A 57671-nucleotide genomic window follows, 5' to 3' on the forward strand; every position below is an offset into this window, starting at 1 on the left:
CCACTAACCACTAACCACTAACCACTAACCACTAACCACTAACCACTAACCGCTTACCACTGGGTTGTTGTCTCATTTTAACATCTGTAATTCACATGCTGTTAAGTTATCGATAGGTATTCTCATTGACGTTTGTGTAGGCAAAAAAAAGCCCGCATAAGGATGCGGGCAAACAACAAGTTGAAGGAAGTAATCCAGGGAACTACGGTCTACTTAAAAAAGGTTTTATCCAGATTTAAGCAAACCTAGTGCAATACGAATTTTCATATTGCTAAAAACGGAGCTTAATGAAAGAAACTTTCATGAGGTTGCTAGCTCGGTATAGGTAAATAATACGCAATGATGGATTTTTCTTCAAACTAGAAAAATTTTATTTTCAGATAAAAAAAACTAATGTGAGTATATTTTTTAATTGTTTTCTTTTTGTTCACATTGTGAATATATAAATTTTAAGTTCATGAATGAGAAGGTTTTTATAAATTTTAAGAACTTTATTCAGGATTAGTTTAAGTATTCTGTAGTAGATTCGTAAAAGTGCTTTTGGGTGTTTATGCGTTATTTATGAATAAACGCCGAGTTTTTGGCTGTTTTGGTTGCTTTTTAGTGTCACTGTAGTGACTTATTATTAAGGTGAAAATATGCATAATTGTATTGATAAAACCTAATATGGCTAAAAAATAACTAAGCAAATTGCTTTTTACCGTTATTTGCCGCTAATTCACAGCAAGAGCGTTGTCAGTTCATAGCTGACTAGATACACTAGATGTAACTTTTGGCCGCCTTTGTGGTCAATAAATACAAGTGTAAAAAATATAACAAATTACATAGAAATCTATTTTAGGAGTTTAACGTGGGATCAGGGCTTAACTTTTTAGATCTTATTCTAGAAGCCAGTGTACTTGTCCAGCTAGTAATGTTGGCATTAGTCGGTATGTCGGTAATGTCATGGGCAATTATCTTTCAGCGTAAAAAAGCGATTTCTGATGCACTTAATGGCGCAAAGCGCTTTGAGCAGAAGTTTTGGTCGGGTATTGACCTAAGTAAATTATACAACGAAGTATCAGCGCGTCCTGGTGGCGCATCAGGTGTTGAAGCATTATTCGTTGCAGGTTTTAAAGAGTTTGCACGTCATAAGAAAAATTCACCACAAAGTGCAAGTATTGTTATGGAAGGCACACACCGTTCAATGCGTGTTGCTTTATCGCGTGAAGTTGAAAAGCTTGAGTCAAGTTTATCGTTTTTAGCAACAGTGGGTTCTATTAGTCCTTACATCGGCCTGTTTGGTACGGTGTGGGGTATTATGAACGCATTTATCGCATTAGGTGAAGTTAAGCAAGCAACGCTACAAATGGTAGCGCCAGGTATTGCTGAAGCACTAATCGCAACAGCAATGGGTTTATTTGCTGCAATTCCAGCTGTTATTGCTTACAACCGTTTTGCAAACAAAGTAGAAAAGCTTGAAGGTAATTATATTAACTTCATGGAAGAGTTCGCCAATATTTTACACCGCCAAGCTGCTGCGCAAATAGAGGCTAAAGCGAATGTACCAGCGTAAGAAACGTCGCCCAGTAGGTGAGATAAACGTAGTTCCTTACATTGACGTAATGTTGGTACTACTAATCATATTTATGGCAACTGCGCCACTTATTACTCATGGTGTAAAAGTAGATTTGCCAAAGATGGAAGAATCGGATCTTGTTGATACTAAAGATACGCCTCCAATTATTGCGTCAATTGATGCTGAAGGTAAGTACTATGTAAGTATTGGTACAGATCCTGAAGCACCAATGGAAGCGTTGGATGTTGCTGCAGTGATTAAACTTCAGCTGCAAAAGAATCCAGATACGCCAGTGATGATCAAAGGTTCGGGCCGTGTTTCTTATCAAGAAGTACTGCTACTCATGGACTTTTTGAAAAATGCCGGTGTGCCTTCAGTGGGTCTAATGACCGAATCATTTGAGGGTTAATATGCGTGAGTCATTAATCAAATCGATTCTATTACATCTGGGTATTATTGGTTTTTTAATTGGATCAGCTAGTTTTCATTTACCTACTCCTAAGGTAATGGAAGTAACTTTGAATCCAGCTATGCCTGAGCCAGAAAAGGCTGTTTCAGCGGTTACGGTAGACCAACAAAAAGTTGAACAAAAAATTGCTGAGCTAAAAAAGCAAGAAGAAGCGAAAAAACAAGCTGAAGCAAAGCGTCTTCGTGATCTCGAACGACGTGCTAATGATGCACGTAAGCAACGTGAAGCGGAAGACCGTCGTCTTAAAAAACTAGAACAACAGCGCCGCGCGAAAGAGAAAGAAAGAGCAGAAGCCGAAGCACAAGCGAAAAAAGCTCGTGAAATTCAGCAAAAAGAACGTGCTAAAGCGCAACAAGCTGAAAAGCAAAAGCAAGAAGCTGAAGCAGCAGCAAAAGCTGCAGCAGAAAAGCGCAAAGCTGAAGAAGAGGCGTTAAAGAAAGCGGAAGAAGAACGTAAGCGTAAAGCTGCCGAAGCAGAAGCTGAACGTAAACGCAAAGAAGCCGAAGCCGAGCGTAAACGCCAGCAAGCATTGCAAGAGCAAATGTTGCAAGAGCAGTTAGCTGCTGAGCAAGCTGCACGAAATAAAGTTCGTCAACAGCAAATTGTGAGTGAAGTTGATAAGTACAATGCGTTAATCAAGGCGCGAATTCAACAAAACTTCTTAAAAGATGAAAAGATGCGCGGCAAAGATTGTCGTCTTAATATCCGCCTTGGTTTTAATGGTCTTGTAACTCAAGTAAAATCGCTGGGTGGTGATGCATTGGTTTGTGAAGCTGCTATACGTGCTGTGCGTTTGGCAGACACATTACCAGTATCAAAAGATCGAGAAGTTTTTGAGAAACTTAAGAATATTAATTTAACAATTAAGCCAGAATTCTAAAGGAATGATATGTTTAACCAGATAAAAACAGCATGTTTTATTGTATTACTGGGCTTTCATGGCATCGCCAGTGCTGCATTAGAAATTGTTATTACCGATGGTGTTGATGGTGCACGTCCGATTGCGGTTGTGCCATTTCAATACACTGGGGTTGGCCCCATCCCTGAAAAGTTAAGTACTGTTATTGCAGCAGACTTAATGCGTAGTGGTAAATTTAAACCTATTGATGTAGCAACAATGCCTCAATTACCAGCAACTGATACTGACGTTGACTATGCTGCATGGGTTAATAAAGGTGTTGAAGCCGTTCTTGTTGGTCAAGTTGAACAACAGCCAGGTGGACGTTACTTAGTTAAGTATGAGCTTATTGATGTTATTCGTGGTCAGATCACGGGTGGTCAAACACAGATGATGAGTAACGGTAAGTTAGTTAAAAGCCAAGACCATATTCTTGATGCAAGAGAAAGTGTAATAGCTGAAATGGGTTTCCGCCGCTACGCTCACCGCATCAGTGATGTTGTATACGAAGCTTTAACTGGCGAAAAAGGTGCATTCTTAACGAAGATTGCCTACGTTATTGTGAGAGAAAATCAGGCAATGCCTTATCAGTTAGTCGTTGCTGATTATGATGGTTTTAATGAGCAAGTATTACTTCGCTCGAAAGAACCATTAATGTCACCGGCATGGTCACCAGATGGTACTAAGCTTGCGTATGTAACATTTGAAAATCGTCAAAGCCAAATTTACATTCAAGATTTATACACGGGTAAACGCGAGCTGATCACAAGTCACCCTGGTATTAATGGTGCGCCACAGTTCTCACCTGATGGCAAAAAGCTACTATTAGTGCTCTCTAAAGACCGCAATGGTGCAACAGAAGTATATGTTTTAGACCTTGCAACTCGCAAAGAAAGACGCCTTACAAATCACCGTAGTATAGATACTGAACCATCTTGGTTCCCTAATGGGCAAGATATTGTGTTTACGTCTGAAAGGGGTGGTAATGCCCAGATTTATAAGTTAAATTTGCAAACTGGTAGGTCAAAACGCATGACGTTTGACGGAGATATGAACCTAGCAGGTTCGGTTTCTCCAGACGGAAAAGAATTAGTGATGGTGAACCGTACCAACGGTCAATACCATCTTGCTAAGAAAGAGCTAGCTACAGGTGCGTTCCAAGTATTAACTAGAACACGCCTTGATGAATCGCCGAGTATCGCACCAAACGGCTCGATGATTATCTACAGCACGCTTCATAATAATAAACAGGTGTTGGCGTTAGTTTCTATGGATGGTCGCTTTAAAGCACGCTTACCTGTGCTAGACGGACAAGTTAAGGCACCGGCTTGGTCGCCTTATTTACAGTAATTATACTGGTTTACTCAATATAGGAATCAATTAAATGCAACTTAATAAAACTTTAAAAGGCCTGCTAATTGCTGTGCCAGTGATGACATTAGCGGCGTGTAGCTCTTCTTCAGGTGTTGATGAAGGTGCTGCAAACCAATCTAACCAAGGTATGGTTGAGCAATCAAACAACACTGATACTGTTGAAGTTGCAACGCTTACTCCAGAGCAACAAGCTGAAGAAGCACTTCGTGAAAAATACGAAGCGTTACGTCAAGAGCAAATCATTTACTTTGGTTTTGATAACGCAAAAATCCAAAGCAAGTATGCTGAACTATTACAAGCACACGCTGAATTCTTAGTACAAAACCCTTCAGTTAAAGTACTAATCGAAGGTCACGCTGATGAGCGCGGTACGCCTGAGTACAACATCGCACTAGGCGAGCACCGTGGTCAAGCAGTAGAAAAATACTTACAAAGTTTAGGTGTTTCTGCTAGCCAAATGTCAGTAGTGAGCTATGGTGAAGAGAAGCCAATGGTTAAGTCTCGCACTGAAGAAGCGTTCGCGAAGAACCGTCGCGCAGTATTAGTTTACTAATAAAGAGTCATTATGAAGCCGAAAATTATTTTGGCAGCAATGATCTTAAGCGGGAGCACCCAGTTATGGGCTGCTCCCGCTCCTGTTTCAGAAGCTGCAAGCTCGCAATCGAGCATTGAGAAGCGTTTAGTCGCTTTAGAAAACATGATGAAGTCACGTAATTTATTGCAAGCTGAGCTTCAGCAGCAGCTTAATATTTTACAAGACGAAGTGAGCCAAGTACGTGGTATTACAGAAGAGCAAAGCTATAAGCTTGAAAAAGTACTGCAACGTCAGCGTGAGCTATATCAAGAAATTGAGAACCGAGTTAGCCAAGCTTATAGCCAGCCTGCTGCAACACAAACTCAACCTACAAATACTTATACAGATGTAGGTGCATCACAGGCAATCAGTTCAGACTTATCTGAAAACGAAGCTTATGAGCGTGCAGTGGCGTTAATCATGAAAGATAAACGTTATGAGCAAGCAATTCCTGAGTTTCAAGCATTCTTAACGACATACCCAAATTCAGTGTATGCATCTAATGCGCATTATTGGTTAGGTCAGCTGTTAACTATTCAAAACGATCAAGCAGGTGCGACTGAGCACTTTAAAGTTGTTGTGAATGAATACCCTAATTCTAATAAGCGCCCAGATGCAATGTTAAAGTTAGGAAACTTATTAGCGGATCAAGGTTTAGGCGAGCAAGCCCTTAAAACCTTTAATGATTTAATTAATCAGTACCCAAGTACTACCGCTGCTAAATTAGCCACAGAACGTCTGTCGCAAATGTAGATTTGACCTGATTAGACTGCTTTTTGACATAAGCGGTCTAAAATTAGGCAACTAGACATAAAAACTTAAAAAAAGAGATATTTTCTGTTGCACTCAGCATTTAAATAAGTATTATAAGCGCCCGCAGCAGGCGATTGGTAACAACAGCCAAAATGCGGAAAAAAGAGCGGGTCATTAGCTCAGTTGGTAGAGCAGTGGACTTTTAATCCATTGGTCGATGGTTCAAGTCCATCATGACCCACCATTCTCTTAGAATGGTAATCTTTAATCGACGGATTTACGTATAGCTTTTATAAGCAATTAGAGCGGGTCATTAGCTCAGTTGGTAGAGCAGTGGACTTTTAATCCATTGGTCGATGGTTCAAGTCCATCATGACCCACCATTCTTTCGAATGGTCTCATATCGGCGGATTTACGCAGCTTTCTATAAGCAACAGAGCGGGTCATTAGCTCAGTTGGTAGAGCAGTGGACTTTTAATCCATTGGTCGATGGTTCAAGTCCATCATGACCCACCATTCTTTGAATGGTTCTATATCGGCGGATTTACGCAGCTTTTATTAGCATCAGAGCGGGTCATTAGCTCAGTTGGTAGAGCAGTGGACTTTTAATCCATTGGTCGATGGTTCAAGTCCATCATGACCCACCATTCTTTTGAATGGTCTTATATCGGCGGATTTACGCAGCTTTTACAAGCATCAGAGCGGGTCATTAGCTCAGTTGGTAGAGCAGTGGACTTTTAATCCATTGGTCGATGGTTCAAGTCCATCATGACCCACCATTCTTTGAATGGTCTCATATCGGCGGATTTACGCAGCTTTTTATAAGCAACAGAGCGGGTCATTAGCTCAGTTGGTAGAGCAGTGGACTTTTAATCCATTGGTCGATGGTTCAAGTCCATCATGACCCACCATTCTTCGAATGGTCTCATATCGGCGGATTTACGTATCAAAATATCCAGAGCGGGTCATTAGCTCAGTTGGTAGAGCAGTGGACTTTTAATCCATTGGTCGATGGTTCAAGTCCATCATGACCCACCATTCCTGATTTATCTTTTCTTTCTAAGTTATCCTTTATTTATCTTAACAGCTCACAGCAATACTGTTCATTAGCTTAAGATTCTCGTATAATTCGCGCCATGAATGCACTGTGGACTAAGTGGTCGAGAAATGAGTCTAGCTGAACAAATTATGCCTGAAGATTATATCTTCCCTCCAAAGCCAGCTCCGTTATCAAAAGACGAGCAAGTTGAGTATAAAGCACGTATCAAACAATTATTAAAAGACAAGAACGCGGTTCTTGTTGCCCATTATTACACTGATCCTGAAATTCAAGCACTAGCTGAAGAAACAGGTGGTTGTGTTGCTGACTCGCTAGAAATGGCGCGTTTTGGCGCTAAGCACGACGCAGATGTAATTGTGGTAGCCGGTGTTCGCTTTATGGGCGAAACAGCAAAAATCCTAACGCCAAATAAAACAGTTGTTATGCCAACGCTTGCTGCAACCTGTTCATTAGACGTAGGTTGCCCAATTGAAGAATTCTCAGCGTTTTGTGATCAGCACCCTGATCGCAAGGTAGTAGTGTATGCAAATACATCAACCGCTGTTAAAGCGCGTGCAGATTGGATTGTTACTTCTTCATGTGCCCTAGAAATAGTTGAGCACCTTGATGAGCAAGGCGAAAAAATCATTTGGGGTCCTGATAAACACTTAGGTTCTTATATTCAAAAGAACACAGGTGCTGACATGATCATGTGGAATGGCGCCTGTATCGTTCATGACGAGTTTAAAACCAAAGCACTTAAGGATATGAAAGCCTTACACCCAGATGCGGCTGTATTGGTTCACCCAGAGTCTCCTGCGGAGATTGTAGCCTTAGCTGATGCGGTTGGTTCTACAAGCCAACTAATCAAAGCAGCGCAAACCGTGGACAACAAAAAGTTCATCGTTGCGACTGACCGTGGCATTTTCTACAAAATGCAGCAGTTATGCCCAGAGAAAGAATTCTTTGAAGCACCAACAGCGGGTGAAGGCGCAACCTGTAAAAGCTGCGCACATTGCCCGTGGATGGCAATGAATGGCTTAAAAGCGATTGAAGAAGCACTGACAGACCCTGAAGGTAAAGAAGTGTTTGTTGATATGGACTTACGCGAAGGCGCATTAAAGTCGCTTAACCGTATGTTAGAGTTCTCAGCATCGCTTCAGCGTTAAGAACGAGTTATCTATAGACAAAAGGCAAGGTGTTTACCTTGCCTTTTTTGTTTGATTACTAATCACTTAACAGCACTATTTTAAAAAGCCCTTGCGTCGGTAGGGTTGTTTTCATACTATAGCGCCTCGCTAAAATCTTAGTTAGCGCCTTAGGTGACGTGTCCGAGTGGCTGAAGGAGCACGCCTGGAAAGTGTGTATACGGCAACGTATCGAGAGTTCGAATCTCTCCGTCACCGCCATTTCTTAAATTTACCCCACCATAGCAAAGTGCTTTTCAAGGTTACATTTAGCGCGCATTGCTATGTGGCTACTGACCTTTCTGGCAAGTTCTATCACTAATAATTCAAGTTGTTCACGGCTATAACCAAGCAGCACACAGCGTTTAAGTTGCTCGCTAACTAAGTTGCTGGCATCGTCTAATGCAAATAAAGCGCCTAAAGAGGCAAGCTCAAAAACTCTGTTGTTTTGCTGTTCTATGCCAAAAGGTAGTTGGCCAAATGTGAGTGCGGTTTTTAGCTGCTGCTCTGTGCGTTTGATAAGCAACGTATTTGAACCTTTAATATCATCAAGGGACTTTAAAATCTCTAGCGCCAGCAATGCTTTTGGCACCCCAGAATATACACTGATATGCGGTAAAATATCACACAACTCTTGCATTGAAACGCCATCATTCAATGCGTGCTGACATGCTCGTTTTAACAAAGGCTTGTCATGAACGGTGACCAAAGCAGCGATCGCGACAAACACAAATAAATCCGTGTTGTTATGGTTCATAATATCTCTTTTGATTTTAGGTATTGAATATATTGAAGTTTTGTAGCAGTTGCTGATTACATAGAGCATACAATCGAAAAATTGAAAATACATTATGGTCGATGATGGCTATTACTGCTTGCCATAAATGATTTAATTTTTGCCTAAAATAACGAACTGTTACCTAAAATGGTCCTAACCTCAAATTACGGTGATACACTTAATTGAGTATTTATGTGAGGTAATCTAAATGCGTCAGGCATTAATAGAAGCAGTGAAAGCAATAGCGATTGCAGACGGTAATTTTGAAACAGGGATTCCAGAATTATTGGTGTTCAGACGAAGCGAAGTTTCATTACCGATGGCCTGCGTGTATGAGTTAGGGCTGGGTATTAGCTTGCAAGGTGCAAAGCGAGTTGTGCTGGGTGAACATAGTTATGATTACACTGACGGGCAATCATTGGTGACCTCAGTCGATGTGCCTGTTGCCTCGCATATTACTCGTGCCAGTAAAGAGCAGCCATTTTACGGACTTTACTTACGCTTAGATGCTCATGAAATCAGTCACATTGTTGCTGAAATGGATTTTGCCGGGCAAGACAAGTTTCCTAAGCACCAAGCTATGTCGGTGGTTGATACTGATAATGGTTTGCTTGACGCTTTACTAAGGCTGATTCAACTCGACAATGAACCTCAATTAAAAGCTAATCTTGCGCCACTTATTAAAAAAGAAATTATATTGCGTTTGTTAAATAGCCCGCATAGCCCTTATTTAAGGCAAATTGTGATGTCTGGCTCAGCCCATCAAAAAATCGCTAAGACCTTGTGTTGGTTAAAAGAAAACTTTACCAGTCAATTTTCAATTGATGATTTAGCCCGTGATGCACACATGAGCCCGTCGACATTCAGACTGCATTTTCGTGATGTAGTAAAGATGAGCCCGTTGCAATACGTAAAAAACTTACGGCTACAAGCGGCAAGACAATTAATGCTGAATGAGCGAATAGATGTAGGCTCTGCAGCTTTAAAAGTGGGTTACGAGAGTCCATCGCAGTTTAGCCGCGAGTACACACGCTTTTTTGGCAAGCCACCGATTAAAGATATTTCAGCACTGCGGTTACAACAAATCGCATAAAAAAGGGAGCGCTTGGCTCCCTTACATTTAAAATCGTCTTTTTGGCATTCTCAGTTGTGAGTCAAACTCATCGGGGAATAAAATTGTGCCGTCGTCTTGGTCTGTTGGAAATACAGCAATAAGTAAGTCATCTTGCTCAAGACCAGGTGTCCAGCGACTTAACCAATCTTTTACAGGGATGGCTTTTGGTGTGCAACCTTGCCATTCACCGGTTGCCCAGCTTTGGGCAAATTCGCGGCTAGGCCATACAGGCACGCAGTCGTCATCTTCGTTTGAGAGCATGACGCAGCCATGTTCATCATTGAGGATCCACACTTGTTTAAACTCTTGTACCGTTTCAAACATATAAGCGAGTCGTTTCTTTGCGCCTAAGGCGAGTACAGCATCAAATTCAGTTTCAACACGTTTAGCAGTTGCATTATTCATGACAGGCTCACTCTTTTAGTTATACACAGCTACACCTTAATCATAAGGTGATAAATTAATATGACAAGTAAAGTTAATAGCTAAATTAATTTACTAATGTAGCAAATAGATCGTCAGCAAGTTGTTGCAGAGATTTAGGGTCTTGATTTGTCAGCGCATAGGTACGAATACCGTATATGCCCATCACTAAAAAGCGCGCCAACTGTTGCGCTGACTTGCTACTTACAAATTCGTTGTTATCTAGGGCTTTTTGAAGTTGCTCGGCGAGGGCATGCTCGTATGCATTAAGGTTGCTACGCAGCACAGTGCAAATTTGTGGGTCATTGCCTTCAACCTCAGAAATACTCTTTGTAAGTAAGCATACTTTAGCTACTTCACCTTCAATACACTCATCAACAATCACAGTTAAGTAATGTTTAAGAGTTGATAAAATTGATTGTTGGTCATTAAAAAGGGCAGTAAATTGTTGGTTTCTGTCTTTTTGATATTGCTCGGTGGCGGCTAAAAACAAGCCTTTTTTGTTGCCATAAGCCGCGTAAATAGAACCCGGGTGAAGGTGAGTCACTTCTTTTAATTTTTGCATACTGGTCTTCGCATAGCCATATTTCATAAAAGCATGCATGGCTTGGCGTAGTACAAATTCAGTATCAAATTCAGCAGTTCTCATTAAAGCTCCTCACGGTTTATAAACGAAGTTTACGTAATCTTGAACGATTATTCAAAATAAACCTTGAAGTATGTTTGTTTCGCCCTTATCTTGAATGTGTGTTCAAGATAAGGATAAAACCATGACAACCGATTTACTTTCTCCGTTTAAACTAAATGACAGCATTGAGTTGCAAAACCGTGTACTAATGGCACCCCTTACACGCTGTATGAGCGACGATAATCTCGTACCTACCCAAGCAATGGTTGACTATTATGCGCGCCGTGCTGATGCGGGCTTAATTATTAGCGAAGCAACGATTATTCGCCCAGATTCACAAGGTTATCCAAATACACCGGGTCTATTTACTAGCGAACAAATTCAAGGCTGGAAGAAAGTCACCGATGCTGTGCACGCAAAAGGCGGCAAAATGTTTGCTCAGCTTTGGCACGTAGGTCGTGTTGCTCACCCTCACTTTTTTGGTGGTGATGTACTGGCGCCATCAGCAATTGGTGTTGAAGGTTCGGTACCGAGAATGCGTGAATTAACTTACGTTACTCCAAAAGCGGCAACCATTGAAGACATCCAAGGTTTAATAGCTGATTACGCAAAAGCCGCCGAAAACGCTATTGAAGCGGGTTTTGACGGGGTTGAAATTCATGGTGCGAATGGTTACTTAATTGATCAATTCTTACACTTTGCTGCCAACCAACGTGAAGACCAATACGGGCAAACACCAGAAAACATGTCACGTTTTGTTCTTGAAGTCGTTGATGCAGTAGTGGCAGCAATTGGTGCAGATAAAACTGCATTACGTTTATCGCCAGGCGCGTATTTTAATATGACCGAAAGTGACGGTGATAAGGCGGTATTTGATTATCTATTACCAGCCCTTGAAACGCGTAATCTTGCCTACTTACATGTTGGTATTTTTGATGACAGCATGCGCTTTGCAAGCTTAGGTGATAAGTCAGCATCTGAATATATGCGCGGTGCGTACAAAGGTACCTTAGTCGGGGTAGGTAGCTATAGCTTTGAGACAGCTAATCAAGCTATCGATAATAACCAATTTGACTTAATTGCGATTGGTCGCCCATTCATTGCGAACCCAGATTACATCAGTAAAGTTAAAAATGGTGAAGCATTAACACCATACAGCGATGAAATGCTGGCTGAACTGATTTAAGCAAACCTAATAATATTGTCCAACCAACAAGCGCTCAGTTAATTTAACTGGGCGTTTTTTCTAATACTTTCTTATATATTAAACAGTTAAGTCTTAAATCTGCCATGAAAATGCATTAATTGTTTAATTGTTGTGTCAAATATTTTGACCCTAAATGTAATACGCGCTCTGCATACTGTGCCCGCTTTTAAATACGTAACCTTGGAAAAACAATGAGCACAGTAGCAAAAAAAACAAAGCTAAGCCTTGTAGTCGCAACGCTTTTAGCAACATCGGCACATGCAAACACGAATAACGAAATTGAAGAAATTACCGTTGTTGCAAAGCCAACCAGTTATGCAAATAACGTTATTGAACCTGCGATGCTTGAGCAACAAAGTTCAGTATCAAGTGTGTTAGCCGTGATTGATAACCTACCGGGTATTAGCATCAACGAAGGTGATGCATTCGGTGGTGACGATTGGTCAACCACCATTACTATGCGTGGCTTTAGTATTGATGGTAATCAACAGCAATTAGGTATGACGATTGATGGTATTCCTAATGGTGGTTCTAACTATGGTGGCGGTGCAAAAGCAAACCGTTACTTAGACAGCGAAAACTTAGCAACAGTTGAAGTAGGGCAAGGTACGTCTGATATTGCCTCTGCATCACTCGAAGCATTAGGTGGTACTTTTAATTTTGTGAGTGCACAACCGAGCACTGAGCAAAGCACTACGTTTGCTTACACAACGGGCGATCATAACGCTAGCCGTTACTTTGTTAAGCACGAAACTGGCACTGTGTTTGATAACACGCAAGCCTATATCAGCTATTCGCAAACAGACACCAGTCGTTGGGTTGGAGATGGTAGCAATGGTGGTAAAGACAACCAGCACATCGAAGCGAAGTTTGTATCAGACTTTAGCGACTTAACCGTAACGGGTCGTGTTTCGTATGATGATGTTCATGAAATTAACTATAACAGCATCAGCATTAGTGAGTTTGAACAAAACCCTGATTGGGATCGTTTAACTTGGAATTGGACTGGCGTGCCGCATTTTGATCAAATGTTTGCTGAGGGCTGGGGTACACTGCGTGAAAATACCCTTGCGTATGTAAAGTTTGATTACGCGTTAAGTGCCACTTCAAACTTAAGCTTGTCACCTTACTATCATAAGAATTCAGGTCGTGGCGATTGGATCCCGCCTTATTTAACGTCACCGGTTGATGGCGATGGCAATCCAACAACGATTGGCGGCGAAAATGCTGGCAGCTATGGCTTTACAGATAGTGAGGGTAACCCACTTGCACCTGCTGCAGGTTGTACGGCAAGTTTAGAATGGCCATGGTCATCTGGCCCTGGCTTAAACCCTGCATGTTACCCAGATGATGCCATTCCTGTTATGTCGTATCGTCATACTCACTATAAAAAAGACCGCTTAGGTATGACCGGTGAATACCAAGTAACCCTTGGCAACCATGACATTGAAGCCGGTTTTTGGTTTGAACAAACAGACCGTGATGAGTCACGTGACTGGCATAAAGTTATTGATGCCCGTATTTATCATCACTTTGACCATACGCCGTACTGGACACAGTATAAAAACACCTTCGAAACAGATACATTCAAGTGGTACGTACAAGACTCAATCAGTTTAGGCGACTTCACACTTAATTTAGGTGCTAAACAGTATCTTGTTGAGCTGCAGCGTTATAACCATTTTGAAGATGAGTACTCAGATAAAATCGACAGTGATTCAGACGTACTACTCAGCGGCGGGGTGCTGTATCAGCTATCTGCAAGCACAGAGCTATTCACCAGCTACAGCGAAAACTTTGCGGCAATTAAAGATGGTGTACTTGAACGTGATTCATCAACACTGACCGAAATTGAACCTGAAACAGCTGAAAACATCGACCTTGGTGTTCGCTACAGTGATGACCGCTTAAGCTTAACGGCAACAGCTTACAGCATTGAATTTGATAACCGTATTACCTTTATTGCTCCGGGCAGTGATACAGATGGAATTGATTACACCATTGGCACGAACGGTTCTTACATCAACGTTGGTGGTATTGAGTCAACGGGGGTGGAGCTTTCTGCAAGCTATATGCTGACTGACAAATGGAATCTTTACACATCGTATACCTACAATAACTCTGAGTATCAATCGAACGATCCAAGTGCTTACAACAGCGATGGTGAGTTACTTGAAGAGGCATCAGCCAGTTTTAAAGCAGGTGATGAAGTGATTGACTCAGCACAAGATTTATTTGTGGTATCGGCAGACTACTACAGTGGTGATTTCCGCTTTGGTTTATCGGCTAAATACACAGGTGAGCGTTTAGGTGCATGGACTGATGAACAAACCCGTTCACGTAACAAAGTTGATGGTTATACCTTGGTTGATTTAAACATAGGCTATAACACCAGTCTTGATTCGGGTGTGTTTAAATCACTCGACCTTGCATTTGTGGTGAATAACCTGTTTGATAAATCTTATCTAGCGGGTGGTACTGGTAATGGTTCAACCTACTTTATTGGTGCACCTCGTACAGCTGCTCTAACACTTACAGCGCAGTTTTAAGCAATAAGCTAACGTTTAAACAGCCCATCTTTGATGGGCTTTTTTGCAGGTGAGATATGAAAAAAATAATTTTAGCCACGGTGCTTTTAGCAGCATCACTTTTAAGCATAAGCTGTAAAGCTGCCGACAATGTTGTGCTTGTTACTCTTGATGGGCTTCGCTGGCAAGAAGTGTTCTCAGGGGCAGATGAGAACCTTATTGATAACACTGATTTTGTTGCAAATACAGATGAACTAAAGGCGCTTTTTTGGCGAGATGATCAAGCACAGCGTACTCAAGCGTTAATGCCATTTTTTAGCGAAACATTGGCAAAGCAAGGCGTTTTGATTGGCGATAGAACTCAAGGCTCATTCATGTTGGTAAGCAACCCGTGGTATTTCTCATACCCAGGTTACAGTGAAATTTTAACCGGCATAGTAGACGAAAATATCGATAGCAACGATAAAGTGCCTAACCCCAATAAAACCATTTTAGAGAGTTTAAATTCTCAGCCAGAGTTTAAAGGTAAAACCGCGCTTTTTGGTAGCTGGGATGTGTTTCCCTATATTGTAAATCGTGAGCGCAGTGGAGTATTTGTTAATGCTGGATTTGAAACTTTTGATGCGGTGAAGTCAAAGGAAGTGACTCTGCTAAACCAAATGCAAAGCGAGATCCCAAGCCCTTGGCACAATGTTCGCCTCGACAGCTTTACCTACCGATTTGCCAAACAATATTTATTAAATAAACAGCCGCGTTTGCTGGTTATTAGCTTAGGTGAAACCGATGACTTTGCTCATAACGGTAAATACGATGCCTATTTAAAATCGGCTAAACAAAGTGATGCGTTTATTCGTGACCTTTGGCAAACAATTCAACAAACACCGGGCTATAAAGACAATACCACATTGATCATCACCACCGATCATGGCCGTGGCAGTCATGCTGATGATTGGCAGCATCATAGTTCGAAGCGTGCTTTGGCACGTTCAGAGCAAGGAAAGCAGCGTTTTCCAAACGGCATAGTTGGCTCTGAGCATATTTGGTTAGCAGCTATTGGCCCAGATATAAAAGCAACAGGCTTAATTAAGCCAAGCAATGAGCTCAAACAAGCGCAAGTAGCGGCAACTGTGCTGAATATTTTAGGCGTTAACAGCCAGCAAGTTAACCCGAAAATAGCCGCGCCAATTAAGGAGATTTTAAAATGAGTTTAACTTTTAGTTTGTTTAAAAGCGCCTTATCTGGGTTAATGCTGGTTAGTAGTGTGAGTGCGATTGCCGCGCCAAGTAAAATTTTGTTTGGCTCATGTGGTCATCAAGACAAGGCTATTCCGATTTTTGATGCCATCAACAAAGAGCAAGCCGATTTATTTATGTTCCTTGGCGATAACATTTATGGAGATACCGAAGATATGTCGGTACTTGCCGATAAATATCAACGTTTAGGGCAAAAGCCGGGCTTTAAAACATTACGTGCAAATACACCTATAATAGCCATGTGGGATGACCATGATTATGGCGAAAATGACGCTGGCAGCGAATACCCAAAAAAACAGCAATCACGAAAAATCATGCTCGACTTTTGGCAAGAGCCTGCGGATTCTGCTCGCAGAACTCGTGAAGATGGTATTTACACTTCGTACACTTACGGTGAAGGTGAGCAAACAGTAAAAGTCATCATGCCTGATCTTCGTTTTAATCGCGCACCGTTGAATCACGTATCGGCGATGACTTATCAACTTGAGCGAAAACCTGCAAAACAAGGGCCTTATAGCCCAACAACTGATAAAAACGCCTCTATGCTTGGCGAAAGCCAATGGCAATGGCTTGAACAAGAGCTTAAGTCAGATGAAAAGATAAAAATCATTGCCTCAAGCTTGCAGCTATTAGCTGATTTTACTGGTTGGGAGTCATGGGCTAATTATCCGGCTGATCGTGAGCGCTTATTTGCGCTTATTAAAAAACATAAAGTAAACGGTGTGATTATAGTCAGTGGCGATACCCACTGGGGTGAGCTGTCTAAATATGAACAAAACCTAGATTACCCGCTATTTGAGATGACTAGCTCTGGGCTTACAGAAAAGTGGAAAGATGTTAGCCCTAATAAACACCGTGTGGGTGATTACACTCATGAAGTTAACTACGGCGATTTAACAATCGATTGGCAAAAAGCAGATCCTACCATCCGTATTGCGCTTAAAGGTATTAAGGGTGATGAGATCATGCACACCGAGTTTGCGTTATCGACGATAAGCCCATACCAGTAAATATTGCCAGCTGCGCATATCTTTAACACATGCCCGCAAACATGGAATAAGCCTTGTTTGCGGGTATTTCTCTCTATCCCATCTAATTAAAATATCTTACACTGTGTCAATTAGTTAGTTTCAAGCAAGGACAGTGTAAAGTGCTGAATATAATTCAATCAAATCGCATGGAAGCACTGCAAGCGCGGTTTCACGCTCTTCTTAAAGTTAATCCGCTAACGAGCCCTTTTAAAAAAGAAATTGTGCTCGTGCAGTCACCGGGTATGTCGCAGTGGCTAAAAATAGGTTTAAGTGAACACTTAGGGATTGCCGCTCAGGTTGATTTTCCGCTGCCTTCGAGTTTTATTTGGCAGCTTTACCAACAATTATTGCCTGATGTACCCAGTGAATCACCGTATAACAAAGCGAACCTTGCTTGGAAGCTGTTTGCGATTTTACCAAACTGCATTGATGAGCCGCTGTACTTACCACTTAAAACCTATTTGGATGGTGACAGTGAAGGGCAAAAAACCTTTGCCTTGTGCGAGAAAATTGCCGACGTTTATGACCAATACTTAATGTATCGCCCTAATTGGATTGCCACTTGGGAGCAGGGCATTGATGAACTTGATGATGTTGATGTGGGCATTGCACAATGGCAGCCAGATCTCTGGCGCAAGCTGGTGGCACACAGTAAAGAGCTTGGGCAAAGCCAATATCACCGCGCCAATATGCAAGACAAGCTGCTTGCAGCCCTTGAAAAAATGGACGCAAACCTATTACCTGAGCGTATTAGCTTATTTGGTATTTCTGCAATTGCGAGTAGCCAGCTTGAAGTATTTCAGGCCATTGCGAAAAAAACGCAGGTATTTTTGTTTTTCTTTAACCCCAGTGAGCATTACTGGGGCGACACGCTCGATGAAAAAACAGCAGCCAAGATTGCCGCTAAATATGCCAAACGCCCGCAGTTACAAGCGCTTGAAGACAGCGCGAAAAACCCTGATCACGAGTACTTTTTTATCGGTAACCCGTTACTCTCGTCGTGGGGTAAATTAGGCCGAGATTATTTTGAGCAGTTACTGCAACTAGATGCGCAGTGGCTAGATGGATTCGATAACGAGTTTGATCAAAGCTTGTTATCGCAAATACAGTCTGAAATTTACCAATTAGCTTTTAAGGGTGAGTCATTAACGCCTGATAAAGAATGGTTTATTAATGACGAAGGCAAGTTGCCAATTCAGGCAGACGATACCAGTATTGTGCTGAGCGATTGTCACACGCCACTTCGTGAAGTAGAACGACTACATGATTACTTACTCAATTTATTCAATGAAAATAAAGCGCTAACACCAAAAGATATTATTGTAATGATGCCAGATGTTGGCACATACAGCCCGTATATTGAGGCGGTGTTTGGTGGTGCCGAAGGGCGACGTTTTATTCCTTATGCGTTAGCCGATTTAGCAATAGAGCAAGAAAAACCAGTACTTAGCTCGTTTGCTAGTTTAGCCGATTTACCTTACTCACGCTTTGGTGTGTCTGACATTCTTGATTTACTGCAAGTCACACAAATTGCCGAAAAATTTAACCTCGAAGCCCATGAATATGAGCAAATAGGTTTTTGGCTTGAACGTGTTGGCGTTAAATGGGGCTTAGATGCCGCTCACAAAGACAGTTTTGGCTTACCCGCAATAGATTTAAATACTTGGCAACATGGCCTAAACCGCTTGTTATTAGGTGTTGCACAACGTGATGAGCAATTGCCGTTTTCGGGGATTTACAGTGCCGATGAAGTTGAAGGTATGGCACTGAATACCTTAAATAAACTTATTGAATTTATTGATGTACTGGCCCGTTATAAAGCCAAGCTGCAAGCTGATGCACCACTTAACGAAAAGGCAGAAATTCTAAAAGAATTATTAAGCGATGTGTACAGCGATGAAGGTGAGCAAAGCTGGGATTTATTAGTGCTGCAAAAAGTGCTCGATACATTGATTAAGCATTATGACAATGGCGATTACCAACAAGCCGTTTCGCAGCGTATTGTGAGTTACTTGGTTAAACAAGGTATTCAAGAAAAAGGCGTAGGGCAGCGCTTTTTAGTGGGGCAAGTAAACTTTTGTACGTTGATGCCAATGCGTGCAGTGCCATTTAAAGTGGTGTGCATGCTAGGTTTAAATGATGCAGATTACCCGCGTACCGTTCAGCCAATCGGTTTTGACTTAGTGCCTTTCTCAAAACGCCAAAAAGGCGACCGCTCTCGCAAACTTGATGACCGTTACCTGTTTTTAGAAGCGATTTTAAGTGCCCGTGAGAATTTATACATCAGTTATATTGGCCGTTCTTGTTTTGATAACCAACCAAGAATGCCCTCAACTTTAGTGAGCGAGCTTTTGGAATACATAGCCCGTAGCTTTGAGTTTGCTGATCAAGACACTCACTTAAAGCTACCAGAGGCGCTGATTAATTATCAGCACTTACAGCCATTTAACCCGGCTTATTATCTGACCACTAACAAAGAAGGTAATAAAAGCCAAACTGATGACGAGCAAAAAGCAAATAAACCGCTAGCCACACAATTACACAGCTATAACCCCGTGTGGATGCCAGCTCAACCTGTTAATCCTGAGCCACAGCAAGCGCTTAGTGTTCAGCCAGAAAGCAGTGTTGAGTTAACTCAGTTTATTCGCAGTATTTGCCAGCCGCACGAGAGCTTTTATCAGCAAAGTTTGGGTTTACGCTTACCGCAATTTAACGATATTGCTAAAGATGAAGAGCCATTTAGTTTAGACGCATTACGCCGCTACTTTTACCTTGACGAAATTCTCGAAGCAAGCATTCAAGAAATTCCGCTTAATCAAGCACAAATAATGCAGCGCGGTGAATTACCCCAAGCCCATGTTGGCGACCTTGTGTTTGAAAGTATGCAGCACCGAGTTGATGCGCTTGCAGGGCAGGTAAAAGCGCATATTCAAGGTGATGAAGCATTACCCGTTGAAGTAAATATTAAAATAGCCAATACCACACTAGAAGGTTGGTTAAATCATATTTATGGTCAAAAACAGGTGTTTTATCGCACCGCCAGTATTAAAGCAAAAGATGTAATTCGTGGCTTTGTGCATCATTTAGCGGCGCAAATAATGGGCCAGCCGGTTGAAACCCTTATTCTTGGTTTAGACAAGCAAATTAGTTTTTCACCTTTGTCAGAAGACGATGCCCGTAGCTATTTAAACGATTGGTTTTCGCTTTATGAAACGCTTTTAACTCGCCCAGTGGCGTTTTTCCCGGTCAGTGGTTACGAGTACATAAAAACAGATAAAGACATGGTCAAAGCAAACAATAAGTTCGCACCGCAATACATAGGCATAGGTGAAGGTGAAAACCCGTATATTCGTTTAACCATAAAGAGCCTTAAAGACTGTGAAGAAGAGTTTATAAAATGGAGCGAGCTGCTGTTATCGCCAATTGTTGAATTAGCACAGGAGGCAGATCATGCAAACGCTTAATCCAATGAGTATGGCGCTGTGTGGGCAAAGCCTTATTGAAGCCAGTGCCGGTACAGGTAAAACCTACACCATCACAGGTTTGTATTTACGGTATTTGTTGGGCTTACAGAAAGCGACCGGTGAAGATGAAGCATTAAATACGCCTCTAAGTGTTGAGCAAATACTGGTGGTGACTTTCACCGAGGCTGCAACTCAAGAAATTAAAGACCGTGTAAGGGCGCGTATAATCAATGCCAGAGATGCACTGCTTGGTAAAAAGCCCGATGATGAGCTGATTGAGCAAGTAATTAATGAGGTAACTGACAAACACGCCGCATTTGATTTGCTAGACGCTGCAGCAAAGTCGATGGATGAAGCCGCTATATTCACCATTCATGGCTTTTGTCAGCGAATGCTGAAACAACATGCTTTTGAATCAGGGGTGGCGTTTAACTTAGAGTTTATTTTAGATGAGCGTGAGCTTATTCAAGAAACCCTTAATGACTTTTGGCGTGCCTTTGTTTACCCACAATCAAAAGAGCGCACCCAAGCAATTACCGATATTTTCCCAGTGCCAGCGTCACTGCACTCACAGGTGGTGAATTTACTCAATAAACAAGGGGCAACAATTACCCCTGAGTATGACCTTGATGAAATATGGCAAGCGCGCGACAACTTTGTGGCAAAAGTACCAGCATTTAAAAAGGCGTGCCGTGATAGTGAGTTTATTAATGCTGTAAAAGCATCTGATTTAAGTGGCTCAAAAACCCCAGGCCGAAAAAACAGCCTTGCTGCGCTTGAAGAGTATATAAACAATGATGAGCTATTTTTTGTATTTGGTACCAGTAAATACTCGTTTGAAGTGTGGAGCACAGAAAATTTAAGCGACCCTGCAAATTATAAGAAAAACGGCAGCTTACTCAGTCACGAAATGCTGGCTCGGTTTGATGAAATGGCCGAACTGAGTAGCCTTATCAATAACGGGTTAAATATTGCGATAGTGCAATACGCTGCTAAATGGGTGGCAAATGCATTAGTTAAACGCAAGCAAGAGCAAGGCGTTATTACTCCAGATGATTTACTGAGCAACTTGCATCAGGCACTTTTAAGTGAGCAAGGCCAAGCGTTAAGTGAAAAAATTGCGGCTTTGTTTCCGGTTGCCATGATTGACGAATTCCAAGATACCGACCCAGTTCAATATGGTATTTTTAGCCGCATTTATGGCATTAAAAACACCACGCTTGCCATGATAGGTGATCCAAAACAGGCTATTTATGGCTTCCGTGGAGCAGATATTTTTACTTATATTGGCGCAAAACAAGCTGTTTCAGAGGACAAGCAATACACCCTAGATACCAACTACCGCTCAAGTGAAGGGGTTGTTGATAGTGTAAACCGCTTATTTGCTAAAAATAAAAATAGCTTTATTTATAACGATGCAATCCCATTTCAAAAGGTTAATGCGAAGGGAAAACAGCAAGAAAAAGCGTTTTTAATAAACGGTGAAATGCCAAGTGCGTTTGAATTTTCGGTGTTTGTTGATGAATACGCCGAAGCCAACAACAAGCCAACCAGCAAAGGGGTGGCTCAACAAGCATTGGCTTTGCAATATACGAAAAAAATCACTGAACTACTCAAGCAAGCTAATGCAGGCCATGCGACTATCGCAGGAAAACCTCTCACGGCCGCTGATATCTGTGTGTTAGTGCGTGATCGAAACGAAGCACAGTTGATGAAAACAGCACTGGCAGAAGCCTCCATTGCCAGTGTGTATTTATCCCGTGATAGTGTGTTTAACCAAGAGCTTAGTCATCATTTACTGAACTTTTTAACGGCCTTGCATGGACAGTATGATGAGTCATTACTGCGTGGTGTACTAGCAGGGCCATTGTTTTGTTTAAGCTATAACAGTATTTATGAGCTTCACGAAAATGAAAGTGCATGGCAAGAACATTTAAACTTTTTTGCTCAGCTTGCCCACATTTGGCATAAACAAGGCGCTATGGCGATGCTCGAGCGTTTATTAAGCCATAATCAGCTCGCAGCGCGTTGGCAAGGCTTAGGCTACAACGTTGAACGCTGGCTCACCGATTTCCGCCATTTAGGGGAGATCTTACAGCAAAAGCAAATTGAGCTTGAGGGCACCCATCGATTGTTGCGTTGGTTTGCGCAAAAAGTTAGTCAACAAGATGGCGAAGCGGTGCAAGTTCGCCTAGAAAGCGATGCTAATTTGGTGAAAATTGTCACCATGCACGCCTCAAAAGGCTTAGAGTACCCGATTGTATTCATGCCGTTTGCCTGTGGTTATCGCGAAAGCAAAGAAGCCCTTTACCATAAAGACGGTAAGCTGATTTATGACCTTGCTAAAAGTGACGACGCAATGCAAAAAGCAGAGCAAGAGCGCTTAGCTGAAGATTTACGCTTACTTTATGTGGCATTGACACGTGCCGTGCATTTTTGTTCTGTGGGTATGTATAACATTGCCCAAGGTCGCAGTGCTCGCCCTGGAATTCAAAGTACCAGCATTGGCCACGTATTATTTGCAGGGTTAGAGATTAAATCGGGCGATGAATGGCGCGCATTGTTACAACAATTTTGTGAAGGCTCTGCGCACATGTTCTATGAGGCGTTTAGCCAAGCGGATGAGCTTGAGAAGTTAACATTTGCTGGTGCAGACAGTGAGCAAGCCTATCAAGTTAATACTGTTAAAGCAGACATTCAGCGTGATTGGCGCTCAACCAGCTTTAGTAGCTTAACGCTGAAAAAGCATACTGATCATATTGAGCTTGGTCGCAGTGATGAAGACCACGAAAAAGATGAGTTTTTAGCCCAAAATGCCAATGCTTTAACACCTTACAGCTTCCCTAAAGGGGCAAAGCCGGGTAGTTGTTTGCATGAAATATTTGAGCAATTAGACTTTACTGACCCTTATGCGTTAAAGCGTCCAGCCACTGAGCAAGACGACCACGCATTAGATAAAGTGATCAAAACGTTATTCGAAAAATACCATATTGACGATAGCTGGCAGGAAATGACCGAGCAGTGGATCCTTGCTGCACTGAATTGCCCACTAAACGATAAAGGGCTTAGTTTATCAGTACTTGAGCCCGATACCTGTTTGGTCGAAATGGAATTTAACTTACCCCTGTTATCACTCTCAAGTGATAAGCTTAACCAAGTGTTGGTAAAGCACTTTAATTTACCAGGGCAGCTTGATTTTAGTGAGGTACAAGGCTTACTAAAAGGCTTTATCGATTTAATATTTTGCTGGCAGGGTAAGTATTATATTCTTGATTATAAATCGAACTTTTTAGGTAATAATGCGGCTGATTACCAACATGAGCAACTAGAGCAAGCCATGACCAGTCACCAGTATCATTTGCAGTATTTAATTTATACCGTGGCACTGCACCGTTTATTAAAACAACGTATTCAAGATTACGATAGCGATACGCATTTAGGGGGTGTTTACTACACCTTCTTACGTGGTATGAGCGAAGGGCAAGGGGTGTACTTTAATCAGCTAACAAAACAGCAAATAACTGAGCTTGATAGCTTATTCGCACAAGGAGCCATGCTATGAGTCAACTGACATTCGGCTTTGATGACCTTGAGCCAAATGAGCCAATGAATAAGCAGCCAGAACAACCAGAGCAACCAGCACAATATGCCGAAAGCGATTCAGTGTTGCCTGCTACAGAACTTAAAACACAGCCTTTACTAAGTTATTTACTTGAGGCAAAACGTATTCGCTTAGTTGATGTGAAACTCGCAGAGCTATTGACTGGCACAGAAACACTGGTAGAGAATAACGAAGCAGCGCACAGTGAGGTTTTTTACCTGATTTTATTACTTGCGGCAGCGCAGCAAAGTCAGCACAGTTGTTTAGAGCTCGTGAATATAAACTGGCAAAACCCGTTTGAAATTAAACAGCAAAGCCTAGCTGATGCCAGCATTGCAGCCCCTGATGTTTTAACCCCGTTTGCGACAGAATTTGGCCTTTCTGATGCCGTTAATAAACTAATGAATGCTGAGTGTGTAGGGGACGACAAACCACTGCTATTGTTTGCGAATAAACTTTATTTTGCCCGATTGGCAGAGTACGAAACCACACTGGCTTCGCGTTTACATCATTTAGCAACGAAAGAACTCACCCTTGATGAAGCCGAATTAACGGCATTACTTGAGGTGTATTTTCCTAATAGTGAACATACAACCAACCCAAGCGATCCTATTAAAACATTAAACTGGCAAAAAGTAGCCTGTGCAATTGCTGCAACAAAAGGCTTTAGTGTGATCACTGGCGGCCCGGGTACAGGTAAAACTACCACAGTAACTAAGCTACTGGCCATTTTACAATCTTTGTATGCCAGTGCACCGCTAACAATAAAGCTGGTTGCACCGACAGGTAAAGCGGCAGCGCGTTTAACCGAGTCGATTTTAGGGGCAAAACAAAAGCTTAGTATGATCCCTGATAATATCGCGCCACTTATTCCTGACAGCGCGCAAACGATTCACCGTTTACTGGGTGTTATTCCACATACCAATAAGTTTCGCCATAACAAGCGTAATCCGCTGCATTTAGATGTACTGATCATTGATGAAGCATCGATGGTTGATTTATCGCTTATGGCAAAACTAATCGAGGCATTACCGAGCCATGCAAGACTTATTTTACTGGGTGATAAAGACCAATTAGCCTCGGTTGATACGGGCAGTATTCTTAGCGACCTATGCCAAGGGTTAGAGCTTGGCAAAATGCCTGATTACAGCAGTGAAAGAGCAGCGCAGCTTAATCGCGTTTGTTTTAATAATCAGAGCGAAATACCCGCGGCAAGCAGTCATTTTGTACTTAACGATTGTATTGCGTTTTTACAGCAAAGTTATCGTTTTGATGGCAGTAGCGGCATTGGTCAATTAGCACAAGCTGTAAATACCAATAACAGTGGCTTACTGGGCTACGTTGAGCAAACGATCAATCAAGGTGGCTTTAAAGACCTTAAACTTAATTACAGTGTAATTAGTAAACCGATAGAGCAGTTTGTGCAACAAGCGGCGTTGCAATATCACGATTATTTGCAGCTTATCCAGCAAGGGGCAAGTGTTGCCAGTGTGCATAAAGCCTTTGCGCATTATCAGTTGCTGGCAGCCGTCAGAGAGGGAGATTATGGTGTAAATAGCCTTAATCAGCGTATTGAAAAAGCACTGGCTCAACAAGGTTTAATCTCGCCATATCAAAGGCATTACGTGGGTATGCCAATTATGATCAGCCAAAACGACTACCAGCTAAAACTGTTTAATGGCGACATCGGTATTTTAATGCACGATGAGCAAGGTCAGTTAAAAGCCATGTTTGTTGATGAACAAGAAAATATTCGTGCCTTTTCGCCCGCACGTTTACCTGCTCACGACAAAGTGTATGCCATGACAATTCATAAGTCGCAAGGTTCTGAATTTGCTTACACAGCAATGATTTTACCGCCAATAAAACAGGCTAATCAGGGCATTAACAGGCAATTGGTTTACACGGGGATCACCCGCGCGAAAACCACATTTGAGCTGGTGGCCGATAAAAATGTATTGCTCATGGCAATGAATAAATCTGTTACTCGTGCATCGGGTTTATACGATAGGTTAAAACATGAAGCTAGTTAAAGTAACGAGTGACCAACTCAACGAGTTAATGGGTTGGTTTAACTCAGAGGCTGAACTGCGTATTTGGTCTGGGCCATTTTTTAATTACCCATTTGATACGCAAAGCTTTAAAAATGATTTAAACCTAGATGCGCTGAATTCCTTCGCGTTGATTAATGACGAGGGCCAGATGTTAGGGTTTGGTCAATACTATTTACGTGAAGGTCGTTGCCATTTAGGGCGGCTAGTTATCGCGCCAAGTGAACGTGGTAAAGGTCTTGCAAAAGTGTTGATAAATTTACTAGGAGAGCAGGGTAAACAGCAACTGAACTGCGATAGTTTGTCGTTGTTTGTGTATAGTCACAATACCCTTGCTAAAACAGCTTATGAAAAAATGGGGTTTATACAAACCCAGTATCCATCGGACATGCCACTCGATGGCTGTATTTATATGACCTGCTAAGAGCGTTTAAAGCTGCTTTTACGAAACAGGTTAGGTTGCCAACCAAAGTGTATGGCGCCTAATCTTAAACAGACCGTCACAGCGAATGCGCCAAGAATGCACCAAATATAACTCACCTCCAGGGTGAATAAAGCCGCGTAAGTTAACCCGCCAGATAAGCAAGCGGTTGAATAGAGTTCTTCACCCATTACTAAAGGCACTTCTCGGCAGATCACATCACGCATCAGGCCACCAAAAATACCTGTGGTCATACCCATGGTGATGGCAACAATCATATCTGCGCCGCCGATCAGCGCCTTTTCGATACCAATAATGTTGAAAATTGCCATCCCTACGGCATCCATTAATAGCATGGTGGTGTTACTTAAATCGGGTAAGTGACGAATTGATAGAATAGACGCGAATATGGCTATGTAAGTTGCGTACAAATAATCGGGCTGAGCTATCCAAAATACTGGTTTGTTAAGCAATATGTCTCGAAGTGTGCCACCACCTAGAGCTGTGACTGTGGCAACAACCACCACACCAAAACCACCAACACTTTTTTCATGGCCCAGCAAGGTGCCAGAAATAGCAAAAAACGCTACACCGATAATGCTTAAAAAATGAAAGTATTCTGATGTCATGGGGTTTCCTTACCTGTATATAGTAATCTAACCCTAGCAAAATGAACTTTATTGATGCTGAACAGCAAAGAAAATAGGGCGGGTAGTGATGTCACCCGCCAGTAGGGAATAGTGATTATCTCAATCCGCTTATTTAAGGTAATCAACCACTAATTGTGTCATTGCATTTACGCCTAGCTGTAAAGCTTTTTCGTCTGCAAAAAAGTGTGGTGAATGGTTACTTGGTGCTGTAACTGCATCTTGACCTTTTGGTGTGACACCTAAGAAAAAGAACATGCCTGGTGTTTCTAAGGCGTAGTAACTAAAGTCTTCGGCACCTGTGATAAGTGGCGTTGTGATCAAGTTTTCTTTACCAACTACACCAGCAATTGTTGGTGTCATTTTCTTGGTTAATTCAACATCGTTCACTGTTACTGGGTAACCATGATCAATGTGAACATGGGCTTCTGCACCACCTGATTCAGCTACCATCTCAGCGGTTTTAGCTAAACGTTTTTTAATGTCAGCACGCATTTCTTGATCAAAGGTACGAATTGTGCCCACCATTTCAACTTGATCAGGGATGATGTTGTTACGCACACCGCCATTAATGGCACCAAATGAAACCACAGAAGGCGCTTTGGTCACATCAACTTGGCGAGAAGCGATGGTTTGTGTTGCCATAATAATTTGTGATGACGCCACAATTGGGTCAACCCCATTCCAAGGGCGAGAACCGTGAGTTTGGCGACCTTTTACTGTGATAGTAAATTTGTCGGCGCTGGCCATTAGTGGCCCTTCACGAAAACCAATTTGTCCGGTATTAAGTGAACTGGTTACGTGTAACCCAAATACGGCTTCTGGCTTTTCTTTAAATAAGCCTTCTTTAAGCATCAGCTCAGCACCACCTTCTTCGCCATCAGGAGCACCTTCTTCAGCAGGTTGGAAGACAAACAGAATATCACCCGCGAGCTCTTCTTTAATTTTTACTAAAGACTCAGCGGCTGCCATTAAAATAGCCACATGGTTATCATGACCACAGGCATGCATTACGCCAACGGTATTGCCTTTGTACTCTGTTGTTTGAGTTGACGCGAAAGGTAAGTCTACTTGCTCTTTAACAGGTAGTGCATCCATATCAGCACGCAGCGCAATAAGCGGACCTTTTTTGCCCCCTTTAAGTTTGGCAACCACACCGGTATGAGCCACACCTGTTTGAACCTCAAGGCCTAACGAACGTAAATGCTTAGCCACGTATTTGGCTGTTTCAAACTCACGGTTACTAAGCTCTGGGTATTGGTGTAAATGACGGCGCCATTTAATGACTTTTTCGCTGACGCTTTTATTGGCAGATTTAAGTTCAGAATTAATATCACTCGCAAATGCAGGGGTAGAAATAGCACTGAGAAGTAGGCTGGTCGAAAGTAGTTTGTTTAACATCCCGTATCCTTTTATTATTTGTATGCACACTACTCCAATGTAAAGGATAAACACTTGAATGAACAAGACCTTTCGGTAATTAACCAAGACAAATGGTTTAAAAATCGCACACAATTATTTAGGGACAAGCTAGTAAAAAATGCTAAATTAATCACCTTAAATGCGGGTGATGCATTGTTTTTGCGTGGTGATGAAAATACCGGTCTGTATTGTGTTATTAATGGCGTGCTTAGAGTTTCTGGGGTCAATAGCCAAGGCAAAGAAGCCGTGCTCAGTTTTGTAACCAGTGCAATGTGGTTTGGTGAAGTGGCTCTGTTTGATGGTGGTAAGCGCACCCACGATGTGTATGCTCAAACTGCGGTACGGCTTTTACACGTTCCTGAGCGGGCATTAAGCCAGTTATTACAAGAACATCCTGCTTATTGGCATGACTTTGGGCTGCTGCTTACTAATAAAGTGCGAAACCTGTTTGACTCATTAGAAGATCACGCACTCCTTACAGCAAAGCAAAAGGTGAGTAAGCGGTTATGCATGCTTTATCAATCGTCACACCAAAGCTGTTTGCCGCTTACCCAGCAACAACTTGCCGATATGACCTATTTAACACGGCAAACCATTAACCAAATATTACAATCCCTGCAAGCTGATTCAATTATTAACCTTAAATATCAAACGATTGAAATTATTGATATCGATAAATTGCAATCTCAATGCTAGCTTGGAACTAAAATTGCTACAAAGTCGTAATCAAGCTTAAATGGAAGACAACTTGTGGCAATTACATTTCATAATCAATATAACCCTTATCACGCTTCGGCTGCTGCTAAGCTGTCGCAAACGGCTCGCACTGAGGGTGTGAAAGCCATGCATACGCCAGCATCTTCAGCACAACAACTTTTACAAAAGCAGCCTGAGCCCAGCTCTTTTTTAGCACAAGCTCAAGAAGCTTTGGTTTATCAGCGGCTCGGGGTTGATAAAGAGAAAATTGATGAAATAAAAGCGCAAATAGAGAAGCTTGCTGAACAAATGCAACAACAAGGTGCCGATACTAAAGCACTGCAAGAAAAAATGAATGAGCTGCAAGCGATGCTCGATGAAGAGTATCAAAAAGGTCGCGAACGCATGGATATGCGACCAGAAGCTGAAAAAGGCAAAGTTATTGATGCGCTGGTTTAATGTGTGATTTTAAGCTAGCAACTTTAAATGTCGGCTAGTTGACATTCTTGTTGGTGAATTTTCTGCTAATCTGAATTTTGAACACAGTTTTGGCAGGAAAAACAATGAAAACATTAAAACAACAACTGACAAATTACGCCCTTTATCACCGTTCTAAACGCAATATTGTCACTCACTTTATCGGCATCCCATTAATTGTGTTTGCAATTATTTGTTTATTACATCGCGTCACACTTATCTCAGAGCCTGCTGTTATCTCCTTGGCAACCGTGGTAATTGCGCTCACCTGTCTTTATTACTTAATGCTTAGCTTATCTATGGGGTTAATTATGGCTGTATGCTTAAGTTTGTTAAGCATTGCTGCTGAGCCTGTGGTGTCGCTTTCAACAGAGTTATGGCTAACTTTGAGCATTGGCAGTTTCGTGGTTGGTTGGGTGTTTCAGTTTATTGGTCACTATTTTGAAGGTAAAAAGCCAGCCTTTGTTGATGATTTAATTGGTTTGGTCATAGGGCCGTTATTTGTATTAGCAGAGTTCTTGATTATGCTTGGTTTTTATAAAGATATTGCTGATCATATCGAACAACATGCAGGGCCTAATAAAGCATAACAACAATAATAAGGAACACACATGCAATTAAATGGTAAAACAGTTTGGGTTACTGGGGCATCTTCTGGAATTGGTGAGGCACTTTGTGAGCAATTGGCGGCAAAAGGGACAACGCTAGTACTGTCTGCCCGTAATGAGGAAAAACTCAACGCTCTTAATACAAGACTCGGCGGTAATCATCATGTGGTCGCCCTTGATTTGGCAAAGCCCGAAGCCTTACTTGAAGATATGCCAGCAGTGATCGAGCGAATTGGCCGTATTGATGTGCTTATCAATAACGGTGGGGTGTCGCAGCGTAGTCTATTTTTAGAAAACGAATTTACGGTCTATCGCCAACTGATGGAAGTAAACTATTTTGGTTTAATTGCTTTAACTAAGGCGGTCGTACCCCAGATGGTTAACCAAGGTATGGGCATGGTGGTATCAATTAGCAGTGTAGCGGGTAAAGTCGGTTCAAAATTCAGAACTGGGTATTCGGGTTCTAAGTATGCGGTCGTGGGCTTTATGGATTGCTTAAGAGCAGAACTAGCCGACAAAAATGTGAATTGCCTGACTATTTGCCCGGGTTCAATTAAAACAGCCATTGCGCATAATTCGTTAGATGGCCAAGGTAAACCGCAAAATAAGCCAGAGGAATCAATCGAAAACGGCATGGATGTGGCAAAAGCGGCTGCAAAAATGATTAAAGCCATTGAAGCCGAGAAAGATGAAGTTGTTATTGGTGAAGGAATAAGTGGTTTAGCACCGACTATTAAGCGATTTTTCCCGGGCTTTTTTAATCGCCTCACAGCAAAAATGAACTACAGATAATTTATAGTCATTTGTTAGCGAATGATTCTCAGTAAACAATGCGCAACTTGGGTTGCGCATTTTTTGTACCAAATGGTCGAATTATTATTACTTTAATCGATAAAAGGCACTAGTTTGCTATGGTTAAACGGGGATGGATTAGCATACAATGGGGTAAAAGTAGTCCAAACAAGAGAGAACAACAATGGCCGCATTTGGTACTGTATTTATGCCACAAATGATCCAAGCACGTTTTGCTGATAACTCATGGAGTGAAAGCGCGCTGGTCCCATCTGATAAAATCGAATTACATGCGGGTGCTCACGTATTACATTACTCAAGCACCTGTTTTGAAGGATTAAAAGCATTTCGTCACGAAGATGGCTCGGTCTATATCTTTCGTATGGATGCTAACATTGCTCGTATGAAACAAAGCTCTAAGTTACTAAACTTACCTGACTTTGACGAAGGCATGCTTGAGCAAATGATCAAAGACATTGTAAAAGAATACGCAGACGAAACACCAACACCGCCGGGTTCAATGTATATTCGCCCAACTCACATTGGTACAGAAGCGGCAATCGGTAAAGCGGCTGCACCGTCAATGAGTTCCTTACTTTATGTATTACTTTCGCCAGTAGGTGATTATTTCTCAGGCGGTGCTACAGCATTACGTGTATTACTTGAAGAAGACGGCATGCGCTGCGCACCACACATGGGTATGGTTAAAAGTGGTGGTAACTACGCAAGTGCATTAGGTCCAATCTTAGAAGCTCGCTCAGAGCATCAAGCAGACCAAATTTTATTCTGCCCTGGTGGTGATGTACAAGAAACTGGTGCTGCAAACTTCATTCTAATTGATGGTGATGAGATCATCACAAAAGCACTTGATAGCACATTCTTACACGGTGTGACGCGTAATAGTATTTTAACGATTGCTAAAGATTTAGGTATGACAGTATCTGAGCGTAACTTTACTGTGTCTGAGTTACTAGAAAGAGCCGCTAAACCAGGTACTGAAGCTGCGTTATCAGGTACCGCTGCGGTACTTACCTCGGTTGGCACGCTTATTCATAACGACCAAGAGTTTAAAGTGGGGTCGGGTAAACCAGGTGAGAAAGTTGCTAAATTACGCCAAGCATTGAATGATATTCAATGGGGTAAATCAGCAGATACTCATGGCTGGTTAACAAAAGTATAATCGCTGAGCAAATATATGCTTTGAAGAGCCACGTTACTACGTGGCTTTATTGTTTTTACATTGGTTTACAGCACTTCCTGTGTTTAACCGCAAATTACTAGACATTCTAATGCTTTAATTTTACTTTCATTTTATTAACAATAACTAAAAGTAAATTTATTATGATCAAGAAAACACTAGCATGTGCAATTGTTGTTGCATTGGCGGGCTGCGGTGAGTCTACCCCTACAAAAACAGAACAAACAGTGAAAACTGCAGAGGTTAAAGCTGCTGTGAATTATCCAGAAACTAAAAAAGGCAATGTTGTTGACGAGTACTTCGGTGAGAAAGTAGCCGATCCATACCGTTGGTTAGAAGACGATATGAGCGACGAAACAGCCCAGTGGGTTAAAGCCGAAAATGACGTTACCTTTTCTTATCTAAAAAATATTCCGTATCGCGATGAGCTAAAAACTACCCTTGAAAAGCTGATGAACTACGAAAAAGTCACAGCGCCATTTAAAGAGGGTGAGTACACCTACTTTTATAAAAACGATGGTCTGCAAAATCAGTACGTAGTTTATCGTAAAAAAGGCGACTCTGAAGCTGAGGTATTCTTAGATCCAAATACTTTTAGCGCTGATGGCACAACCTCAATGTCGGGCTTAACATTCACAGAGGACGGCACGCTAGCGGCCTATCAAATCTCTGAAGGCGGCAGTGACTGGCGTAAAATTATCATTATTGATACAGCGACTAAACAACCAATTGAAGAAGCATTAGTCGATGTAAAATTCAGCGGTATCTCTTGGCTTGGCAACGAAGGTTTCTATTATTCGAGCTACGATAAGCCAAAAGGTAGTGAGCTGTCTGCAAAAACAGATCAACATAAAGTTTACTACCATAAGTTAGGCACGGCACAAGCAGATGATCAATTAGTTTATGGTGGCACAGAGGCTCAGAAACATCGTTATATTGGTGCTGATGTAACCCGTGATAATCGTTATTTAATTATTGCTGCAAGTACTTCAACTTCAGGTAATAAATTGTTTATCAAAGATTTAACTAAGCCTGACAGCAAGCTAGTGACTATTTTAGATAACACTGACTCAGATACCTCAATTATTGATAATGACGGCTCGAAACTATATTTAGTGACTAACTTAAACGCGCCAAATAAACGTGTAGTGACTGTTGATGCTGCTGATCCAAGCCCTGAAAATTGGCAAGATTTAATCCCAGAAACTGATAATGTGCTTAGCCTTTCAAAAGGTGGTGACTACTTCTTTGCTAAGTATATGGTTGATGCGATTTCGCAAGTAAAACAATACGATAAATCAGGAAAATTAGTACGCGACATCAGCCTGCCAGGTGTAGGAACTGCATATGGCTTTAGCGGTAAGCACGATGCACAAACTCTGTATTACTCATTTACTAATTACACTACACCAGGCAATACCTATTCGTTTGATGTTGAATCAGGTAAGTCTGATGTGTACCGCAAGTCGGGCGCTAAATTTAATAGCGAAGAATATATCTCTGAACAAGTGTTCTATACATCAAAAGATGGCACCAAAGTTCCGATGATAATTTCGTACAAAAAGGGCACCGAACTTAACGGTAAAAATCCGACTATTTTATATGGTTATGGTGGCTTTAACGTGAGCCTAACACCAAGCTACAGCCCTACAATTGCGGCATGGCTTGAGCACGGTGGTATCTATGCTGTTGCTAATATTCGTGGTGGTGGCGAATACGGTAAAGAATGGCATGTAAATGGTACACAGCTTAAGAAACAAAATGTATTTGATGACTTTATTGCTGCGGCTGAGTACTTAAACGAAAAACAATACAGCTCACCTGATTACCTAGCGGTACGTGGTGGCTCAAATGGTGGCTTATTAGTTGGTGCGGTTATGACACAGCGCCCTGAGCTATTTAAAGTTGCGCTTCCTGCTGTAGGTGTTTTAGATATGCTGCGTTACCACACCTTTACAGCCGGTGCTGGTTGGGCGTATGACTACGGTACGAGTGAACAAAGTAAAGAAATGTTTGATTACTTAAAAGGCTACTCACCAGTTCACAATGTAAAAGAAGGTGTTAGCTACCCTGCAACCTTAGTGACAACAGGGGATCATGATGACCGTGTGGTGCCTGCGCATTCATTTAAGTTTGCAGCAGAGCTACAAGAAAAAGGTGCGAAACAAAATCCGTATCTTATTCGCATTGAAACAAATGCAGGTCATGGTGCAGGAACACCAACAAGTAAGATCATCGATCAATACGCTGATATCTATGGTTTTACCCTATACAACATGGGTGTTAAATCGCTATAGGATATTACTTAACTAAAATGAAAACGCCGAGCTAAGCTCGGCGTTTTTGTATCGAATAATCGAGATGTTTATAAATCGATACCCAGCGCGAAAATCATTTTGTAATCTTCTTTTTCTGGTACTACACCGTTTTCATCGGCAATGGGGTCGGCAAGGTAATCCCAAACTAATGACACATCAAAATCAATATCATCAGTGATCTCAAATTCAAACGCAGCCATCGCATATTGAGAGTCACCGCCAGCATCACTGTTTGCAGTTAGGTAACGATAATTTAATGAAAAATCGATTTTCTTAGTGATCTCTAACTCATAATTTGTAGAAATAAACCAAGACATTGATGAGTTACTCTTATCTTCTCCAGCTGCTACAGTGTCAAATTGGGTTTTTTGATAAGCAGGTCCCGCTGTAAAATCCCATTCTGTTTTGTCGGTATCTATCACATAATAACCAACACCGGCGCCGACAGTGTATTTATTGGCGATATTTTGGAACGGGTCACGATAGTATTCGAAGAAAATAGGGCGATAATACATTTTTTGTGTGTAAAACCAGTCAAATGTACCGTTAGCACGAATATTGTTTTTAGTAATTTGATCATCACTGGTAGTGCGATAGCCTAAAATCTCAGATAAAAATCGACTTGAAGCAGTACGGCGCTTTATGTCAGCTTTAATAGAATATTCAGTTTGGTCAGTATTTCCACGGGCCAAATCTGCACCCATGGATAACTTTACAGTCCATGCACTGAGTTCGCTTTCAATTGAGGGAGCAATTGAGACTAAATCGCGATAACGGTATTTAGCTTCTTGTTCGCCAACTTTTACATAACCGCCCGATATATTAAGTGTACCACTGAGCTCATTGCCATCGTTAAAGCGAACCGTATGATGGCGATCTGAAATAATCATATAGATATCTTCGCGATCAATCATTAATGTATCAAGAATGTCGCTGTCAAACTCAACTTCTTTATCGTACAAAGAGACAAGCTCGCCTTTGAGCCATTCGCCAGAATTAAGCCGTATCCAATCAAAGTGGGTGGCATCTTTAATTATTATGCCGCGCTCTTCGAGAAGCGGATCTGGAAGTGTTTCTGCGCTATAGCAAGCAAATGAACTTGCAACAGCTGCACTGATGAGCAGGTATTTTTTGAGCATTATTTCAATCCATGTTAAATAGAATGCATCTAAAGAAGTGCGATTATTTATTAATAACCTGCTTAATTTTAGAACACTATCAAATAGTGTTCAAAAATTACTTAAGCAGATGGCAAAAACAACCGCTGATAGGTTTTGTAGGCGTATTCGTCACTCATTCCTGACAAATAATCACAGATTATGCGCATCGCATTATCGCCTTGTTGGTGCGCATTTAGCCACATTTCTTGCGTTGTTTCTGGTAATAAGCGCATTGGGTCGCTGGCAAAAGCACTAAATAATTCAATCAGCAGGTTTTGCCCTTTAAACTCCACTTGCTGCATCTTCGGCTCACGAATTAAGCGTTTAAAAACAAAATGTTTTAGCACGTTAAGAATTTCGGCAAATTCATCTGGAAGACTCACCGTGTACTGTAATATTTCAGATTCGAAATCTGCGTTTTGTACAACTAACTGAGCGTTAATAATAAAGGTGTTTACCAACTCACCAATGGCGTCTTTACGCTCATACTCGTGATGAGAAAAGAGTCTGGCGGTTATCGAGCTTAAATGAGTGGTTAGCCACGCAGAGTCAAGCTCTTGTAGTTGTACAAGGGCATGATTTTGCCAATCAGCCAACGTTAAAACCTCTGTTGCTATAGCGTCTTCTAAATCATGAACGGCATACGCAATATCGTCAGCTAATTCCATAATTGCTGAGTCTATCGATTTATAGTGGGTTTTGGCTCTAAATTCATCAACCTTATAATGACTGCTCAGCAGTGCTTTATCGTTATTAGACAGTGGCTCCATGATCCAGTCGAAAATATCTTTATCGTCGGTGTATAACCCCTTAGCTGGTCGCCAATGGTCAGCTTTAATAAAGCTACGCTGCTCGCTCAAAGGTGGAATGCTGTGCCACAAATCATCAATGAAGGCTGGGTATTTAATAAAACCTAACAAGGTGCGCCTGGTTAAGTTCATGCCATAGCCATTTGAATAGGGCTCAAGCTTAGAGACAATTCTAAGTGTTTGCGCGTTACCTTCAAAGCCACCATGATCGCGCATCATGTAATTTAATGCTATTTCACCACCATGACCAAAAGGAGGGTGGCCAATATCATGAGCAAGGCATAAGGTTTCGAGTAAACTACCGCTAGGAAAATTCGTAAATTCAGGGTGCTGCTTTTTCAAATGGCGTAATAAACCACTGCCAATTTGGGCAACTTCTAAAGAATGAGTAAGACGAGTTCTATAAAAATCATTTAAGCCAATACCCATAATCTGAGTTTTAGCCTGCAAACGCCTAAATGCTGCGGCGTGTATGATTCGAGAGCGGTCAACCTGCCAAGCTGAGCGGTTATCGTTTGGACGATATTTTTGTTGATTAATAATGCGAGCTTGCCAAGATTGGCACATAAAAATAACCTTCCTATTCCTTGTTTGCTTACTTTTCAGTATACGCAAGCGCTTGAAAATTGCGAGCAAACTACACTGTTACGTCAATAGTTTGTCCCTTTTATGGGTGGTTTTATAGTGCTGAATTCGCTAAAAATCATCTGCTTTGGTATACTTCGCCTTTGTGTGTGCGTGAGTTAACCGCACATGAGTAGTAGTTTATTTGAGAGAATACATGCTTAAGTACGTTTTTCGAGCTTTATTAACCGCTTTTTTTGCATGGGCGTTATTTTCGCCATTTATCGAAAAAGAAGTGACAGTTGAAGAATCTGAACAAACTCAGAGCACGCCTACCGGAACCCAGCGCGTAATCAAAAAAGAAAAACCATTACATAATGTAAAACTGCCTGACTTTGCAGCATTTACTGATGTAAAAGAGAAGAAACATGCTTTTTTTGATTTTATTCGCCCACATGTTGAGGCCGAAAATAAAAAAATTTTACAGCAGCGAGCTAAACTAGAAATTGCGCGCATGATGCTTGAGTACAATGAGCCGCTTACGAGCAAGCAAAAGTCAGATATTAAAAAAATTCTTACCAGCTACAAGTTGCCTAACACTATTGACACTTTATCGCTTACCCAAGCACTACGTCGAGTTGATATCATTCCTAAAGAGCTTGCGCTAATGCAAGCAGCAAATGAATCAGCATGGGGCACGTCACGCTTTGCACGGATTGGTTTAAACTTTTTCGGTCAATGGTGTTACAAAAAGGGTTGTGGCATGGTTCCTCGTCGCCGTGCTAACGAAGCGGCCCATGAAGTGACAGCATTTAAATCGGTACGTGCTGCTGTAAGCTCATATTTTAAAAATATTAATACCCATGCTGCGTATAAAGATTTACGATTAATTCGTGCCGATTTACGTCGCCAGCAAAAACCTATAGAAGCAACCAAGTTAACACAAGGTTTGTTATCATACTCTGAGCGCCGTGAAGCATATATTGATGAATTAAACACTATGATAAATCAAAATAGAGCTTACTTTGATGAATAAACTCCTTCCATGGTTAAAAGCAGCAACCATCGCGGTTGCGCTAAGCGCGGTTTCCTCTAAAGCCGCAGCAACTGAATTTGTTATTGCTTATGATGGCTTTTATGATCGTTTAAAAGTCGTGAATAAAGGTGAGTTTCAATACGCTCAAGTTAACTTTTATTTGTCTGATATTGCTAGTAACGAAGTATGCACTATTAAATCAGGTAAAATAATTACAGAAAAACAAGAGTTTGACTTAACTTATACAGATAAAGCTCAGTTACTTTTACCTTTTGATAAGCAATTAGATACAGATAAAGCTGTTATTGTTGTGCAACCAGAAAACCCTAAACATGAATGCCAATTAAAGTTACAGATTGAAGCGACTGATTTGGCAGATTTTGAACTTAGTAAAGCAAACTTATATACGTTAAATGAAGAGTTTGACGAGCTGTTATCTGATTTATCAGGCTTTTTTGTCAGCAAATTAATGTGGTTTTTGCTTCCTGAACAACAAGGTGTTGTACTTAAATTTAATGGTCAAGACGCTATCTCGGCAAATGGCGTTAGCTGTAAAGAGCAGCGTTGCTCAATAAAAGTAACAGACGACTGGCAAGACGATAACACAGTGTTAAACAGTCATGCTGAGCTTATCAGCGCCACACCTTGGATTGTTAAATAACGGACTATATATTGGCTAAAAGCGTTTAAACTTCGACAAAAGGGACCTTAATTAGGTCCTTTTTTCGTTGTGAAGCACAGATAGTTCTTATGTTTCTTTTTTCAAAAGTTTATCTCAGCATTTAGACGTATGAGCAAAATTGAAAATTCATCGTAGTTAGTACAATTACTATGACTGTTTCTTTGCTCTAAATTATTCCCTTGATTCATATTTTTCCTAACTATTTGTATTGCTGTGTATTTAAGGTTCAGTGTGTTTTGAAACATAGAAATAGTCGGAATGTATTAGTTTTCTCTGATTGTTTTTTATTATAGAAAAAAGACTTGATTGTATATTGCTAGCCTGATCTTTACTTAATTATTAAGTGCTAACTTTCTATTTTTAAATGAATTTTTAAGGAATGAAAATATAGATTTAGATCAAGTTACTTAGCTATAACTGGCTTAAAGTAAAACTATAAAGTTCTCAATATAGGTAGTTATAGTTTAATAGGAGTCGTTATGCAGACAGTCAATGTCGAACCTGTATCAGTAAAACAGCAGAATTTATCCGAACACAATGCTAAACAGGATGTGGTTTTTGATCTAGATGTTAAAAACCCAAGCTTAAAGTGGAATGCTGACGGTAAATACCCATATAAACGCAAAATGGACGTAGTTGAATACGAGCGCCATAAACACGAATTGCAAATCGAGCTTTTAAAAATGCAAGGCTGGGTAAAAGAGACCGAACAACAAATTGTGATTTTATTTGAAGGTCGAGATGCGGCAGGTAAAGGTGGCACTATAAAGCGTTTTATGGAGCATTTAAATCCTCGCGGGGCACACGTGGTAGCCTTAGAAAAGCCAACTACTAGAGAGCGAGAACAGTGGTACTTCCAGCGTTACATTAACCACTTACCTACTAAGGGTGAAATCATACTTTTCGATCGTTCTTGGTATAACCGAGCCGGTGTTGAGAAGGTAATGGGGTTTTGCGATGATCACGAATATTTGGAGTTTATGCGTCAAACACCTCAACTTGAGCGTATGTTGGTGAATAGCGGTATTAAGCTATTTAAATATTGGTTTTCAGTTAGTAGAGAAGAGCAATTTAGACGTTTTAAATCGCGCCAAAACGACCCACTCAAACAATGGAAGCTAAGCCCAGTTGATATGGCATCACTGGCTAAATGGCATGATTATAGTGATGCCAAAGATGCCATGATGTTTCATACCCATACTAAGGATGCACCTTGGACACAAATTCGATCTGACGATAAAAAGCGCGGGCGTATCAACTGTATGCGCCACTTCTTAAGTTGTTTAGATTACCCGGAGAAAGATCACGATGTAGTAAATTGTGTCGACTCGCTTATTGTTACCGAACCTACCCGCATGTCTATACGCCAGTGAAGGAGAATACTATGCAAAATTCACAGTCAGTATTTGAGAAACGTCTTGCTAAGCTCGAAAAAATTCTTGAAAAGAGTAAAAAAGAAGTGGCAAGAACCACTGAACTTGCAAAAGATGCAGCACTAAAAGCACAAGCAGCTGTAGAGTGTGCCAGCGAAGCTGAGAACCTAGCTGAAAATGCTAAAAAGCGCTTTAAAGCAGCAAAAAAGCAATTAAAAGAGGCTAAAGTGTTAAAAATTGCGCAGAAAAATGCGTCGAAAAAATCGGCTATAAAACGTGCCAAAAGATTGGCAAAGAATAAAAAAGCTAAAACTAAAAGCGCTTAAAGTTAACAAAGGGCACATGGCTATTGTGCCCTTTGTTTTTATTAAGCGTATCGCTGGACATTTTCACGATTCTCGATATGCTAAATGTCAATTTTTCAGGGACTTAAAAGCATCTTAATGAAACCTTTAGCGTCTATTTTTGTTATTTTACTGCTATGTTCAGCGTGTAGTAGTCATTCACTTATCAACCAAGAAATGCAAACTAAGTTGCAAGGCTCATGGCAGTCTACAAATAGCCCAGTTTGTGAAGCTAATTTTCATACCGTAGCTTTCAAAAACAACACATTAGAAATTTCTTACGACGAACGGGGCTATATTTCTGAGTCTGAAGCGAGAAAAACCTTCGTTTATAATATTCTCTCAGCAGAGAAAAATTTAGTCCGTGTGCAGCTTGAAAATGAAACTCGTTTAGATAATAAGGGCAAGCCAGTAGTTTGGCATCTAAAACCACTTAGAAATGATAAGTATTGCTGGGGTAGAGATGACTGGCCTGATCTTGCTTGTACAGCTTCCCGTTATAAATGCACAGTAAAATAAATAAGAAGTAAGTTTGCAGAAGTCAGAAAATTAAAGCTTTCAGCCTATAAATTCATAGATCTTTGAGTCTATTCCCAAAGCGCTGTGCTGTACGTGGTATCTCAACGAGAGAAGCGTTTTAATTATCCCACGCTAATCATTTCAACTCGCTCAAAAAGTCCGTATAATCCACGCCGAACTTTTTACTATGAAACATGGCTTACTAAAGCCTGTATGAGCAGAGCAAATGAATCAAACTGATACTAGAAAAGAAACTCTTGAATTTAATAAACTTCAAAAGCGTCTAAGAAGGCATGTTGGTACCGCGATTACTGATTATAACATGATCGAAGACGGTGATGTTGTTATGGCATGTATCAGTGGTGGTAAAGATTCTTTTGCAATGCTAGATATTTTGCTTAATTTACAAAAAGCAGCGCCGATTAAATTTGAAGTTATTGCGGTAAACCTTGATCAGAAGCAGCCTGGTTTTCCTGAGCACATTTTGCCTGATTACTTTGAGACGCTAAATATTCCGTATTACATCGTTGATAAAGATACTTACTCAGTAGTAAAAGAAAAAGTACCAGAGGGCAAAACAACCTGTGGTCTGTGTTCACGACTTCGTCGCGGCACACTTTATTCATTTGCAGAAAAAATTGGTGCAACCAAACTAGCACTTGGTCATCACATGGATGATATCGTTGAGACAATGTTCTTAAATATGTTCCATGGTTCACGACTAAAAGCGATGCCACCAAAATTGCGCTCTGATGATGAACGTAACGTGGTCATTCGTCCGTTGTCATATTGCCGTGAAAAAGATTTAATTAAATACGCCGAGCACAAAGACTTCCCGATCATTCCTTGTAATTTATGTGGCTCACAAGAAAACCTGCAGCGTCAATCAATCAAAGCGATGCTGACAGAGTGGGATAAAAAAACTCCAGGTCGTGTTGAGAGTATCTTTAAGTCTTTACAAAATGTTAGCCCAAGCCAGCTTGCAGACAGAAACTTATTTGATTTTGAAAATTTACCACTTGATAGAGAAGGCAATCGTGAAAGCTATGACTTTAGCGAGGCGGTGGTCTCATCAACAAACATTGATGAATCATTATTTATTGATGTAACAAATATATAAAACTCTTAAACTGTATATATAAAAAAGCCCCAAACAGGGGCTTTTTTAATGCATATTTAAAAGGTTATTTAGCAAGTGGGCTCACATAGCCGTCTGGTTTTAGTGCTAAAACATCGCAGTCAAGGCTATCAATAACATGCTCTGCTGTGTTACCGACAAGCGCTGCACTTAAGCCAGTACGTCCAACTGTACCTATCACTACTAATTCGCTGTTGAGGCGTGCAGCCACATCAGGAATAACATCTTCAGGTAAACCCTCTTCAATGTGGCAATGAGCTTTATCAATATCAAAGCCTTCAGCTAATGAAAGCGTTGATTCAAAGTGATGTTTTTTAACTGATTCGTTGTAAACACCTGGGTTAAACTCAGGAATTTCAATCGCGATATTAACCGGCGTTGCTGGGTAGGCATTTACTAAGTTAAGGGTGGCGTTGGCCAAGTCACAAATGAAGCGAGCGTCATTAATAATACGCTTGTTAAGTTCAAGGTGTTGTTCATTCTCACTCACTGCGTTTACAGCAGCTAAAATATTGCCTTTTGCTGGCCACTCTTTCTCTTTAACAAGTAAAACTGGTGCAGGGCACTTACGAATAAGATGCCAGTCAGTAGGAGTGAAGATAACCGATTTAAGTGTATCGTGTTGATGGGTGCCTTTAACAACAAGATCAAAGCCATCATTGATCACGGTATTGATAATAGCTTCGTACGGACGGTTATGCCAAACCACACAGCTATCAATAGTAAGATCAGGATAAAGGGCAATCTGCTCGTTTAACCATTCTTGGCGGTCTTTTATTACGGCTTCGCGCATTGCTTCACGCTCATCAGCAGAAAGCATTGTGGTCATTTCATAAGAGAAGTCGTAGATACTGAGGAAAGCGGTGATGGTCGCGCCAGATTTTTTGGCTAGATCAATTGAGCGGCTTAAACTATGTTGCTGCTCTTTGGTTGGGTCTATAACTGCTAAAATTCGTTTAATTGCGTCCATGTGCTGCTCCTTAACTGTTCCGCAAAAAGTAGTACTTTGAGTGTAACCTAAATTTAGAACAGTTAAAGGGGCAAACAATATAAAGTTGCGTTAAATCAAACTCTATTTACATTTAATCGCTGCTGTTGCTGCAAGCGCTTGCTGGTCCAAAATGGTGATAAATTTGCCTTCAACTTTAATAAAGCCCGCTTTTTGGAAGCGGCTTAAAAGGCGGCTAATTGTTTCAACAGTAAGGCCTAAATAATTACCGATTTCACCACGTGTCATGGTTAAACGGAATTCTTTACGTGAGAAACCACGTTCACCAAAACGCTCTGCAAGATTATAAATAAAACTTGCTAGACGCTCTTCAGCTGACTTTTTATTGAGTAACAATAACATTTCTTGGTCGTAGTTAATCTCATTACTCATTAAACGCATAATTTGTTGGCGTAGCTTAGGTAATTTACCTGCTAATTCGTCTAGAGTATCGAATGGAATTTCACATACCATTGAAGTTTCAAGGGCTTGCGAAAAGCTTTGATGAGCCATTTTGTTGATTGCATCGAAACCGACTAAATCACCAGCCAAGTGAAAGCCAGTAATTTGTTCATCACCTTGTTCAGACAAAGTATAAGACTTAAACGAGCCAGAGCGTACCGCATAAATAGCATTTAAGCTTTCGCCAGACTCAAATAAATAATCACCTTTGTGTAGAGGCTTTTTACGTTCGATGATTTCATCGAGACGATCCATTTCTTGACCGTTTAATGAAAATGGCAAACATAGCTGGCTGATACTGCAATTATTACAGCTAATTGTGCATAAGCCTTTTGACTTGTTTTGTGAGAAGTCCATACATCAAATCCATTCAAATAGGTTAACAACTTTAGGTTAATGAACTAACTTATCGGTTGCTATAATTAATAAGTATATACCGTACCATATTATTACGCTGCCTAGAATAACCCTTATCCAAACATGGTTAAAAAGAGTATTTATTTTTTGACTAACAAGACCAACACTGATCATTGCTGGAAAAGTTCCCAAAGCAAAAAATAACATTACGCCTGCACCGTGAAGAGCTGATGGGCTTGTGAGTGCCCAGGTTAACGCAGAATAAACTAGGCCACAGGGTAACCAACCCCACAAAGCGCCATAAAGCAAGGCTTTAGGGGTTGTATCGACCGGTAATAAAAAACGATTGAGTTTAGCTAAATGCTGCCATATGAGCGCCTTGCCTAGTTTTTCTAGCCACTGTAGGGTTGCCGCTAAGCGCATTATGTAAACCCCAACTAGTAGCATAAAAATACCACTCAAAAAAGACAAAGCTACCGATATACTGGTATTTTGCGCCGCGAAGCGACTACTAATTCCAGCTACGAGTGCACCGGCCAGCATATAACTGAGTGCTCGGCCTAGGTTGTATGCAACCGAAAAGCTTACTGCTCGATTTTTGTTGGCAGCAAGTTGTAAACTACTGGCAATGCCGCCACACATAGCTAGGCAGTGACCACTGCCTAACAAGCCCATTATAAATGCACTAATAAACAGCGGATCAATCATTACTTTTGTTATGCTGCTCTTTATCGTCTTCGAACAGAATACTGTGACCCTGTTTATTTAAATCAGAAAACTGCTCGCTTTTTACAGCCCAAAAGAATACCCCGATTGCAATTAGCACAAATAAAATGGCAATTGGGATAAGCATATAGATGATACTCATAGTTTTAATAACCTTAATGAGTTGGTAATAACCAAAATGGAGCTTGCAGACATACCGATGACGGCCATCCAAGGAGCTACGAGCCCAAGGGCTGCCAATGGTAAGATCGAACCATTGTAAATAAGTGATAATGCCAAGTTTTGCTTAACAATACGGCGCGTCTTTTTCGAGACAGTAAGCAAATGTTCTATAGCCGTTAGATCACTATTGAGTAATACCACATCGGCACTATTTTTGGAAATATCAGCGCCTGTTTCCATTGCAATAGATAAATGGGCACTGGCAAATACTGGGCTGTCATTCACGCCATCACCCACCATAGCAACAATGGCACCTTTACTGGCAAGTGCTTCGACATGGGTTTGTTTATCACGAGGGCTACATGCAGCATGCACGGTATCTAAATTTAGCTGTTTTGCAATTCGCTCACCACTGTTAGAGGCATCGCCCGTTAACATATGGCACTTAATTTGTTGCGAATGAAGTGTAGTAATCAATTTTTCTGCGTTATTACGTAGGCTGTCGGCTAAGTAAAAGCGAGCAATGACTTGTTTATCGATATATAAGGTTGCTTGCGCATCTGCTTTTTCGGTATCAAACCAACCGCTTTTACCTATCGCAAGGTGCTGATCATTGAGTAAAGCGGTAATGCCTTTACCCGGTTCGATAGTCACATTTTCAATAGGGTTCACTGTGTCGTTGAAACCAGCGAATGCATTAGCAATAGGGTGCTCAGAGAAACTTTCAAGTTGCGCTGCTAAGCGTAATGCATCAGCTTCACTGTATTGGGTGTTAACTAGTTCAACGCGTTCAATGGTAAAGCGACCTTGCGTTAAAGTACCTGTTTTATCAAAAGCGATATCTGTTAATTGTGGTAGCGTTTCTAACACATGGGCTTGTTTAATTAAAATTCCACGTTTTGTCAGGCTGGCTACAGCGCACGTGAGAGCGGTTGGAATTGCTAAGCTAAGCGCACAAGGGCAGGTTGCAACAAGTACAGAAATAGTAACCCAAAAGGCATGCTCGGGGTCTATTTGATACCAACCAATTGCTGTTATTGAGGCAAACACTAATAAACAGGCAACAAACCACTGCGCTACTTTATCTGTTATCTCAACTAATCGCGGGCGCTTGGTTAACGCTGTGTGTTGTAACTTAATAATTTGATTAAGCAGGGTATTTTGACCGATTTTGTTGATCTCAATACTGATCACACCATCATGGTTAATCGTTCCTGCGTAAACTTGATGGCTGACAAACTTATTAACGGGTTGATGCTCGCCAGTCATCATGGCTTCATCAACGGTTGTTTGACCTTTTGTAACAATACCATCAGCAGGAATGGTTTCACCTGCTTTGATCAACACAACATCACCCAGTTTTAGTTTTTTAGCTGCAATAATCGATTCTTGATTATTATCATCAATAATACGAGCTGTGAGCGGCAGTAACTTTTGCAAGTTAGCGGTAAATTCGCTGGCCTTTAAACGGGCTCTAAATTCTAAATATTTACCTAATAATAATAAAAAGGTAAACATACAGATAGATTCGAAATAAACTTCGCCAACCGACATTAATGTGGCATAACAGCTTGCCCCATAAGCACCAAAAATCGCTAATGAGACGGGTAAATCCATATTAAGCTGTTTGGCTTTTAAACCATTAATAGCATTGGTTAAGAATGGCAGGGCACTGTAAAGAATTACTGGAGATGCAAGTACTAAGCTTATCCAGCGAAAATATTGCTCGAAGTTCTCTTCCATGCCAGAGAACATGCCAAAATACATAGCGAAAGCAAACATCATTACTTGCATGGTCATCAGACCGGCAACCCCTAAACGGCGGATATAAGCTTTTGCGGCTTGTTGTTTTTGGCTCGCTTCAAGGTCTGCCTGAAACGGGTAGGCTTTATAGCCGATTTCATGTAATGAGGTGATAATTTGGCTAAGCGGTGTAACCGATTTATCCCATTGGATCATGGCACGGTTGGTCGAAGTATTTACATCAACACGTTTGATTGCTTTTAAGTTAAGTAGTTGTTTTTCGATTAACCAAGCACAGGCAGCACAGGTGATGCCTTCAACCGTTAATAGTACTTCTGATAAATCATTAGTGGCTGAAATAAACTCGTCTTGAATATCTTCGTTATCGTAACTTTTAATCAACTCGAGTTGCTCTGGAACAAGCTGTTCAACTTTACCAGAGCGAACAGTTCTAAATTTATAATAATCGGTCATGCCTTGGGCGACGATATTCTCAGCAACCGTTTGGCAACCAATACAACACATAGGTTGTGCCTTACCGTCTATTTCGACAGTCGCATTAAAGCCTTTTGGCACACTTTCAAGACAATGAAAGCAATTATCGGACATTAGAGTTTACTACTTATATTCAGGGCTAATCGAAATCGTTTTATCAGTTGGTAAAATGACATCTTCTTTAAGTTTCCAACTGTTATCGATTGGTTCAATAAACACTGTGTATGCACCGTCAACATGGGTGTCGAGTAGGGCAGTAAAATCGCCATGGGCGTTTTTCATTAAGCTTACATCAAAGTCATTGGCTTTAATGGTGCGATGATAAAAAGACATTTTTAAAGAGTGAACATTGCTTGCATCACCCTTGGTGAAAGTGAATGTTACTTTGTCGTCTGCAACATTTAAATCGCCATGTAAGTAAAGTGCTTTTGCTTTATTAAATTTGCTGAGTTCAAGGTTAATTGCCTTGCCTTTTTTATAATAATCGTCAACAACCATATCTGGGCCGTTGCCAATTGCCATATAAATAAGACCAGCACAGCCGATGATAGCTGCAAGAGGAAAAGAGATTAAAAACCATGGCCAAAAGTTTTTATACCAAGGAGTGGGTTTCATAGTACTTATACCTTTAAAAACGTTGTACGCATTTTATCGGATTTAAAAGCAAAAGACTAAAAAAAAGCCTCCAGATGGAGGCTTTTTTGATCTTAATTAATCTATTGAATTAAAAGATTAATTGTTTATACATTTTATTAACCGCGTGGTTATTTATCTTGCGATAAGCTGTAAACGTACGCTGTTAATAAGTGAACTTTATCTTCACCTAAAATGTCTTTCCATGCTGGCATTACACCGGCGCGGCCATTGATTAGTGTTTCTTCAACAGCACGTTTAGAACCACCGTATAACCAGATGTTATCTGTTAGGTTAGGTGCACCAAATGGTAAATTGTGTGCAACTGAACCTTTACCGTCAGCACCGTGACACGCAGCACACATTGCAAACTTAGCAGCACCTGCAGCAGCGTCTTTTTGGTTAACAGTACGGCCAGAAAGGCTAAGTACGTGAGCAGTCATTTCTTTAATGCCTTGCTCGCCAAGCGCATCACCCCAAGGTGGCATCGCAGCAACACGACCGTAAAGAAGTGTTTCTTTGATCTTGTCTGGTGAACCGCCGTATAACCAATCGTTATCTGTTAGGTTAGGGAAGCCTTGACCACCACGTGCATCTGAACCATGACATTGTGCACAGTTTTGAGAGAATAAACGTTGACCAATCTCAAGCGCTTTTTCGTCTTTAACTAGTGTTTCGATATCTTGTTTTGCGAATGACTCAAAGATTGGGCCAAAACGCTCATCAGCAGCGATAAATTCTTGGTCTAATTGAACGTTCTCACCGTTAGCTAATGCTTGTTCAGTCGCTTCTTTAGACTCAGCTAAAGAGGTAATACCTTGGTTAGAACTTGTCCATTTACCTAAACCTTCCCAGTTACCTAAACCTGGGTAAGCAGCAAGGTAGTATACAGACCAAATAAATGTCGCGAAGAACATATAAGTCCACCATTTTGGTAGTGGGTTGTTAAGTTCTTCAATGCCGTCAAATTCGTGACCACAGCTTTCGCCTTCTTTCACACCTGCGTAGTTTTTTAAGTTCCACAGAAGTAGGCCGAAGATGATAGCAAGACACGCTAGGGTTAATACAATAACCCATATACTCCAAAAGCTAGTCATTTCTCAGACTCCTTTTCCTCATTAGAGATTGTGTTGTTGTGTTTTTTTTCATCTTCAAATATGGCATTAGCAGCATCGTCAAAACGGCGTTTGCTACGCTTGCTGTATGCCCATACAACAATCACAATAAACAGTACTAAAATTACCAGAGTCAAAATGCCTCTGTATGTTCCGTAATCCATAATAATTACTTCAAGTGTGTGCCAAGCTGTTGTAAGTAAGCGATTAGAGCTTGCATTTCAGTTGCACCTTGACCACCGTTCATGGCTTCGATTTTCGCAATGTCAGCTTGTAGCTCTTCGTCACTTCCGTAACCTTTACCGTCGTAACGGTCGCTCGCTTTATCAATTCCGAAGCTATCACGGAATATTTGAAGCTTTTTAAGTGTATGGGTCGTATCGACTCTGTTTTCGTCTAACCAAGGAAACGCTGGCATGTTTGACTCAGGAACCACAGCACGTGGATCCATTAAGTGAGCATGGTGCCAATCGTCTGAGTAACGCTCACCAACACGCGCTAAGTCAGGACCAGTACGCTTAGAACCCCATTGGAATGGGTGATCCCATACTGACTCACCAGCTACAGAGTAGTGACCGTAACGCTCAACCTCGTCACGGAAAGGACGAATCATTTGTGAGTGACAGTTGTAACAACCTTCACGCACGTAGATATCACGGCCTTCCATTTCTAACGCTGTAAGAGGGCGTAAGCCATCAACAGGTTTAGTCGTATCGTCTTGGAACATGAGTGGAGTAATCTCAACTAATGCACCAAAGCTGATTGCAAAGACAGTCAAGATAGCCATTAGGCCAACGTTCTTTTCGACTATTTCGTGTTTGTTTTGTGAATTATTATTGCTCATCGTGCTACTCCATTATGCCAATTGTGCGTCAGCGTCTAGTTGAAGCGAATCTTTCTTCGCTGCAATAGTACGATAAACGTTGTAAGCCATAATTAGCATACCTGTTACGATGAATACACCGCCTAGGAAACGCATGATATAGAACGGATACGAAGCTTCTAATGACTGTACAAAGCTGTACATTAACGTACCGTCTGAGTTTACTGCACGCCACATTAGACCTTGCATTACACCAGAGATCCACATTGCTACGATGTATAGAACAACACCCACAGTGTGTAACCAGAAGTGCGTGTTAACTAGTTTAACACTGTACATACGGCCTTGTGAGAATAGTGCAGGGATTAGGTGATAGATAGCACCGATAGAGATCATTGCTACCCAACCTAGTGCACCTGAGTGTACGTGACCTACAGTCCAGTCAGTGTAGTGAGAAAGCGCATTAACTGACTTAATAGCCATCATTGGGCCTTCGAACGTAGACATACCGTAGAAAGATAGAGAAACAACTAAGAAACGAAGTACTGGGTCAGTACGTAGTTTATGCCATGCACCTGATAACGTCATGATACCGTTGATCATACCACCCCAAGATGGAACGAATAGGATAACTGACATAACCATACCTAAGCTTTGCGTCCAGTCTGGAAGCGCAGTGTAATGTAGGTGGTGAGGACCTGCCCAGATGTATAAAGAAACAAGAGCCCAGAAGTGAACAACCGATAAACGGTAAGAATAAACAGGGCGGCCTGCTTGTTTTGGTACGAAATAGTACATCATACCTAAGAAACCAGCAGTTAATAAGAAACCAACAGCGTTGTGACCGTACCACCACTGAACCATTGCATCTACAGCACCTGCGTAGATAGAGTATGATTTAGTTAGTGAAACTGGAATTGCCATGCTGTTTACAATGTGTAAAACGGCAACAGTAATGATGAAACCAGCGTAGAACCAGTTCGCAACATAGATGTGCGATACTTTACGCTTGATTAACGTACCAAAGAATACAACTGCGTAAGTTACCCAAACAACGGCGATAAGAATATCGATTGGCCATTCAAGTTCTGCGTATTCTTTTGAGCTTGTGATACCTAATGGTAAGGTAATCGCTGCTAGTACGATAACAAGTTGCCAACCCCAGAAGGTGAAGGCTGCTAATTTATCTGAGAAAAGGCGCGTTTGACATGTACGTTGTACGACGTAATAAGACGTCGCAAAAAGTGCACTTGTACCAAATGCGAAAATTACTGCGTTCGTGTGTAACGGACGTAGTCGAGAGTAAGTTAACCATGGTGTATCAAAGTTAAGTGCTGGCCAAGCTAATTGGGCAGCAATCAGAACCCCAACACTCATGCCAACGATGCCCCAAATCACTGTCATAATAGCGAATTGGCGTACAACTTTATAATTGTACTCAGTTTGTGATGCTACTGTTTGGCTCATTTTCTGGCTTCCGCTGCAATAAATGCGTTTTAGAAATGAATTACCCACTTTTATTCAAAGTGGGGCCTACTATTACTTCACAAGCGTGTTACCTAAAGCCAACTTAGCGGTGCTAGCTTCAGAAAACAAACTCGAGAAACCCTTATTTTTGCGATGGAAATGATAAAATTTTTGACCTTAAAAAGATAGGTCAATTGCATAAAATTATGACATCAATCAAATTTTAGCGATTTGTTGGTTATTTTTTGTCAGAGATTGTATTTTTATTGACTTATTATTAGGTGCCTGTTGTCTTTTTTGGGCATTGTAATTAGTATCTGACTTTATTTTATACAGGCAAATAGAGTGCGAATAAGCTTATTTCCCGTGTTCCTTTTTAGTCTTTTTTTAGCTGCATGTGATAGCCAAAGTATAGATAAGGGCAGCACAAGTACAAGTTGTCAGAACAATAGTCATTGCAATTACCCTAATAATGTAGAAGTTTGGCTAAGTAACCCAGATATCAGTCCAGAAACACCGTTTACGATTAACCTAAAGTTACCAAAGGAGGCTAAAAACCTTTCAGCAAAACTTGAAGGTGTCACCATGTATATGGGTTTTATTCCACTGCAGTTTAAACAGACAGGGCAAGTTTGGGTTGCTGATACTATGGTTGGCGCATGCTCTGAACCTGTTATGACTTGGAAAATGATGCTCACTTATACTTCTGGCGATAATCAACCTCAAACCTTGCTTTATTATTTCGATTCACTGCAAACTCGATAACATCTTCCTTCATTATTGTTGATCGCAGTTTTTAATTATCTAAAAGCTGTGATTAGCGCAATTTCTGCTTCACCTTTTTTTACTTGATGTTCTTTATTAGTCGTATTTTTATACGGTATTACAAACTGACGGAACAAAAACAAAAAATCATCCTCTAATACACTGTTTAACAGACTAACTTTGTCTATTTAGTTAATTTAAGTGAATAACTATGGTTAGCAGTCTTACCAAGCTTTTACGGTTTTTATAACGTTGTGTGATCAACTTGTAAAAATTTCATTTGTAGCATTAATTGGGCTCTGATTACACTTGATTACAAAGTGCGTGCAATTGATTTCAATCGTGTTTTTTTTGCTACTTAATAATGTTATTTTCCTGAAGTATAAGTGTTTTTTTCTATTAACATTGATACATCGTGAAACCTTATTACCTAAAGTTGGTACGCCATTTTTGGGTTGTTTTTTATTTGGCCTCTCATTCAGTTTTCGTTCAGTTAACTGCGCCTAAGTTGCCCTCCGCTGACTCGTGATTCTAATAATAACGAGCGCTACCTGACTAAAGGTAAATTTCCAACAAGTAGGGTTTTCACATGAAAAAATCAATTCTTGGTTTAGCTGTTGTTTCAGCAATCCCAATGTTCTCAAGCATGCAAGTTTTAGCTGCTGATGATGCAGCAGAGTCTATTGAAAAAATTCAAGTTACAGGTTCTCGCATTAAGCGTACCGATATGGAGACGTCTAGTCCTGTAACTTTAATCGGCGCAGATGACATCAAAGCAATGGGTGCATCAAGCATCGATGGCGTTCTACAAAAAATGACTGCAGCAAGTGGTGCGATGACTAACCCTGCTGTTAACAATGGTTCAGGCGGTAACGCACGTGTTGACCTACGTGGTTTAGGCGCGCAACGTACTTTAGTACTAGTAAATGGTCGTCGTATGATCAACTCTGGTACTGGCGCAGCATCTACTGTTGACTTAAACACAATCCCAGTATCAATGATCAAGCAAGTTGAAGTACTAAAAGACGGCGCATCTGCTGTATATGGTACTGACGCGGTAGCTGGTGTTGTTAACATTATCTTAAAAGACGACTTCGAAGGTCTAGACATGAACCTTAACGGTGCTATCACTGGTGAAGGCGATGCAGACGAAACGTCTTTCGATATCACAATGGGTTCAAGCTTTGACCGTGGTAACGTTGTAATTGGTTTACAATACACAGACCGTGGCGACGCTTCTCAAGCAGACCGTGACTTCTCTGATTGTCCAATCGAAGAAGATTACGAAAACGCTAGCTTCTACTGTGGTGGATCTTCTTACACACCTTTCGGCCACGTTTGGGCTGAAAATGCAGACCTTCAAGGTCAAGCAGATGGTGAATGGCACGATTACACTGCTGCTGGAGATGCATATAACTATTCAGCAACAAGCTACCTTTACACGCCAATGCGCCGTTTAAACCTTACAGGTATCGGCCACTTTGACGTAACTGATGAAACGCGTTTAGTTTCTGAGTTCACTTACTCTAAGCGTTGGTCAACTCAACAAATGGCTCCACAGCCTGTATGGTTCGACTTCACGTACGATGCAGCAACTATGGGTGATTCACTTCTTTCTCACGGTGTAGCTGACGGTGAAGACATCTCTTACGGTCGTCGTATGACAGATGTAGGCCCTCGAGGTTACGAGCAAGTTGTTGATACTGTTCGTGCCGTAATCGGTCTTGATGGTGCATTTGACAACGGTTGGGGATGGGATACTTCAGTAGTATTCGGTCGTAACGACTCAGTTGACCGCGCAACTAACCTACTTAACATGGGTTCAATCCAAGATGCAATTGAAGAGGGTAATTTCAACCCACTTAACCAAGCAGATTGGTCAGGTAGCAACCTTGCACAGTACAACTACACTGAAAACAACTCAGGTGGTAGCCAATTATTAGTTCTTTCTGCTGGCCTTAACGGTGAAGTAATGGAACTTCCTGCAGGTTACGTTGGTTTCGCAGCAGGTATCGAGCGTCGTGAAGAAAAAGCATGGTACGTTCCAGATTCACTAACTTCACAAGGTCTTGCAAATGACCCACGTGTTGAACCAACTGGTGGTCGTTTTGACGTAAACGAAGCTTACGTAGAATTCGCTGTTCCACTTCTAGCTGACGCACCATTTGCACAAATGGTTGATTTAAGCGCTGCTGTTCGTGCATTTGACTACAGCACATTTGGTTCTGATGAGACTTGGAAACTAGGTCTAACTTGGCGTGTAAACGACGAACTAATGCTACGTGCTGTTCGTTCAACTGCATTCCGTGCTCCTACAGTTTCTGAGCTTTACCAAGGTAAATCACCTTCATTCGAACAAGTTAACTTCCCTGGTGCACAAGACCAAGCTGAAGTAACTGTTGGTGGTAACGACCAATTAACGCCAGAGCTTGCTGATACAGTAACTGCTGGTTTCGTATACGCTCCAGAATGGTTCGACGGTTTCTCAATGACTGTTGACTACTACGAAATCGAAATTGAAAACTCAATTTCAAGCGTAAACAACCAGTACATCGTTGAAAACTGTCTTGATGCTTCTACTGGCGCATACAAGAACCAAGATACTGCACTATGTCAGTCTTCTGCAATCAACTTCAACCAAAGCACTGGCCGTATTAGCTTCAACAACCAATTACAAAACATTGGTAATGAATCTACTAAAGGTTACGACGTAAACTTCAAGTACGCATTTGAAGCTGCAGGTCTTAACTGGCGCACAGGTCTTGATGTAACTATCCTTGATGAGTACATCGTTGATTCAGGCACAAGCACAATCGATTACACAGGTCTTGTAACTTCAGGTATCGGTAGCTACGCAAAAGTTAAGTCTAACTTCACTCTTAACGCGTCTGGCGACAACTGGGATGCACAATACCAAGCACGTATGATCGACGGCCTAGACAGCTACGCATGTCTTGCTGACGACAGCGAGTGTCTAGTACCAAGCGTTGGTACTGTTGTATACCACGACATCAGTGGTTCATACATCCTGAACGACACAGTGTCATTCTCTGCAGGTGTTAACAACTTATTCGATAAGCAAGCACCTTACTACTCAGGTAACAATGACTCAAACACTGACCCGTACACATACGATGTACTAGGTCGTCGTTTCTTCGCTGGTATGAACATCAAGTTCTAATCTAGTTTGAAATGATTACTAAGGCCCCGTTTTTACTGGGCCTTTTTTATTGTCTGAAAGCCTATCAACGCGTAAACTAAGGGAGCATTATTAAAAAACGAGGTGATATTGCTTAAACAAGACGAAAACTTATCTTTTATTATTGAGCCTGAGCTTAAACCACGCACAGAGCAACGACTCGACCTGTATTTCTCCATTCCGAATGAAATGAGTGTAAATCCACAAACACTGAGCGAAGAATCATTCTTTAACAACAATTTTAAATCGCACCTTGCTTATAACGCTAACAACATTCACTTACCCTTAGTAAGAAGCCGCTTTGTTAGTAAAAACAAAGGTGAACAGCAAGATTATCGGCAAAACTTAAACTTATATTGTTATCAAGTTCGACTCGCGCTGAATGCAGATATCAAAGACACCCTAAAACACCAAGAAGCCGATGAGTTTTACCCTGCAGCCATTGAGTTGTGCGAGCAAACCAAAGGCTTGTTGAAAAAGCTAAGACGCTATACCCCCGATGATGAAAAGCTGCTGCCATTTTATAAAAACGCCGATAACTACTTAAGTTGGCATGTAGAGCAGTCATTTTTGAAACTATTGGATGAAGGGCCGCGCAGTAGTGATTTTGCAAAAGAGCGCAGTGATTTATTAGAGTTCTGCAAAGCTGAAAACAGTTATCGTGATGAGCAAGAATATAATTCGCAATCAACACTCGAAGATGCCAACCGTATCACTAATAAAATGCGCCTGTTACAACGTTTAATTGAACATGGGGTGGTACTTAATCGCACTACACGGCATTTAAACAGTTATTTAAAGCGCATGGTTAAGGGTACAGTGACCGCAGTGATCATGGCCTTTGTGATGTTGGTTGTGTTAAATGCTCGCTCAAATTTTACCGAAGTAACAGCAACCTTGATTTTGATCTTGGGTGTTATTTATGGTCTTCGTGAAATATTTAAAGAAGACATCACACGCGTGATCTGGCGAGCTATCGTAAGAGGGCGACCAAAATGGCGGTTTCAGTTTAAAAACAGCATAACCAAAGACAAAATTGCCAGCCAATACATTTGGCTTGAATACACCAGTTTTAAACGCCTGCCTAAAGCGGTAAGAAGAATTTTTTCAAAGCGCCGACATCAAAATAAACAGGCTGCTCAGTGGCTGCATTTTGCAAGCGAAACACAAGTTAACGCGAAAGAGTTTTTACCAGGCTACGATACCTTGCAACAAACCATGCAATTTAGCTTGGCACCGTTTGCTCGCTACTTAAAGCGGGGGGAAGGTAAGCTCTATCATCTTGATAGTAATAAAATCTCTAAGAAAGCCGTAGAGAGGCGTTATCAGTTAAATGTGGTACTAGTATTTACACAAAGCGAAGGTGAAATTTTGTATCAGCGTTACAAGATTACTCTAAATCGCAGCAAAATTGTTAATATTGAGCGCATTTACTCGCAAACTGATATTCTTAAAGATGAAAGATGAAAGATGAAAGATGAAAGATGAAAGGGTGGCCTTGGCCACCCTTTTCGGTTTATTTAGCGTCTAAACCTGTTTTGCTGTAAAGCGACACTTTGTCTGATACTAGGGTAATTTCGATATTTTTATCTTTGTTACCCCAAATACAGTTAGTGTGTAATGTCTTTTCTTCACACTTATCCGCTGAACCTAAGATAGCTTCAACCTCAGTTTTATCCATGCCAATTTTAATTTTTTCGTAGTTCTCTAAATTTACTTTTGAGCAACCCGCTAAAGTAAGTGTTGCAGCCGCTGCTGCAATTGCCATATATTTTTTCATAATTGTATCCATTAATGGTTGTAGCGTCTTATTTGCACGATCATACCCATACGTGGGTGATCAAAATAATGTATCTCGTTACTTATCACACGTTTAAATTGTGAAAAACGTGCTTTTTCGTAATCACCGTTTTCTAGGCGCTGACTAATATCAAAATCTGCGTTTATAAATAGGTAGTGACGAACATAAATTTTCATTAAACCATCAAATTCCCACTTTGGCACATTTTGCAACTGGTCGGGAATATAGCGCTCAGTAGGGCCCACTAGGCTTATAAAGTCGTTATTTTCATTCTCTACTGGGGTTGAGTGTTTTGCTAAGTGTTCACCGGAAAATAAACGGATACTGGGTGCGTTTCTTTCACTCATTTCAGGAAAACGCCACCCAGTGTGCAAAATAGGGGTTAAGCCTTTTCTATCAAGCTGATTTTTTTGCTCAACAAATTGTAATTGTTCTGGCGCCATTAAGTAAATGTCGTCAGTGTCTTCACGGGGCTCAACAACGGGTGTAACAGGCAGTTGATTATAGCTTGCTAAAAAATCAACACTGTCGTCACATACATTAGAGTGAGGGTTGCTATTCACTAAAGAATCGGTAAACGAATTTGAGCGAAAGCGGCTATCACCTTCAATACACGCTTGCTTCGCTTGTGCTGTGTATGCAGGAGATAATAAATCTTTGCTACGCTTTGCCTTGATCTCATCGTGTTTTAAACTGAAATCTTCCTGTAAATAAGGGGCTGGGCGCTGTTTATAAATAAGAACTTCTATTTCGAACCAACGTGCTGCAAATGACGAGCTTGTATAAAAGCAACAAAGCAGT

The 57671-nt window shown here is 41.1% G+C and carries 49 protein-coding genes, 8 tRNA genes and 1 pseudogene (1 of these 58 running past the window's edge); 39 read left to right on the plus strand and 19 right to left on the minus strand.

The window, feature by feature from the left end:
* The first annotated feature begins 850 nt into the window (after window positions 1-850).
* The 15 genes from tolQ (at window position 851) to BIZ38_RS12785 (ending at window position 8074) form a co-directional block, all read left to right on the plus strand.
* The gene (gene tolQ, locus BIZ38_RS12715; RefSeq protein WP_054553012.1) at window positions 851-1555 is read left to right on the plus strand and encodes a protein TolQ; all 705 of its coding nucleotides are present in this window, start codon (window positions 851-853) and stop codon (window positions 1553-1555) included.
* Window positions 1542-1967: a protein TolR gene (tolR, locus tag BIZ38_RS12720; protein ID WP_054553013.1), complete on the plus strand. Its 426-nt coding sequence runs from the start codon at window positions 1542-1544 to the stop codon at window positions 1965-1967. The genes tolQ and tolR overlap by 14 nt, the downstream gene beginning before the upstream one ends.
* 1 nt (window position 1968) lies before the next feature.
* Window positions 1969-2907: a cell envelope integrity protein TolA gene (gene tolA / locus BIZ38_RS12725; RefSeq protein WP_187490417.1), complete on the plus strand. Its 939-nt coding sequence runs from the start codon at window positions 1969-1971 to the stop codon at window positions 2905-2907.
* A gap of 9 nt (window positions 2908-2916) precedes the next feature.
* A complete protein-coding gene (gene tolB / locus BIZ38_RS12730) occupies window positions 2917-4275 on the plus strand; it encodes a Tol-Pal system beta propeller repeat protein TolB (protein WP_187490418.1) in 1359 nt (452 codons plus the stop codon).
* Window positions 4276-4309: 34 nt separating this feature from the next.
* On the plus strand, window positions 4310-4852 hold the full coding sequence (gene pal, locus BIZ38_RS12735; protein WP_054553016.1) for a peptidoglycan-associated lipoprotein Pal: 543 nt from the start codon (window positions 4310-4312) through the stop codon (window positions 4850-4852).
* Between the two features lie 12 nt (window positions 4853-4864).
* On the plus strand, window positions 4865-5626 hold the full coding sequence (gene ybgF, locus BIZ38_RS12740; protein ID WP_054553017.1) for a tol-pal system protein YbgF: 762 nt from the start codon (window positions 4865-4867) through the stop codon (window positions 5624-5626).
* Between the two features lie 168 nt (window positions 5627-5794).
* Window positions 5795-5870, plus strand: a tRNA-Lys gene (locus BIZ38_RS12745).
* A gap of 63 nt (window positions 5871-5933) precedes the next feature.
* A tRNA-Lys gene (locus BIZ38_RS12750) sits at window positions 5934-6009 on the plus strand.
* A 57-nt stretch (window positions 6010-6066) separates the two neighbouring features.
* Window positions 6067-6142 (plus strand) — tRNA-Lys (locus BIZ38_RS12755).
* A 55-nt stretch (window positions 6143-6197) separates the two neighbouring features.
* Window positions 6198-6273, plus strand: a tRNA-Lys gene (locus tag BIZ38_RS12760).
* Window positions 6274-6329: 56 nt separating this feature from the next.
* A tRNA-Lys gene (locus tag BIZ38_RS12765) sits at window positions 6330-6405 on the plus strand.
* A 56-nt stretch (window positions 6406-6461) separates the two neighbouring features.
* Window positions 6462-6537 (plus strand) — tRNA-Lys (locus tag BIZ38_RS12770).
* A gap of 51 nt (window positions 6538-6588) precedes the next feature.
* Window positions 6589-6664: transfer RNA gene (locus BIZ38_RS12775), tRNA-Lys, on the plus strand.
* Between the two features lie 129 nt (window positions 6665-6793).
* Window positions 6794-7834, plus strand: coding sequence for a quinolinate synthase NadA (gene nadA / locus BIZ38_RS12780; RefSeq protein ID WP_187490419.1), 1041 nt, complete (start codon window positions 6794-6796; stop codon window positions 7832-7834).
* A 152-nt stretch (window positions 7835-7986) separates the two neighbouring features.
* Window positions 7987-8074: transfer RNA gene (locus tag BIZ38_RS12785), tRNA-Ser, on the plus strand.
* Window positions 8075-8084: 10 nt separating this feature from the next.
* Here BIZ38_RS12785 and BIZ38_RS12790 read toward each other — a convergent pair.
* The gene (locus BIZ38_RS12790) at window positions 8085-8609 is read right to left on the minus strand and encodes a carboxymuconolactone decarboxylase family protein (protein ID WP_187490420.1); all 525 of its coding nucleotides are present in this window, start codon (window positions 8607-8609) and stop codon (window positions 8085-8087) included.
* 229 nt (window positions 8610-8838) lie between these two features.
* Between BIZ38_RS12790 and BIZ38_RS12795 the strand changes: the two genes are divergently transcribed.
* Complete coding sequence (locus BIZ38_RS12795; protein ID WP_187490421.1) at window positions 8839-9723, plus strand: AraC family transcriptional regulator; 885 nt, start codon at window positions 8839-8841, stop codon at window positions 9721-9723.
* Window positions 9724-9750: 27 nt separating this feature from the next.
* Here BIZ38_RS12795 and BIZ38_RS12800 read toward each other — a convergent pair whose 3' ends face one another.
* Both BIZ38_RS12800 and BIZ38_RS12805 read right to left on the minus strand, forming a co-directional pair.
* Entirely contained in the window at window positions 9751-10149 is a 399-nt protein-coding gene (locus tag BIZ38_RS12800) for a DUF2750 domain-containing protein (RefSeq protein WP_187490422.1), read from the minus strand.
* Window positions 10150-10234: 85 nt separating this feature from the next.
* Entirely contained in the window at window positions 10235-10816 is a 582-nt protein-coding gene (locus tag BIZ38_RS12805; RefSeq protein WP_187490423.1) for a TetR/AcrR family transcriptional regulator, read from the minus strand.
* Between the two features lie 121 nt (window positions 10817-10937).
* Here BIZ38_RS12805 and BIZ38_RS12810 point away from each other — a divergent pair, with 121 nt between their 5' ends.
* The 8 genes from BIZ38_RS12810 to BIZ38_RS12845 all read left to right on the plus strand — a co-directional run bounded on the left by BIZ38_RS12810 (window position 10938) and on the right by BIZ38_RS12845 (window position 26354).
* Window positions 10938-11981 (plus strand): alkene reductase, encoded by a 1044-nt coding sequence (locus BIZ38_RS12810; RefSeq protein WP_187490424.1) that lies wholly within the window; start codon window positions 10938-10940, stop codon window positions 11979-11981.
* A gap of 212 nt (window positions 11982-12193) precedes the next feature.
* The gene (locus BIZ38_RS12815) at window positions 12194-14551 is read left to right on the plus strand and encodes a TonB-dependent receptor domain-containing protein (RefSeq protein WP_187490425.1); all 2358 of its coding nucleotides are present in this window, start codon (window positions 12194-12196) and stop codon (window positions 14549-14551) included.
* 56 nt (window positions 14552-14607) lie between these two features.
* Entirely contained in the window at window positions 14608-15735 is a 1128-nt protein-coding gene (locus tag BIZ38_RS12820; RefSeq protein ID WP_187490426.1) for an alkaline phosphatase family protein, read from the plus strand.
* The gene (locus tag BIZ38_RS12825) at window positions 15732-16793 is read left to right on the plus strand and encodes an alkaline phosphatase D family protein (RefSeq protein ID WP_187490427.1); all 1062 of its coding nucleotides are present in this window, start codon (window positions 15732-15734) and stop codon (window positions 16791-16793) included. The genes BIZ38_RS12820 and BIZ38_RS12825 overlap by 4 nt, the downstream gene beginning before the upstream one ends.
* Before the next feature lie 140 nt (window positions 16794-16933).
* Window positions 16934-20278 carry an exodeoxyribonuclease V subunit gamma gene (recC, locus tag BIZ38_RS12830; protein ID WP_187490428.1) on the plus strand — a complete coding sequence of 1115 codons (3345 nt, stop codon included), beginning with the start codon at window positions 16934-16936 and terminating at the stop codon, window positions 20276-20278.
* Complete coding sequence (gene recB, locus BIZ38_RS12835; protein WP_187490429.1) at window positions 20265-23840, plus strand: exodeoxyribonuclease V subunit beta; 3576 nt, start codon at window positions 20265-20267, stop codon at window positions 23838-23840. Before recC ends, recB begins: the two co-directional genes overlap by 14 nt.
* Window positions 23837-25912, plus strand: coding sequence for an exodeoxyribonuclease V subunit alpha (recD, locus tag BIZ38_RS12840; RefSeq protein WP_262387607.1), 2076 nt, complete (start codon window positions 23837-23839; stop codon window positions 25910-25912). The genes recB and recD overlap by 4 nt, the downstream gene beginning before the upstream one ends.
* Entirely contained in the window at window positions 25899-26354 is a 456-nt protein-coding gene (locus BIZ38_RS12845; protein ID WP_138618154.1) for a GNAT family N-acetyltransferase, read from the plus strand. The genes recD and BIZ38_RS12845 overlap by 14 nt, the downstream gene beginning before the upstream one ends.
* Here BIZ38_RS12845 and BIZ38_RS12850 read toward each other — a convergent pair.
* Entirely contained in the window at window positions 26351-26980 is a 630-nt protein-coding gene (locus BIZ38_RS12850; RefSeq protein WP_054553032.1) for a trimeric intracellular cation channel family protein, read from the minus strand. The two genes, BIZ38_RS12845 and BIZ38_RS12850, sit on opposite strands and share 4 nt — an antisense overlap.
* A 129-nt stretch (window positions 26981-27109) precedes the next feature.
* Window positions 27110-28399 carry an amidohydrolase gene (locus BIZ38_RS12855; protein ID WP_187490430.1) on the minus strand — a complete coding sequence of 430 codons (1290 nt, stop codon included), beginning with the start codon at window positions 28397-28399 and terminating at the stop codon, window positions 27110-27112.
* Window positions 28400-28453: 54 nt separating this feature from the next.
* On the opposite strand from BIZ38_RS12855, the gene BIZ38_RS12860 reads away from it, so the two are divergent.
* The 6 genes and pseudogenes from BIZ38_RS12860 to BIZ38_RS12885 all read left to right on the plus strand — a co-directional run bounded on the left by BIZ38_RS12860 (window position 28454) and on the right by BIZ38_RS12885 (window position 34488).
* The gene (locus tag BIZ38_RS12860) at window positions 28454-29116 is read left to right on the plus strand and encodes a Crp/Fnr family transcriptional regulator (protein ID WP_187490431.1); all 663 of its coding nucleotides are present in this window, start codon (window positions 28454-28456) and stop codon (window positions 29114-29116) included.
* 54 nt (window positions 29117-29170) lie between these two features.
* The gene (locus tag BIZ38_RS12865; RefSeq protein WP_054553035.1) at window positions 29171-29575 is read left to right on the plus strand and encodes a hypothetical protein; all 405 of its coding nucleotides are present in this window, start codon (window positions 29171-29173) and stop codon (window positions 29573-29575) included.
* A 104-nt stretch (window positions 29576-29679) separates the two neighbouring features.
* Window positions 29680-30183 carry a DUF962 domain-containing protein gene (locus BIZ38_RS12870; protein WP_187490432.1) on the plus strand — a complete coding sequence of 168 codons (504 nt, stop codon included), beginning with the start codon at window positions 29680-29682 and terminating at the stop codon, window positions 30181-30183.
* Window positions 30184-30204: 21 nt separating this feature from the next.
* A complete protein-coding gene (locus BIZ38_RS12875) occupies window positions 30205-30993 on the plus strand; it encodes an SDR family oxidoreductase (protein WP_187490433.1) in 789 nt (262 codons plus the stop codon).
* 178 nt (window positions 30994-31171) lie between these two features.
* Window positions 31172-32173: pseudogene (locus BIZ38_RS12880) on the plus strand (branched-chain amino acid aminotransferase); the annotation flags it as partial.
* 161 nt (window positions 32174-32334) lie between these two features.
* Window positions 32335-34488: a prolyl oligopeptidase family serine peptidase gene (locus tag BIZ38_RS12885; RefSeq protein ID WP_187490435.1), complete on the plus strand. Its 2154-nt coding sequence runs from the start codon at window positions 32335-32337 to the stop codon at window positions 34486-34488.
* Window positions 34489-34556: 68 nt separating this feature from the next.
* On the opposite strand, the gene BIZ38_RS12890 is transcribed toward BIZ38_RS12885, so the two are convergent.
* Window positions 34557-35648 (minus strand): DUF481 domain-containing protein, encoded by a 1092-nt coding sequence (locus tag BIZ38_RS12890; protein WP_187490436.1) that lies wholly within the window; start codon window positions 35646-35648, stop codon window positions 34557-34559.
* A gap of 101 nt (window positions 35649-35749) precedes the next feature.
* A complete protein-coding gene (locus BIZ38_RS12895; RefSeq protein WP_138602443.1) occupies window positions 35750-37045 on the minus strand; it encodes an anti-phage deoxyguanosine triphosphatase in 1296 nt (431 codons plus the stop codon).
* A 214-nt stretch (window positions 37046-37259) separates the two neighbouring features.
* On the opposite strand from BIZ38_RS12895, the gene BIZ38_RS12900 reads away from it, so the two are divergent.
* The 6 genes from BIZ38_RS12900 (at window position 37260) to ttcA (ending at window position 42116) form a co-directional block, all read left to right on the plus strand.
* On the plus strand, window positions 37260-38078 hold the full coding sequence (locus BIZ38_RS12900) for a glucosaminidase domain-containing protein (RefSeq protein ID WP_054553042.1): 819 nt from the start codon (window positions 37260-37262) through the stop codon (window positions 38076-38078).
* On the plus strand, window positions 38071-38739 hold the full coding sequence (locus BIZ38_RS12905; RefSeq protein ID WP_138618169.1) for a DUF2987 domain-containing protein: 669 nt from the start codon (window positions 38071-38073) through the stop codon (window positions 38737-38739). Before BIZ38_RS12900 ends, BIZ38_RS12905 begins: the two co-directional genes overlap by 8 nt.
* A 500-nt stretch (window positions 38740-39239) precedes the next feature.
* Window positions 39240-40133 carry a polyphosphate kinase 2 gene (gene ppk2 / locus BIZ38_RS12910; RefSeq protein ID WP_138618171.1) on the plus strand — a complete coding sequence of 298 codons (894 nt, stop codon included), beginning with the start codon at window positions 39240-39242 and terminating at the stop codon, window positions 40131-40133.
* Between the two features lie 11 nt (window positions 40134-40144).
* Window positions 40145-40459, plus strand: a complete 315-nt coding sequence (locus tag BIZ38_RS12915) for a hypothetical protein (protein WP_054553044.1) — start codon at window positions 40145-40147, stop codon at window positions 40457-40459.
* A gap of 117 nt (window positions 40460-40576) precedes the next feature.
* On the plus strand, window positions 40577-40996 hold the full coding sequence (locus BIZ38_RS12920) for a hypothetical protein (protein WP_187490437.1): 420 nt from the start codon (window positions 40577-40579) through the stop codon (window positions 40994-40996).
* Between the two features lie 226 nt (window positions 40997-41222).
* The gene (gene ttcA / locus BIZ38_RS12925; RefSeq protein WP_054553048.1) at window positions 41223-42116 is read left to right on the plus strand and encodes a tRNA 2-thiocytidine(32) synthetase TtcA; all 894 of its coding nucleotides are present in this window, start codon (window positions 41223-41225) and stop codon (window positions 42114-42116) included.
* Between the two features lie 64 nt (window positions 42117-42180).
* Here the strand turns inward: ttcA and uspE are convergent, their stop codons facing one another.
* The 10 genes from uspE to ccoN form a co-directional block, all read right to left on the minus strand.
* Window positions 42181-43104, minus strand: coding sequence for a universal stress protein UspE (gene uspE, locus BIZ38_RS12930; RefSeq protein WP_187490438.1), 924 nt, complete (start codon window positions 43102-43104; stop codon window positions 42181-42183).
* 102 nt (window positions 43105-43206) lie between these two features.
* Window positions 43207-43941: an FNR family transcription factor gene (locus BIZ38_RS12935; protein WP_054553050.1), complete on the minus strand. Its 735-nt coding sequence runs from the start codon at window positions 43939-43941 to the stop codon at window positions 43207-43209.
* A 36-nt stretch (window positions 43942-43977) separates the two neighbouring features.
* Window positions 43978-44649 (minus strand): sulfite exporter TauE/SafE family protein, encoded by a 672-nt coding sequence (locus tag BIZ38_RS12940; RefSeq protein WP_054553051.1) that lies wholly within the window; start codon window positions 44647-44649, stop codon window positions 43978-43980.
* Window positions 44642-44809, minus strand: coding sequence for a cbb3-type cytochrome oxidase assembly protein CcoS (ccoS, locus tag BIZ38_RS12945; RefSeq protein ID WP_054553052.1), 168 nt, complete (start codon window positions 44807-44809; stop codon window positions 44642-44644). Before ccoS ends, BIZ38_RS12940 begins: the two co-directional genes overlap by 8 nt.
* Window positions 44806-47181 carry a heavy metal translocating P-type ATPase gene (locus BIZ38_RS12950; RefSeq protein ID WP_138618189.1) on the minus strand — a complete coding sequence of 792 codons (2376 nt, stop codon included), beginning with the start codon at window positions 47179-47181 and terminating at the stop codon, window positions 44806-44808. Before BIZ38_RS12950 ends, ccoS begins: the two co-directional genes overlap by 4 nt.
* Window positions 47182-47190: 9 nt before the next feature.
* Complete coding sequence (locus tag BIZ38_RS12955; RefSeq protein ID WP_054553054.1) at window positions 47191-47682, minus strand: FixH family protein; 492 nt, start codon at window positions 47680-47682, stop codon at window positions 47191-47193.
* Between the two features lie 149 nt (window positions 47683-47831).
* Window positions 47832-48797, minus strand: coding sequence for a cytochrome-c oxidase, cbb3-type subunit III (ccoP, locus tag BIZ38_RS12960; protein WP_054553055.1), 966 nt, complete (start codon window positions 48795-48797; stop codon window positions 47832-47834).
* On the minus strand, window positions 48794-48979 hold the full coding sequence (locus BIZ38_RS12965) for a cbb3-type cytochrome oxidase subunit 3 (protein WP_010373992.1): 186 nt from the start codon (window positions 48977-48979) through the stop codon (window positions 48794-48796). Before BIZ38_RS12965 ends, ccoP begins: the two co-directional genes overlap by 4 nt.
* Window positions 48980-48984: 5 nt before the next feature.
* Entirely contained in the window at window positions 48985-49659 is a 675-nt protein-coding gene (ccoO, locus tag BIZ38_RS12970; protein WP_054553056.1) for a cytochrome-c oxidase, cbb3-type subunit II, read from the minus strand.
* A gap of 12 nt (window positions 49660-49671) precedes the next feature.
* Window positions 49672-51105, minus strand: a complete 1434-nt coding sequence (ccoN, locus tag BIZ38_RS12975; protein ID WP_036967883.1) for a cytochrome-c oxidase, cbb3-type subunit I — start codon at window positions 51103-51105, stop codon at window positions 49672-49674.
* 366 nt (window positions 51106-51471) lie between these two features.
* Between ccoN and BIZ38_RS12980 the strand changes: the two genes are divergently transcribed.
* The 3 genes from BIZ38_RS12980 (at window position 51472) to BIZ38_RS12990 (ending at window position 56536) form a co-directional block, all read left to right on the plus strand.
* Window positions 51472-51870 (plus strand): hypothetical protein, encoded by a 399-nt coding sequence (locus BIZ38_RS12980; protein WP_138600035.1) that lies wholly within the window; start codon window positions 51472-51474, stop codon window positions 51868-51870.
* 589 nt (window positions 51871-52459) lie between these two features.
* On the plus strand, window positions 52460-55051 hold the full coding sequence (locus tag BIZ38_RS12985) for a TonB-dependent receptor plug domain-containing protein (protein WP_187490439.1): 2592 nt from the start codon (window positions 52460-52462) through the stop codon (window positions 55049-55051).
* A gap of 108 nt (window positions 55052-55159) precedes the next feature.
* Complete coding sequence (locus tag BIZ38_RS12990; RefSeq protein ID WP_187490440.1) at window positions 55160-56536, plus strand: hypothetical protein; 1377 nt, start codon at window positions 55160-55162, stop codon at window positions 56534-56536.
* Window positions 56537-56585: 49 nt separating this feature from the next.
* On the opposite strand, the gene BIZ38_RS12995 is transcribed toward BIZ38_RS12990, so the two are convergent.
* Together BIZ38_RS12995 and BIZ38_RS13000 are read right to left on the minus strand one after the other, a co-directional pair.
* A complete protein-coding gene (locus BIZ38_RS12995; protein WP_054553091.1) occupies window positions 56586-56849 on the minus strand; it encodes a hypothetical protein in 264 nt (87 codons plus the stop codon).
* An 11-nt stretch (window positions 56850-56860) separates the two neighbouring features.
* On the minus strand, window positions 56861-57671 hold the 3' portion of the coding sequence (locus BIZ38_RS13000) for a peptidoglycan binding protein CsiV (protein WP_187490441.1). It continues 23 nt past the right edge of the window; 811 of the gene's 834 nt are visible here — the last part of the coding sequence; its start codon lies off the right edge, out of view; it ends in the stop codon at window positions 56861-56863.

The organism is Pseudoalteromonas sp. BZK2, from assembly GCF_014349195.1.
GTDB lineage: Bacteria > Pseudomonadota > Gammaproteobacteria > Enterobacterales > Alteromonadaceae > Pseudoalteromonas > Pseudoalteromonas simplex.

What these genes read in the sequence shown, in the direction of transcription:
- tolR (WP_054553013.1), top strand. Translation starts at nt 1,542, where the DNA reads ATGTACCAGCGTAAGAAACGTCGCCCAGTAGGTGAGATAAACGTAGTT.
- tolA (WP_187490417.1), top strand. Translation starts at nt 1,969, where the DNA reads ATGCGTGAGTCATTAATCAAATCGATTCTATTACATCTGGGTATTATT.
- tolB (WP_187490418.1), top strand. Translation starts at nt 2,917, where the DNA reads ATGTTTAACCAGATAAAAACAGCATGTTTTATTGTATTACTGGGCTTT.
- pal (WP_054553016.1), top strand. Translation starts at nt 4,310, where the DNA reads ATGCAACTTAATAAAACTTTAAAAGGCCTGCTAATTGCTGTGCCAGTG.
- ybgF (WP_054553017.1), top strand. Translation starts at nt 4,865, where the DNA reads ATGAAGCCGAAAATTATTTTGGCAGCAATGATCTTAAGCGGGAGCACC.
- nadA (WP_187490419.1), top strand. Translation starts at nt 6,794, where the DNA reads ATGAGTCTAGCTGAACAAATTATGCCTGAAGATTATATCTTCCCTCCA.
- BIZ38_RS12790 (WP_187490420.1), bottom strand. Translation starts at nt 8,609, where the DNA reads ATGAACCATAACAACACGGATTTATTTGTGTTTGTCGCGATCGCTGCT.
- BIZ38_RS12795 (WP_187490421.1), top strand. Translation starts at nt 8,839, where the DNA reads ATGCGTCAGGCATTAATAGAAGCAGTGAAAGCAATAGCGATTGCAGAC.
- BIZ38_RS12800 (WP_187490422.1), bottom strand. Translation starts at nt 10,149, where the DNA reads ATGAATAATGCAACTGCTAAACGTGTTGAAACTGAATTTGATGCTGTA.
- BIZ38_RS12805 (WP_187490423.1), bottom strand. Translation starts at nt 10,816, where the DNA reads ATGAGAACTGCTGAATTTGATACTGAATTTGTACTACGCCAAGCCATG.
- BIZ38_RS12810 (WP_187490424.1), top strand. Translation starts at nt 10,938, where the DNA reads ATGACAACCGATTTACTTTCTCCGTTTAAACTAAATGACAGCATTGAG.
- BIZ38_RS12815 (WP_187490425.1), top strand. Translation starts at nt 12,194, where the DNA reads ATGAGCACAGTAGCAAAAAAAACAAAGCTAAGCCTTGTAGTCGCAACG.
- BIZ38_RS12820 (WP_187490426.1), top strand. Translation starts at nt 14,608, where the DNA reads ATGAAAAAAATAATTTTAGCCACGGTGCTTTTAGCAGCATCACTTTTA.
- BIZ38_RS12825 (WP_187490427.1), top strand. Translation starts at nt 15,732, where the DNA reads ATGAGTTTAACTTTTAGTTTGTTTAAAAGCGCCTTATCTGGGTTAATG.
- recB (WP_187490429.1), top strand. Translation starts at nt 20,265, where the DNA reads ATGCAAACGCTTAATCCAATGAGTATGGCGCTGTGTGGGCAAAGCCTT.
- recD (WP_262387607.1), top strand. Translation starts at nt 23,837, where the DNA reads ATGAGTCAACTGACATTCGGCTTTGATGACCTTGAGCCAAATGAGCCA.
- BIZ38_RS12845 (WP_138618154.1), top strand. Translation starts at nt 25,899, where the DNA reads ATGAAGCTAGTTAAAGTAACGAGTGACCAACTCAACGAGTTAATGGGT.
- BIZ38_RS12850 (WP_054553032.1), bottom strand. Translation starts at nt 26,980, where the DNA reads ATGACATCAGAATACTTTCATTTTTTAAGCATTATCGGTGTAGCGTTT.
- BIZ38_RS12855 (WP_187490430.1), bottom strand. Translation starts at nt 28,399, where the DNA reads ATGTTAAACAAACTACTTTCGACCAGCCTACTTCTCAGTGCTATTTCT.
- BIZ38_RS12870 (WP_187490432.1), top strand. Translation starts at nt 29,680, where the DNA reads ATGAAAACATTAAAACAACAACTGACAAATTACGCCCTTTATCACCGT.
- BIZ38_RS12875 (WP_187490433.1), top strand. Translation starts at nt 30,205, where the DNA reads ATGCAATTAAATGGTAAAACAGTTTGGGTTACTGGGGCATCTTCTGGA.
- BIZ38_RS12885 (WP_187490435.1), top strand. Translation starts at nt 32,335, where the DNA reads ATGATCAAGAAAACACTAGCATGTGCAATTGTTGTTGCATTGGCGGGC.
- BIZ38_RS12890 (WP_187490436.1), bottom strand. Translation starts at nt 35,648, where the DNA reads ATGCTCAAAAAATACCTGCTCATCAGTGCAGCTGTTGCAAGTTCATTT.
- BIZ38_RS12895 (WP_138602443.1), bottom strand. Translation starts at nt 37,045, where the DNA reads ATGTGCCAATCTTGGCAAGCTCGCATTATTAATCAACAAAAATATCGT.
- BIZ38_RS12900 (WP_054553042.1), top strand. Translation starts at nt 37,260, where the DNA reads ATGCTTAAGTACGTTTTTCGAGCTTTATTAACCGCTTTTTTTGCATGG.
- BIZ38_RS12905 (WP_138618169.1), top strand. Translation starts at nt 38,071, where the DNA reads ATGAATAAACTCCTTCCATGGTTAAAAGCAGCAACCATCGCGGTTGCG.
- ppk2 (WP_138618171.1), top strand. Translation starts at nt 39,240, where the DNA reads ATGCAGACAGTCAATGTCGAACCTGTATCAGTAAAACAGCAGAATTTA.
- BIZ38_RS12915 (WP_054553044.1), top strand. Translation starts at nt 40,145, where the DNA reads ATGCAAAATTCACAGTCAGTATTTGAGAAACGTCTTGCTAAGCTCGAA.
- BIZ38_RS12920 (WP_187490437.1), top strand. Translation starts at nt 40,577, where the DNA reads ATGAAACCTTTAGCGTCTATTTTTGTTATTTTACTGCTATGTTCAGCG.
- ttcA (WP_054553048.1), top strand. Translation starts at nt 41,223, where the DNA reads ATGAATCAAACTGATACTAGAAAAGAAACTCTTGAATTTAATAAACTT.
- uspE (WP_187490438.1), bottom strand. Translation starts at nt 43,104, where the DNA reads ATGGACGCAATTAAACGAATTTTAGCAGTTATAGACCCAACCAAAGAG.
- BIZ38_RS12935 (WP_054553050.1), bottom strand. Translation starts at nt 43,941, where the DNA reads ATGGACTTCTCACAAAACAAGTCAAAAGGCTTATGCACAATTAGCTGT.
- BIZ38_RS12940 (WP_054553051.1), bottom strand. Translation starts at nt 44,649, where the DNA reads ATGATTGATCCGCTGTTTATTAGTGCATTTATAATGGGCTTGTTAGGC.
- ccoS (WP_054553052.1), bottom strand. Translation starts at nt 44,809, where the DNA reads ATGAGTATCATCTATATGCTTATCCCAATTGCCATTTTATTTGTGCTA.
- BIZ38_RS12950 (WP_138618189.1), bottom strand. Translation starts at nt 47,181, where the DNA reads ATGTCCGATAATTGCTTTCATTGTCTTGAAAGTGTGCCAAAAGGCTTT.
- BIZ38_RS12955 (WP_054553054.1), bottom strand. Translation starts at nt 47,682, where the DNA reads ATGAAACCCACTCCTTGGTATAAAAACTTTTGGCCATGGTTTTTAATC.
- ccoP (WP_054553055.1), bottom strand. Translation starts at nt 48,797, where the DNA reads ATGACTAGCTTTTGGAGTATATGGGTTATTGTATTAACCCTAGCGTGT.
- BIZ38_RS12965 (WP_010373992.1), bottom strand. Translation starts at nt 48,979, where the DNA reads ATGGATTACGGAACATACAGAGGCATTTTGACTCTGGTAATTTTAGTA.
- ccoO (WP_054553056.1), bottom strand. Translation starts at nt 49,659, where the DNA reads ATGAGCAATAATAATTCACAAAACAAACACGAAATAGTCGAAAAGAAC.
- ccoN (WP_036967883.1), bottom strand. Translation starts at nt 51,105, where the DNA reads ATGAGCCAAACAGTAGCATCACAAACTGAGTACAATTATAAAGTTGTA.
- BIZ38_RS12985 (WP_187490439.1), top strand. Translation starts at nt 52,460, where the DNA reads ATGAAAAAATCAATTCTTGGTTTAGCTGTTGTTTCAGCAATCCCAATG.
- BIZ38_RS12995 (WP_054553091.1), bottom strand. Translation starts at nt 56,849, where the DNA reads ATGAAAAAATATATGGCAATTGCAGCAGCGGCTGCAACACTTACTTTA.